The following is a 53,702-nucleotide window of genomic DNA, read 5'->3' on the forward strand; positions in this document are numbered from 1 at the left end:
GCCGCAGCCGGCTGCTTGGCCTTGGCTTCGATCTGGCCAATGGCGTCGACCACCGCATCGAAGGTCAGGAGCGTCGAGGCGTGCCGCGCCTTGTAGTCGCGGACCGGCTCGAGGAACTTGATCTCCTCCCATTTGCCTTCAGGAGGCGCACCATTTTCCTTCAGCATCTTGCGAACAGTTTCGCGTAACTCACGGAGTTCGCTCGCAGTCGAGCCGACGATGCGACTTGCCATGATGGATGAGGAGGCTTGTCCGAGCGCGCAGGCCTTCACGTCATGGGCGAAGTCGGTGACCCTGTCGCCCTCCATCTTGAGATCGACCTTCACGGTCGAGCCGCACAGCTTGGAGTGGGCGGTGGCGGAGGCATCGGGATCCGGCAGCCGTCCGAGGCGCGGAATATTCCCGGCCAGTTCGATGATCCGCTTGTTGTAGATGTCGTTCAGCATGTGATGGGGTCCAGCACTTCCGCATCGGATCGGCCTTGGCGGGCGCCGTCCACGGTCCTATATAGGGTCGGAACTGGCGGAAAAACAGTCCAGCGGCGGTGGCGACAGGCCATGCGGCCGACGGGAGAGGTGAGGACCTTTTTCGCCGGGTTCAACTGTTCTCTTCAGGCGTCCGGCGGCATGCCGCCCCGTCTGCCGGTGACACTCCGGCCGAAAGGCCGTCGAACGGAGTAGACATGGACGCGACCATCAAATCCATCCGCCCCAACAAGCCCTCCGACCGGCAGCCCGAGAGCCGCCCGGCCGAGCTTGACCCTGCCGAATTCCTCGCGGCCGCCGTCCGCGCCGACCAGCCGCGCCCGGCGCGTGCCGAGGCCGAACAGGCGGTGAAGACGTTGCTCGCCTATATCGGCGAGAACACCGAGCGCGAGGGCCTGCTCGACACGCCGCGCCGCGTGGTCGAGGCTTTCGACGAGCTCTATCAGGGCTATCACCAATGCCCGGCCGAAGTGCTCGACCGCACCTTTGGCGAGACCGCGGGCTATGACGATTTCGTCCTGGTGCGCGACATCGAGTTCACCTCGCAGTGCGAGCACCACATGATGCCGTTCTACGGCAGGGCGCACATCGCCTATACGCCGGTGGAACGCGTTGTCGGCCTGTCAAAGCTTGCCCGCCTCACCGACATCTTCGCCCGCAGGCTCCAGACCCAGGAGCATCTGACGGCGCAGATCGCGGCTGCGATCGACGAGGTCCTCAAGCCGCGCGGCGTCGCGGTGCTGATCGAGGCCGAGCATACCTGCATGTCGGTGCGCGGCGTCGCCAAGCATGGCGCCTCCACCTTCACCAGCCGCTTCACCGGCATGTTCCGCGACAATCCGGCGGAGCAGGCCCGTTTCCTGTCCCTGGTGCGAGGCCTGCAGCGCTGACCTCGCAAAGCTCTGTTGTTTGAGCATGATCTTTTCGGAAAACCGCTTCACACTTTTCCGGATCATGCTCTAGCGAGGTCGCTGTGTCCGCCCACTTCCATGAGATCGAGGAAGGCCTGTCCTTCCTGCCCAAGTTCGACGCGAGCGGCCTCGTGACCTGCGTCGCGACCGACGTCGCCTCCGGTGACGTGCTCATGGTCGCGCACATGAACGAGGAGGCGCTGCGCAAGACGATCGCGACCGGCGAGGCCTGGTACTTCAGCCGCTCGCGCAATGCCTTGTGGCGAAAAGGTGAGACCTCGGGGCAGACCCAGCGCGTGATCGAGATGCGCACCGATTGCGACCAGGACGCAGTCTGGATCCGTGTCGAGCAGATCGGCGCGGCCTGCCACACCGGGCGAAGGTCGTGCTTTTATCGCAAGGTCGAGGGTGAATCGGGCGGCGCCAGGCTCGTCTTCGCCGATGCGGAGCGGCTGTTCGATCCGGACGCGGTCTACAAGAAATGACTTCCGTCATTCCGGGGCGGCTCAAAGAGCCGAACCCGGAATCTCGAGATTCTCAGGTGCGCAACTGCGCGCCATAGTTCGCGCTACGCGCGCCCCGGAATGACTCGGAGAGCGGTCGCCCTCCCGAATTAACCCCGCATTAACCATACCTGTCCCACGGTGGGACGACGGGCGCCGAATTGCTGGCGCTGCTCAACGCCGCGCGGGGCGGGCACTTCATCATGTCGGTCGACAATTCCAGTGCCACGCAGACGGCGGTTCTCGATCCGTCGCGGGCGCGCGTCGCCGGTGCGATCAAGCAGGCCTCGAATGTTTCAGGCGTCAGCTTCCAGTACATGCTGACCACCGCCAAGATGGAATCGGATTTCGATCCGACGGCGGGTGCAACGACGTCATCCGCGCACGGGCTCTACCAGTTCATCGACCAGACCTGGCTCGGCACGGTGAAGGAGGCCGGCCCCCAGCTCGGCTATGGCAATTATGCCAACGCGATCTCCAGGACGACGTCGGGCGGCTACGCCGTCGACGATCCCGCGATGAAGCGGTCGATCATGAAGCTGCGCGACGATCCCGAGGCCGCCTCCAGCATGGCGGCGGCGCTGACGCAGTCGAACAGTTTCAAGTTGACGGGCCTGCTCGGGCGCAGGCCGAGCGACAGCGAACTCTACATGGCGCATTTCATGGGCGTCGGTGGCGCCGCAAAGCTGATCGCCAATGCCGAGGACAATCCGCAAGCGGTTGGCGCGCGGCTGTTTCCCAATGCGGCATCTGCCAACCGCTCGATCTTCTACGCCAGGGACGGCCGCGCCCGCAGCGTCTCCGAAGTCTATTCGGTGCTGGACGCACGCTACGCCAGCGCGGCCAATTCAAAAACGACCCGCAGCGCGATGGCGATGTATGGCGGCACGCCGTCGACCACGGAGGTTGCGAGCGCGAGCGGCGTGCAGCCCACCGCGCCTGTTATCGACAACGCCGCCTATCTCCAGACCTTCCCGAACACACGCGCGGTGACGCCCGTCAGTGCGACATCGCCGACGACGGTTGCGGACAATGCCCCGACCGCGCCGGTGTTTCGTTCGATCTATCAGCCCGGCGATGCCACGCAGCCGGTCTCGACCACAGTGCAGAAATTGTGGGGCAACAACGCCTCGCTCACGTCGGTCGCACCAGCGACCTCAGTTGCATCCGCGACGCCGGATGTGCGTCCGCCGCAGCCGCTCGATCTGTTCAGCGATCGCAGCGGCACGTTCTCGAGCTGACCCCGCTCTCGTGTCCCGGCCGCGCTGCAGCGCCTCTGTTCCCTTAACAAAACGTCAATAAAACCAGCCAGTTATGGTGAACGCTTTGTTAAGCGTCGTGGTTTATTTTGTGTTGCAGGTGACGAGCCGTCACCATTTTCGTTTGTTGTGTAAGCCGGAAGCAGCATGATTGTTCGGCAGTTTATCAATTGGATCAGGACGGCGCCCGCCGGCGAGCGGGCCGAGGCAACACGGGCGTTGGCCCGGGCCTGGCTGATATCAGATCTTTCGACCGACGACCGCCTCGCCGCCGAAGGCGCGCTTCTGATGCAGCTCGACGATCCCTCGCCGCTGGTGCGGCAGGCGATGGCCGAGGCTTTTGCGCGCAGCACGGATGCGCCGGCCTCGATCGTGCGGGCGCTGTCGGCGGACCAGCCGACCGTCGCGCTGCCCGTGCTCGAACATTCCCCGCTGCTGATCGACGCCGATCTCGTCGACATCGTCGCGACCGGCAATGACGAGGTGCAATGCGCGGTCGCACGCCGCATCGCGCTGCCGGTCTCGGTCTGCGCCGCCATCGCCGAAGTCGGCTGCGCGGCGGCCGCGCTGGAGCTGATCGAGAATCCCCATGCCGAGCTAGCTCCCTTCTCCTGGGATCGCATCGTCGAGCGCCACGGCCATCTCGCCGCGATCCGCGAGGCGATGCTGGTGCTGGACGATCTGCCGTCCGCAACGCGTGCCGCGCTGGTGGCGAAGCTCTCCGAGACGCTGGCGCAATTCGTCGTGGCGCGGAACTGGCTCAGCGCCGACCGCGCCGAACGCATCGCGCTCGAGGCGCGCGACCGCTCCACCATGAACATCGCATCGCGCTCGCGCGGCGAGGACATGCAGGGCCTGGTGCGGCACCTGCGCATCACCGGCCAGCTCACGGCGGGCCTCATCCTGCGGGCGCTGTTGTCGAGCAATCTCGACCTGTTCGACGCGGCGCTGGCCGAGCTCGCCGACCTGCCGCTGGCGCGCGTCACCGCGCTGCTGCACGACCGCGGCGGCAACAGCCTGCACGCGCTGCTGCGCCGCGCCGGGCTTCCCGAGGCGACGTTCGCGGCGTTCCAGGTCGCGCTCGATGCCTGCCACGAGCAGGGCTTCGTCGACAGCGACGACGGAGCGGTGCGGCTGCGTCGGCGCATGGTCGAGCGCGTGCTCACCCATTGCGAGACCGACCGCGGCGTCACCGAGCCGCTGATGGTCCTGCTCCGCCGCTTCGCCACGGAGTCCGCGCGGGAGGAAGCAAGGCTGTTCTGCGACGAGCTGGTCGCGGATGATACGATCGATCCGCTGTATGGCGATCTGATTGCCGCGTAGCGAGCTGCCGCAGGGTGGGCAAAGGCGCACAGCGCCATGCCCACGACCTATCAGTATGATTCGAGATGAATCGTGGGCACGCTTCGCTTTGCCCACCCTAAGATGCTGCCCGTGCGGATGGAGCAGCCTCCCACGAGATGAAAAAGACGGGCCTTTACTCCGCCGGCGCTATGCTCGGCGCGAGGATCACCTCGAGGTGCTCGGGGCGGTCGCGGTTGACCTGGGTGAGATAATCGTCGGCGACCTTGCGCAGGCGGCGGCTGAGCTCGGCGGAGACGCTGATGCTGTCGAGCCTGGTGTTCTCGTGCACGATGGCGAGGATGGCGTTGATGTGGTGCGTGAACAATTCGGCCGGCACCTTTTCCAGATCCGGCGCGTGCTCGATGACGCGGCACAGGCTCTCCGCGATACCGGCCGCGGCTGGATAGCCGAAGGTCGCGGCGTCGCCCTTGATGTCATGCGCGGCGCGGAACAGCTCGTCGCGCCGCTCCTTGGTGAAGCCGTCATTACGGATGGCGACATAGGCGGCCGAGAGACGGTTGACCTCGGTCGTCATCCAATCCTTGAATTCGCCGGACAGGCCCGCGAGCGCCTGCTCGGCGCGGCCGATCGGATCGTCCATGTCCTTGTCTTCGACCCGGCGCAGGACTTTCCGCAGCGGGTTGGGCTGCGTGATGATTTGATGCGTGGCGAAGGCCGTGACCTCGATGTCCTTTGCGCTGTTCTTCGCCATGATGCCTGCCTCGTCTGAAGGCGTTGCGCTAGATGGATGAGCGGGCCTTGTCGAGCAGCGAGGGCTGCTGGAGCACCTCGTGCTTCTCGCCGACGCGGCGCTCGGGACCCATATAGGCGGAATTGGTGTTGCGGCGCCGGTCCGGCCCGAAATAGGTCTTGGTCTTGATGAAGGGGCGGGGATTGGCGACCACGTTGAGGATGCGCTGATAGAGTCCCTTGGCCGAGATCGGCTTGGCAAGGAATTCGGTGACGCCGGCATCGCGCGCCACGGTGACGCGGCGCTTCTCGGAATGGCCGGTCAGCATGATGATCGGCGCGTAGGGGTTGCCCTTGGATTCCGGCTGCCGGATCATCTGCGCCAGCTCGAGCCCGTCGAAGATCGGCATGGCCCAGTCGGTGATGACGATGTCAGGCACGTAATGGCTATACATTTCGAGCGCGGTGGCGCCGTCCTCGGCCTCATAGACCTCGCGCGCGCCGAAGGAATGCAGCAGCGTCCGCAGGATGCGGCGCATATGCGGATTGTCGTCGCAGACGAGGAAGCGCAGCTTGTTGAAGTCGATACGGAACATGACGCCCGGGCCAAAGCGGTCAACCTTCGTTAACCATATCGTGGCGAGGGTTAACGAAGGGTTGCGACCGGGCTCCCGCAGCGTGCGTGGGCAGGGGCTCAGTAGCCGAACTGCTCGCGCAAAATGCGTTCTTCCAGGCTGTGGCCGGGGTCGAACAGCATGCGCATCGAGATGCTCTTGTCGGACAGGACCTCGACCCGCCGGACCCTGCGGACCTCCTCATGGTCGGCGACGGCCGCGACCGGACGCTTGTCGTCCTCCAGCACCTCGATCACGACATAGGCGGTGTTGGGCAGCAGCGCCCCGCGCCAGCGGCGCGGGCGGAAGGCGCTGATCGGGGTCAGTGCCAGAAGGGCGGCGTTGATCGGCAGGATCGGTCCCTGCGCCGACAGATTGTAGGCCGTCGAACCGGCCGGCGTTGCCACGATGATGCCGTCGGCGATCAGCTCGGGCATGCGCTCGCGCTCGTCGATCAGGATCCGCAGGCGCGCCGCCTGCGAGGTCTGCCGGAACAGGTAGACCTCGTTGATGGCGTGGTGCAAATGGACGCGGTCATTGACGTCGGTTGCACGCATCAGGAGCGGATTGATCTCGGATTCATGCGCCGTCTCGAGCCGCGTGCGCAGATCGTGCGTCGCGTATTCGTTCATCAGGAAGCCGACGGTGCCGCGATGCATGCCGTAGATCGGCTTTCCCGTGCGCATGTTCTGGTGCAGCGTCTGGAGCATCAGCCCGTCGCCCCCCAGCGCGACCACGACGTCGGCCTCCCTGGGGTCGCAATTGCCATAGTCCCTGGTGAGCTGGCTGAAGGCGGTCTGCGCCTCGCTGCTCGGGCTGGCGACGAAGGCGATGCGTTCGTATCGCTGGGGCTTGGTCATGGCTTGTCAGGCAGGCCGCTGGCTGGAGGAAGTTCCGCCGGGCTCGTCTATACGAGGTGGCCCTGCATTGTCGAGGATGACCGGGTCTCAAGGCAAACGGGCGATTGTCGATCCGGAGAACAAAACGGGTTGATTTGAGCCGGCCCGGGCGCCTTACTTGCCCATCGGGCCGGTGATCCCGCAAAGCGTCGCAATTCCGCGCTAGCTTTGATGCGCACCGGCCGTGACAGCCGGGCAGGGAGAACGATCATGTTCACGATCTTGCCGACGCTGCGACGAACCGGGCTCGCGCTGGCCGTGTCCGCGGCCGCGCTCGCGAGTGTCGCGCGCGCGGATGATCCGCCGCAGCCGCGCTCCGAGGCGGCATCGCCGGCGGCACAGAAGGGTGGGCGCGCCGCCAATCCGCAAAGCGCGACGCAGGCCTCGCCGTCCGCGGCCGAGCCGCACCGTCTCCCCGCGGATTCGACCACGAAGCAGACGCTGGATCTGCCCGGCCGCACCCTCAATTTCGCCGCGACCGCCGGCTCCATCCGCGTGTTCGACGGCAAGGGCGAGCCGCTGGCCGACATCGCCTATACCTCCTACCAGCTCGACGGCGCCGACCGCGCCACGCGCCCGGTCACGTTCCTGTTCAATGGCGGGCCCGGCGCGTCCTCGGCGTGGCTCCAGTTCGGCGCGGCCGGTCCATGGCGGCTGCCGCTCGACGGCGAAGCGCTGTCGCCCTCGGCCTCGCCCGAGGTGAAGCCGAACGCGGAGACCTGGCTCGACTTCACCGATCTCGTCTTCATCGATCCCGTCAGCACGGGCTACAGCCGCTTCATCGCGAGCGGCGAGGACGCACGCAAGTCGTTTTACTCCGTCGACGGCGACGTCAACGCGATCGCGCTGGTGATCCGCCGCTGGCTCGAGAAGCACGACCGGCTGACCTCGCCGAAATACGTCGCGGGCGAGAGCTATGGCGGCATTCGCGGGCCGAAGGTCGTGCGCCAGTTGCAGCTCCAGCACGGCGTCGGCGTCAAGGGCCTGATCCTGGTGTCGCCGCTGCTCGACTTCCGTGAGTTCACCGGCACCAGCCTCCTGCAATATGTCGCGACGCTGCCGAGCTATGTGGCGGTGGCGCGCGAGGCAAAAGGGCCGGTCAAGCGCGCCGATCTCGCCGACGTCGAGGCTTACGCGCGCGGGGAATTCCTGGCCGACCTCGTCAAGGGCGAGGCGGACAAGGAGGCCACCAATCGTCTTGCCGACAAGGTCGCCGCGCTTACCGGCATCGACCAGGCGGTGAGCCGGCGGCTCGCCGGCCGTTTCGACGTCGGTGAATTCCGCCGCGAATTCGACCGCAAGAACGGCAAGGTGACGGGACGTTACGACGCCTCCGTGCGCGGCTTCGATCCCTATCCGGATTCGAGCAGCTCGCGGTTCGGCGACCCCTCGGGCGACGCGCTCCAGGCGCCGCTGACGAGCGCCGCGGTCGATGTGCTCACGCGCAAACTCAACTGGCGGCCCGACGGCTCCTATGAAGTCCTGAACGGCAGTGTGGAAGGTCACTGGGATTTCGGTCGTGGCATCAACCCGCCGCAATCGGTATCCGAGCTGCGCCAGATCCTCGCCACCGACGCGAAACTGAACGTGCTGGTCGCGCACGGCCTGTTCGACCTTGCCACGCCCTATTTCGGAACGAAGCGGGTGCTCGATCAGATGCCGGCCTTTGCGACGCAGCGCGTGAAGTTCGCCGTCTATCCCGGCGGCCACATGTTCTATTCGCAAGGCGGCTCGCGGCAGGCGTTTCGCAGCGAGGTCGAGGCGCTGATCAGGGAATAGAGCATGATCCGGAAAAGTGTATAGCGGTTTTCCGATAGGATCATGCTCCGATTAAAGAGGCCTCCGTTTGCGCGGCGGATAGCGGCGCGCGATCTCCTTCGCGACGACGCCTGCGGGCTTGACGTTGGCGCCGGCGATCCAGACCTCGCTGATCCTGCCGCGCTTGTCGCGGATCCGGCGCACCGGCTCGCCATGGCTGGAATAGCCGGCAGCCCAGGCGAGCTTGCCGGTGTCGCGGCCGGTGACCTCGATCTCGGCGGCATCCATGAACGGATTGTTGAATTGCGGATTGGCGACGAGCACGCGGTTGCCTATCGGCACGAGGTCGCTCGCGCCCCAGATCGTCCACCAGCGGCCGGTCCAGTCGCGCAGGCGCCGGTCGGCCGTGCCGCGCGTCTTGAACACGCGCAAGATCTGCATCGCGCCGTCCATCCAGAACGGCGCCGCGCCGTCGATGGAGTTGCTGAGGATGCTGATCGTGAGCTCGCAAGCGGGGATGGCGCAGGTCCGGGAGATGTAGCCCTGAAAGCCGCCGCCATGGCCGAACCAGTCCCAGCCGTCGGTCTTGCCGGCATTGACGCCGAGGCCGTAATAGCCCTCGAAGCTCTGCGGAATGCGCCAATGGTGTCGCGTCATCTCGCGGCGGCTCGCGACCGAGAGCACGCTCTTCTTCGCATTGGGCGCAAGCTGCGCGAAGAAGCGTGCGGTGTCGCCGGCAGTCGCAACGAAGCCTGCAGCGGACGCCATCGCCTGTGCGGGATTGTCGCCGGCGATCACGCATCGCTCGCCGAATGGCAGCTTTCGCGTATGGCCGCGCGCGAACGACGCGCCTTTGGGCAGCGGCGCGTCCGGCTCGGTTGCGCGCAGGCCCGCAGGCTCGACGATCTCGCGCTTGATCCAGGCTGAGTAGGGTTGCTTCGTCACCGCCTCGATGACGAGGCCGAGCAGGCCAAAGCCGTGATTGGAATATTTGAAGCGGGTGCCGGGCTCGATCGCGGTCGGCAGCTTCAATTCCGCAAGTAACTCTTTCGCGTTGAGATAGGAACGGCGGTCGATGAACTGGCCGGAATCGGCGCCGTCGCGCGTCAGACCCGCGCTGTGCGAGAGCACCTGTGCAATCGTGGTCTCGGCGACGCGCGGATGCAGCCCGCCGACATATTGGCCGACCGTGTCGTCGAGCCGGAGCTTGCGCTGCTCGCGCAGCTTCATGATGCCGGCCGAGGTGAAGGTCTTGGAATGGGAGGCGATGCGGAAGCGGTGGCGCGGGGTGAGCTTCTCGCCGGTGTCGAGATTGGCAAGGCCGAACGCATGCTCGGCGACGATCTCGCCGCGATGGGCGAATGCGACGATGACGCCTGGCTGCTGGATCGTCGTCAGTTGGAATTCGATCCAGGAGCCGATGTAGTCGATCGCGGATCGCAGCCACGGGTCCATTGCACACCAATTTAGTGGGAAAATCGATGCGAGAGGCTAGCCGAGAAAGCCGAACGGGCACAACCGAAAGGTTGTGCCCGTTCGCTGCGTTCGAAGATGCGATTGTCTTAGTAGACCAGCGTCGCGCCGGTTGGCTTGTCGAGCGCTGTGGCGAGCGAGCGATACTCGGAGCTGTCGGTGCCGGCGAGCGAGGCGATCTTGTTCAGATGATACTGCGCCTGTTCGCGATTGCCCTGCTCGAGCTGCCAGAGGCCGTAATACTGCCAGGTGCGGACGTGGTTCGGATCGTCCTTCAGCGCCAGCTCGTAATAGACCTTCGACGACTGGTAGTCGCCGAGCTTGCGATAGGAGTAGCCGATCAGGTTGGCGACGTCGGCGACGTCGTCGCGCTTGAGCGACTTCAACTGATCGATCGCGCCGGTGTAGTCGTGGTTGTCGTAGATCGCGGTATAGGCGGTGCGATAGACGGCGAGGAATTTGGGATCGCTGACCGAAGAGCTCTTCTTCTTGCCCTTCTTGGAGGAGGAGTCCGACTTCGGCGGCGGCGAGGGCTCGTCACTGCCGGCGGCATAGGCGCTGGACAGCACCGGCGCGGTCGCCAGCGACATGGCGACCAATCCCGGCACGACAAGCATTGAGAGTTTGCGCATCTAAATTCTCCCGTATGGAACGTGGCGATCCTACACGATTGCCCGAAGACCGGAACACCCGTCTGGCGAAAACATTCCCGCTCCGCACGATCTATTCGCCAGGGCGCGGATGACAAACTTGTCATCCAGATGAACGGAAGCCTGCAGGGGGCTTCAGACAGGGTTCAGCGCGCCGCCCCTAGGCTCCCACCCACGATCGACGGGTAGGGGAGAGGGCGCCGCCTCAAGATCCTTCCAGAGGAGACCACCATGCTGAAGACCATTTCCGCAGCCTTGCTCGCAGCTTCCGTGATCGCAGACCCGGCCTTCGCTGCCGAGGCCGGCAAGACCACTACGGCCCCGGTGATCAAGGCGGACCAGAGCCAGACCAAGGCCCCGACCACTGCCGCGAAACCGGACACCGGCATCAAGGCCGATGCGAAGGCGGTCGATGCCAAGACCGACGCGAAGGCCGGCGACGTCAAGCCCGCCGACGTCAAGGCGGACGCCAAGGTGGATAGCAAGTCGAAGGCGCTGAATGCCAACGCAGCGGTTACGCCCGACGAGCACAAGACCGTGCGCTCCCATCGCCATCACCACAAGCATCTGTCGGCGAAGAAATCGCTGAAGGCGCAGCCGGACCTGACCAAGCCGGCAACCACCGAGAAGCGCAGCTAACGACTGATCCTCTCGCGGCGGCATCCCAAGCATTGCCCCGCCGCCGCGTCAGGACGTCAGGCCCGGCCCGTCGTCTCGGCGCCTTGCGCGAAAGCGAAAGACGCCGGCGGCGGGACGGTGCGTGCGTCGCAACGCCCCGGGGACGCGAATTCCCTTTGCGCGACCTTGCGGCTAGAACGTCCCCTTAGTCTGTTCGAGCGGGAGCGGGATCTGTGGGGCGATTGGCGAAACGTGCGGCGAGCCTGGCATCGGTCCTGTTGTTGCCGCTGGCGCTCGCGGCATGTTTCGGCAGCGACGGTGATCGTCCAACCATCATCGGTGGGACCCAGGCCGGAGGGCCGCAGCCGTTTCCGGACAATTTCCGCGGCGACATTCCGGCACTGATGCGCACCTATCTGAACAACCCGGTCGGCGTGCGTGAGGCCAGCATGGCCGAGCCGGTCCAGCGCGAGGTCGGCGGCCGGCAGTTCTATGTGAGCTGCCTGCACTTCACCCCGCGCGAGACCGATGGCAGCTACAAGGCCATGCGGGAACGCGCTGTGATCTTCGTCAACGGACGCGCGGACCGCGTCGTCGACCGCACGAGCGAGCTCTGCGCCGGCGCGGTTTACGTACCCTTTCCGGAACTCGAAAAGATGACGCGGTAGCGCAAAGCCCGTCTTCATCGCCGGGTGCTAGAACGATAACTGCCGGAGCCGCGGATCACATTTCGGCGAGCTTTGAACGGGTTGGTTTGACCTCGCGACAAATTGTTACAGCAGGTGCTGCGCAGACGACAAGAATAGTCGGTGCAGGACGACAGGACGGAACAAAATCGCGTTGTTGCCCCTCCGTCACAGTCACGAGCGATCAACGTTCCGGCATCGCCGCGAAGCAACCCAATTCACGCCACGTTGTTTCCTGAGTGTCGTAAATGAAAGAACGGGGATGATCATGAAATCGATTTTGCTGGGTGCAGCTGCTCTGCTTGCGCTGGCCGCGCCGGCGGCAGCCGCGGACATGCAGCCGCGCACCTACGCCAAGGCCCCGGCCTATACGCCGCCGCAGCTAATTTATAACTGGACCGGTTTTTACATCGGCGGCCATGTCGGCGGCGCGTTTGCCGGCGACAGCAGCTTCCAGTCCAGCGACGCCCGCTTCCTCGGCGGCGTGCAAGGCGGCTTCGACTACCAGTTCGCGCCCAACTGGGTGGTGGGTATCGAGGCCCAGTATTCCTGGCTGCCGACCAACAACAACGGTGTCACGTTCCCGCTGGGCACGCAGGTGACCTCCAACACCGACCAGCTCGGGTCGGTGACCGGCCGTGTCGGCTACACCTGGGGTCCGGCGCTGCTCTACGCCAAGGGCGGTTACGCCTGGCGCAATGGCGGCCTAGGCGTCAATGTCGCAGGCGTGCCGCAGGGCTTCACCACCACCGGCAACAGCAAGGACGGCTACACCGTCGGCGCCGGCCTCGAATACATGTTCGCGCCGAGCTGGTCGGCCAAGGCCGAGTACCAGTACTACAATTTCGGCAGCACCACCTTCACCTCCGGCCCGGCCGACATCGTCGGCGTTCGCGGCCGGGAAGACGAGCATACCGTCAAGGTCGGTGTGAACTACCGCTTCGGCTGGGGCGGTCCGGCGGCCTCGCGCTACTGACCCTCCACCGCGACCACGCTCTGGAAAGGCCGGCTTCCCGCCGGCCTTTCGTTTGTCAGCCTCTTGCCTGTCGGCCCCATGTTTGCTTTGCATGAACCATCTGGCGCGTCATTTGCAGGAAAACATTCCGGCGGGCGCCTTCTCACGCGCGTCATGGGACTTGGGTAAAGCAAAAATAATTTTTGCGGCTTACGGAACTCGCGCTCCGGAAAGCGTTATATGAGAATTACCGGGCTGGTGGGACGACGGACATGCGTATCTTGGTGTCGGCGGTGGTGCTCTCGTGCTTTATCTGCCTGCCGTGCTCTGCACAGACAATCCTCAAATCAGAGCCCTTGATGCTGGCACCTTACGAGGTGGCTTTCGTCAAGGACGCGTCCTGCCCGTCGGGCAAGGTGCTCAAGGTCACCGGCGCGATCCGCGGGCTGCATCGCCGCAAGGCCTGCGTGGCGCTGGCCGGTGAGCAGGCCTCGCTGGCAACCGCAACGCCCTGATCGCTTGGCGGCCTCCGCCGCCAGATGTCACGGATTCAGCTCGAGCTCCATTTTCGACTGGCGGTCGGCCTCGGCCTTGTTTCGCGCGGGGTCCTCACCCTGCGCGACCCGGCAGGGCTTGATCTCGTAGTCGTTGTCGAGCACCCGGCGCGGCCCAGGACGGTCCTCGTCGGCGCTGACGTCGACGACCAGGCCGCTCCTATACGCGAGCTTCCAGACGTCGGATTCACTCGGATAGGCCTTGCTGATCTGGGCGTCGTTGCAGAACAAGGCGTAGGGCATTCTTCCCGCTCCCGGAAAGCGCATTAACGACCTCATGGGCCGGCGGTTCCGGGGGGCAGGCGATCACGGGGCCGTGATCGGGCTGCCGGGGCCCCTGAGTCCTTAACGAGTCCTGAATCGGGAAAAAAAGAATCCTTGGGACTCGTTTGGCGGAATCAGCGGATGTTTTCCGCCATGACGAGCGACCTGAAGACCTCCTGCGGGCACATGCTCCTGCCGCTGACGCTGGCGTTATTCGGCGCCTGCGCGGCCAATCTTTGGCTGGTGTGGTCCTGGCTGTAGGCCCCTCTGACGGGAGGGGGGCCTTATTTTCTGGCCGGTGGGGCCGGGGCGTCGTGGATGGCGGCGCGCAATCTGGTCAGGGTTTCGGCACAATATTCCTCGCGCTCGCGCTCGAACCGCTCCTGATGCTTGCGGAAATTGGCGATGCGGGCCTGCATCTCGCTGCGGAAATCACCGATCGCCCGCGGTGGCGGCAGAGGCGTGGGTGGGGGCGGTACCGGAGCTTGCGGCAGCTCGATCTCGACTGCGGCGGCCTTCACGGCAACGATTTCGACCGCGACGGTCGTGGCAACCGAGGTCCCGTCCGGCTGAAGGACGTCATCCTTTCTGCCAGTTACCGATTGGACGAAGGCCAGTGTCTGCGCGATCAGTGCGTCGCGTTCCGCGATCCATTTCATGATCCACCTCAGCCGGCCCCATTCCAGCAAAGCGGCTGCGCCGAATCAAGGCGGTAAACAGGGGATTGCATATTTTTCCCGGTCACCCGACATTAGTCGGATGGATTCCGGAAAAGAACGGTCGGACGAAGTGGAGGGCCTGAGGCTCATCCGCGCGTTCTTGTCGCTACCGCCCGACAAGCGGGCGGAGGTGATCGCGTTCGTCGAGGAATTGGCGCGTGCGCATGGCCGGCCCGAGGAGGGCACGCAGGCGTCGCCAAGGTGAGCGCTATCGCTGGCGCGGATTGATGTTGGGCTCGAACGGTGCGCCAACCACCCGGACCGGTGTCTGAACCGGTGTCCGGGTGACGTCGATCACGGCTGTCTCCGCGACCCGCTTTTCGGGGGCCGGCGAAAGCATCGGCTCCAACAACGTCAATGTCCCGGCCACGGCGACACAGCACAACGCCACCGTCGCCAGCAGAAACATATTTCGGTTTTCTTCCCTGATCCGCATGGGTCGACAACGGCTGACGCGGAGGCTCGGTTCCGGGCTGGCAATGCCGATCGCGCGACCGAAAACGGGCCGAAGCTTACGCCAGGCTTACGCCGAAGCGCAGAAGGATTATTTTTGCGTAAGAATACCCGGGCGAATTGAGGTTAAATCTTAACATCCGCCGGTTCCAATGCACGGTGCTGGGATTATCGCCGGCAGCACCATCATTGGACGGCACAAATGAGCTTTTTGAACAATCTGAAGATCGTCTGGAAGGTCGCGTTGATCGTGACCGTGATGGGGTGTGCGATGATCGCCGTCGCGGCCTTTGGCGTGCGCGAACTTTCCGCGACCGTCGACGGTTTCGGCGAGCTCTCCGCCGCGCAATCTTCCTCTCTCAACCTCACCCGCGCCCAGCGCCGCGCCGAGACCTACCACGCGGCGCTCTATGCGGTGTTCACCGAGGCAACTGAGGCGGGCAATGCCAAACGCCTCAAGACCGCGACCCAGAACCGCGACGAAATCCGTCAATTCCTCGATGCAGCCGAGCAGGACGACCCATCGCGCGCCGGCGAGCTGAAGAGCATCGGCGACCAGTTGAAAGCCGCCTTCACCGGCTGCGATCCGGTGCTCCAGGCCGGCTCACAGGCCAGCAGCACGGAAGAGAATGCCAGGGCAGCCGAGCGCGCGCACAAGGAGTGCGATCCCCTGATCGATGCGGCCCTGCTGCGCATCGCCAAATTCACGACCGAAACCGGTCAGGCTGTGGCCAAGCGAAAGGACGCCATCAACCGCGACGCTCACGCCGCGACCTGGACCGTGATCGGCGTCAGCGCCGGAGGCCTGATCCTGGGCATTGCGATCGCGCTGTTCATCGGCCTCAAGGCGATGTCGCAGCCGATCGCCCGGCTCAAGCTCGCCATGGAGGGGCTCGCCCGCAACGATCTCAAGACCGAGGTGCCCGAGAAGGACCGGCGCGACGAGATCGGCGACATGGCCAAGACGGTCGAAGTGTTCAAGACCAATGCACTGGAAGTCGAGCGTCTCAAGGCTGCACAGCTCGAAGCCGAGAAGCAGGCTGCCGGGCAACGCCGCCGCGACATGGTCAACCTCGCCGACGGCTTTGAACGTGCAGTCGGCGAAATCATCGACACGGTCGGATCCGCCTCCACCGAGCTCGAAGCATCGTCCTCGACGCTGGCGACCACCGCGCAGCGCGCGCAGGAGCTGACCTCGGTCGTCGCAGTCGCGTCCGGCGAAGCCACCGGCAACGTACAGTCGGTCGCGACCGCCACGGAGGAGCTGTCCTCCTCGGTCAACGAGATCAGCCGGCAGGTGCAGGAATCGGCGCGAATGGCGGGCGAAGCCGTCGCCCAGGCCCGCACCACGACGGAGCGGGTCAGCGAGCTCTCGGTTGCCGCGACGCGGATCGGCGACGTCGTCGAGCTCATCAACACCATTGCCGGCCAGACCAACCTTTTGGCACTGAACGCCACGATCGAAGCGGCGCGGGCGGGCGAGGCCGGCCGCGGTTTCGCGGTCGTCGCTTCTGAGGTGAAGACGCTGGCCGAGCAGACCGCGAAGGCGACCGGCGAGATCAGCCAGCAGATCTCCGGCATTCAGACCGCGACCCAGGAATCCGTCAACGCGATCCGCGATATCTCGATGACCATCGAGCGGCTGTCGGAGGTGTCTTCGACCATTGCCGCGGCCGTCGAGGAGCAGGGTGCCGCGACCCAGGAGATCTCACGCAACGTCCAGCAGGCCGCTCACGGCACCCAGCAGGTCTCCACGAACATCACCGACGTGCAGCGCGGCGCGGCCGAGACCGGCTCGGCCTCCTCGCAGGTGCTCTCGACCGCCAAGATGCTGGCGAGCGACAGCAACCGGCTGAAGGACGAGGTCGGGAAATTCCTGCGGACGGTGCGCACGGCGTAAGTCCGTCGGCATCCGTCCGTCGCGCGTCTTAGAGCGCCAGCAGACAAGCGAGCACGAACACCAACAGCACGGCCGTCATGACGACGGCCGTCACCGCGCCAGCGGCGATCCTGGCCTTCTCTGTCGGGGTGGTGGAGCGCATCGGACGCGAGTATAGCGTGTTTGCACCGGAATCTCGACCTTGAGTCCGATCCCATGATCTCCAATCGTCCTCCCGTGCTCGCCCACGAACGCTTCGTCGCCGACCGCGACAATTTCTCGGGACTAGATCTCGCCGCGCGGTTCGAACGGATCGAGCGGACGAACCTTTGGGGCGCTCCCGACTCGGTGTCGGGCCTCGGCTCGGAGGACTCGGCCACCGCCGCGATCCGGGAGGCGCTTCCTTCGTTGCTGCAACGGCTCGGCGCGCGCTCGCTGCTCGATGCGCCCTGCGGCGATGCCGGCTGGATCGGCCGCCTCAATCTCGATCTCGATTACATCGGCATCGACATCGTGCGGTCGCTGATCGAGACCAACAACGCGCGTGCGGCGCGCGGCGAATTGTCCGGCCGATTCCTGGTGGCCGATATCACGTGCGATGCATTGCCGCGCGCCGATCTGATCCTGTGCCGGGACTGCCTGGTGCATCTGAGTTTTCAGAACATCGCCCGCGTGATCGCCCGCTTTCGCGAGAGCGGCGCGCAATTCCTGCTCGCCACGACGTTTCCGGAGTGGGAGGAAAACCGCGATTGCGAGGATGGCGACTGGCGCGCGCTCAACATGACGAAGGCGCCGTTCGACTGGCCGGTGCCGCGCGAATTGATCGATGAGCGCTGTGAGGAGGGCGATGGCGGCTGGCGCGACAAGAGCCTCGGGCTCTGGCGGCTGGATGAGTTGCCGGGTCGCGTCCGCACGGCCACGGATGTGTGACAGCTGCGGGCGGAACGTCCATTGCATCTGTGATCGCCCCGGCGATAGACTTTGGGTTGTGGAGCGATCTCGTATCGCGATGACCTGCCGGAGCCCACCATGAGAGCACGTGCTGTCCTGGCCGCGTTGTTGATCTGGTGCAGCGCGCCGGCGCTGGCCCAGCAGGAGGGGGCCGCGCTCTATGCCGCGCATTGCGCGCAATGCCACGACGGCGATGTGCAGACCCGCGTGCCGGGCCGCGGCGCCCTACAGGCGATGTCGTTCGACCATGTGCTGGCGGCGTTGACCTCCGGCAGCATGGCGGCGATGGCAAAGGATCGCAGCGACGCGGAACGCCGCGCGATAGCGTCCTTCGTCACCGGCAAGATCGCGACCGGCGGCGTTGCGGCCGACGCGGAAGGTCGTTGTACGCAGCAGGCCAGCGGTTTTCCGCAAGCCCTTGACGGTCCGCGCTGGAACGGATGGGGCGTCGACACCAACAACAGCCGATTCCAGCCCGCCGACATGGCGGGGCTGACGGCGGAACAGGTGCCGCGCCTGCGGTTGAAATGGGCCTATGCATTCCCCGGCGCCTCGGTGTCGTTTGCGCCGCCGACCATCGTGGGCGGAATGCTGTTCATCGGCGGCACCGATCGCAAGGTGCACGCGCTCGACGCGCGCAGCGGCTGCACGCTGTGGACGCTGGCGATCGATGCGGCGGTGCGCGCCGCGATCAGCTTTGCGCCGCTTCCTGGCTCCGACCAGTTCGCGATCTTCTTCGGCGATTTGCGCGCCAACGTCTACGCCGTGAACGCGCTGACCGGCGCGCTGATCTGGAAGACGAAGGTCGAGGAGCACGCGGCCGCGCGCATCACCGGAGCGCCGACGCTGCATTCCGGCGTGCTCTACGTGCCGGTGTCCTCGATCGAGGAAGCGGCCGGCTCGCAGGCCAGCTACGAATGCTGCACCTTCCGCGGCAGCGTGGTGGCGCTGGACGCGGCGACCGGCAAGCTGGTCTGGCAGGCCTATACGATTCCGGAAGTGCCGCATCCGACCGGCAAGAGTGCGAGGGGCACGCAGCTCTTCGGTCCGTCCGGCGCCGCGATCTGGTCGGCGCCGACGATCGATGCGAAGCGGGGCGCCGTCTATGTGGCGACCAGCAATTCATACTCGAACCCGCCGGCGGCGACCGCTGATGCGATCCTCGCGTTCGAGCTCGCAACCGGGAAGCTGCTCTGGAAGCAGCAGGCGACGCCGAAGGATGCCTTTGTCGTGGCGTGCTTCACCGCGGACAAGTCCAATTGTCCGGAGGATCACGGACCCGATCACGATTTCGGCCAGTCGCCGATCCTCGTCACCTTGCGTGATGGCAGACGCATGCTCGTCATCGCGCAGAAATCCGGCGTCGTGCACGCGCTCGATCCCGACGACGGCGGCAAGATCCTGTGGCAGACCCGGATCGGGAAGGGCGGTGCGCTCGGCGGCAGCGAATGGGGCTCGGCCGCGGACGGCGAGCGCATCTATGTCGCCAACTCCGACGTGCGCTTCATGCGTGACGGCACGCGGCAGCTCGATTCCACGCAAGGCGGCGGCCTGTTCGGCCTCGACCTCGCCAGCGGCAAGATTGCCATGGAAGTGCCGCCGGTCGCCTGCGGCGACCGCCCCAAATGCAGCCCCGCGCTCTCGGCAGCGGTGAGCCTGATCCCGGGCGTGGTGTTCTCCGGCGGCGTCAGCGGCTTCCTGCGCGCCTATGCCACCGACGGCAAGCTGCTCTGGGAGTTCGACACCGCGCAGGATTTCAAGGCCGTGAACGGCGTCCCCGCCCATGGCGGCGCGATCGACGGCCCCGGGCCGGTCATCGCCGGCGGCATGCTTTACACCAATTCCGGCTACGGCCAATGGAGCGGCGTCGCCGGCAACGTGCTGCTGGCGTTCGAGGTGGGGACGGAGTGAGCGTCACGAGTTCGCTCTCGTGTCCCGGACGCGCTGCAAATGCCTTCAGCGTTGCGGCGCTGAGCCGGGACCCAGAAAGCGGCACGGAGGAATGCGGCGCGATGGGCCCCCGCTCTGCAGCGCATCGCCGAGGAGGCGCTGCACTGCGTCCGGGGCACAGGTCGGGGCTGCTTCGTCAACCTCGTCATCGGCGCCTCCCTTTCAACTTGCATCCCGACCAACGAGGAGAGAATTCGATGATCGATGCCAGATGCAGCTGCGGTGCTCTCGCGCTGTCGCTTCCGGAACCATCGCGCCTCGTCGTCGCCTGTCATTGTGTTGATTGTCAGCGACGAACCGGCGCGCCGTTCGGCGTCGGCGCCTTCTATCCAGTGGAGACCGTCACCATTACAGGGACGCCAAAGCCGTACGTCCGGACAGCCGCAAGCGGCGGCAAGGTCAGCAGCTATTTTTGTCCCGACTGCGGCTCGACGGTTTATTGGCAAGCCGAGAATTTGCCTGCGATGATCGCCGTCGCCGTCGGCGCGATCGCAAATCCCGATTTTCCACCGCCGATCAGATCGGTGTTCGAGCAGTCGAAACACGGCTGGGTGGAGATGTCAGGCGCCGAGCATTTCCAGCAAGGTAGCGCGCCGAAGCGTTCGAGCTGAGAGCTGTACGCCAGACGCTGGTGCCGGCTGAGGGGATTGAACCCCCGACCTTCGGTTTACAAAACCGCTGCTCTACCGCTGAGCTAAGCCGGCGACGCCTGGAGACGGGCAGGGCCGGCATGGGCCGGGGTGTCCACCCGTTGCGCGCCGCAATACCAGACTTGATCGGAAAGCGCCACAACCGGAAACGTCGTGGCCGCAGACATGAATCAGGCGGCCCGAAGGCCGCCTGATCTCTCGCATCGATTTAGACCGCCTTATTGGCAGATGTGCCGGCGGCCGTCTGCGCCCTTGAACCAGGTGCCGGGCGTGCAGACGAAGCCGTTACGCTGGGCGTAGGTGCGGGTGTCCCAGCCACGATTGTCCCAGCCGCGGTTGTCCCACGAATTGTCGTAGGCGTAGGAATTGTCCCAGGCGCGGAACGGCGCGCTGGCAATCGCGCCCGCGGTGCCGATCGCAGCGCCGGCTACGCCGGCCGCAACGTCGGTCGGCCAGAAGCCGGTGCGGCTCCTGTTCCAGTCGTTATTCCAGTCGCCATTGGCCTGACGGTAGGAATTGGTTTCACGGTAAGACACGCGGCGATGGCGCGATCCGCGATCGGTGTATGGATTGCCGGGGCCGAGATTCTGGCAATTGGCGTTGGGGAATTGCGCCGAGCAGCGTCCGGGTTCGTTGACGACCGCCTGCGCCATGGCCGAGCCTGCCAGCATGGTCGCCGCAATCGCCGTCGCTCCAAGAAGTTTGATGTTCATGGTTGTTGGCTCCCATTTTGTTGACGGGGGCTAAACGCTTGCGACGCCGGACGTTCCGATGAAACCGGTGGATTTTCTCGCAACCGGCGGTCAAACCGATGTGAGCAGCCGCGGTTCCGCTTGGCGAAGCCACATGCCGTTAATGCTTCGCTAGTCCGCCTTGCAGCATTTGAGTGGCGCGCAATCCTTACACATTAGGCTTACCGGAATTTGGTGAGCGGGCCTTAACCCTCTCTGCGCCGCGATCGGATAGGTTGCCGCCGCATAACCGGGGTCCCCCTCATGCGCGTTGTGGCGCTCGCTGCCTTTCTGATCGGACTGCCCGCGACGGCGTTTGCCGACGGCGGCTTCGATATCGTCGTTCCCGGCCGGCCCGGCGTGCCGATCATCATCAACAACATCGACGCGTCCTATGCCGTGGTCGAGGGTGTCTGGGGCCTGGGCAAGAACCATCAGGTGCAGCCCACTATCTATGGCGGGCGCTATATCGCCGAGCGGCAGCCTGCCGACGTTGGCCATTATTATCCGACGCTGGGCCTGCGGCCCGGCTACGGCCGGCTCGAGGTCGAGCCGCCCGCGAACCGCAAATTGCCGAAGCCCGCCGAGAGCTATCACCAGAGCTGGGGCGCGCAATCGGCGCCGCTGCCGCCGCAGATGGACGTGCCCGTCGATCCGCCGCCGGTGATCCTCGCGCCTGAAATCAACGATCGTCCGCGGCCACCGCGACCGCGGCCGCATGTCCAAGTCCCCGGCAAGCCGCCGGGTTAAGAAACGTCAAAATTCAACAAACGAAAATCAACAGGAGAGAGTAATGCGTCAAATGATTTCGGGACTGGTTGCGGCGGCTGCCGTGATGTTCGCCGCCACCGGGCCCGCTGCGGCCTGCGGCTTCACCAGCTGCGCGCCCGTCGCGCCGGTCTATACCGGCTGCAACACCGGCTGCGGCGGCTATGGTTATGGATACGGCTATGGCTATGGCGCCTATGAGCGTCTCGCCGAGCCGACCACGCAGTACTACTACGTCAACCAGGGCCCGACCTACACCGGTCCGGGCGCGTTCGCGCCGTATCCGACCTACCGTGAAGACGCGGTTGTCGCGCCCGCCAATTATGGCTACGGCTATCGCGCCGCCGTGGCCCCCTATCACCGCCCGTACTACCGTCCGTATCGCTACGGCTACGGCCCGCGCTACGGCTATCTGCCGCGCGTGCACTACGGCCATGGTCCGCGCTACGGCTACGCCCATCGCCACGCGCCGGCGCCGTACTACGGCGGCCACCGCGTGCTGCGCCGCTACTACTGATCCCTGATCGGTTGAGCTAACGAGACGCCCGTTCGCGCGATGCGGACGGGCGTTTTGTTTTTTTGCGACGTGCGCGTGGTCGCGATTGGAATCGATCGGGGCTGTCAGCCCGCCTACGCCTGCCGGCTACGGCGTGGCAGCCTTCGCTCGCTTCGCTGAATGATGTTCTGGATTGGCTTGCCGAGCCGTAGCTCGCGAAGCGAGCGAAGGCTGGTGGGGGAGGCAGGACTCGAACCTGCGAAGCCATGAGGCGGCTGATTTACAGTCAGCTCCCTTTGCCACTCGGGACACTCCCCCGCTCGACGGCAGCACAATCGGGCCGGACCTTGCCGGCGACCGAAGACGGCCATGGAACGTGAAGGCCGCGACAGCCCGGATGGGGGCGCGACCGGGCGCGGTTATGGGCGATCCGGTGGGGCAAAGTCAACCGAGGCGAACAGCTAAAATCGCCTCCCAAGCCACCCAAATTGCCATATTCCGGGACCCGTGACACAAGCGAGCCCATGAAGGACAAAAAATTTACCTCCAGGGGTCCCCGCGGCGGGGCTAAGCCCTTCAACAGGCCCGGGAAATCGGGCGGCCGGCCGGCCTGGCGCGACCGCGATTCGCACCCCGACGGGCCGGTCATCCTCTATGGCTGGCACACCGTCACCATGGCGCTGGCCAACCCGGAGCGGCGGATCCGCAAGCTGACGCTGACCGAGAACGCTGCGAAGCGACTTGCGGACGAGAACATCGAGACCCGCGTCACGCCCGAGATCGTCCGGCCCCAGGAGATCGACCGTCTGCTCTCGCCCGATGCCGTGCATCAGGGCCTGCTTGCGGAAGCCGATCCTCTGCCTTCGCCTAATATCGAGAGCTTGAAGCAAGAAGGCATGGTGCTGGTGCTCGACCAGATCACCGACCCGCACAATGTCGGCGCGATCCTGCGCTCCGCCGCAGCGTTCGCGGTGAAGGCGATCGTCACCACTGCGCGCCACAGCCCGGAAGCCACCGGCGTGCTCGCCAAGGCCGCCTCCGGCGCGCTGGAGCTGGTGCCAATGGTGACCGTGCAGAACCTCGCGCGCGCCCTGACCACCCTGAACGAAATCGGCTTCCAGACCGTCGGGCTGGACAGCGAAGGCAGCGCGGATCTCAGCGACGTCGCGCTGCGCGAGCCGCTCGCGCTGGTGCTCGGCGCCGAAGGCAAAGGTCTGCGGCAATTGACCCGCGAGACCTGCAGCGTCGTGGCGCGGCTCGACATGCCCGGCGAGATCAAGAGCCTCAACGTCTCGAACGCCGCCGTGCTCTCGCTCTATGTCGGCGCGAGCCGGCTCGGGTTGATGAAGTAGGCGGCCGCGTCAAGCCGCTACTCCATCATCTCCCGCACCATCGGTACCACCTTGCGCCCATAAAGCTCGATGCTCTTCATCAGCTTCTCGTGCGGCAAGGGTCCCGCCGAATACTTCAACTGAAACCGCGAAACACCAAGTGTCTTCGCCGTCCTGGCGATCTTGCGCGCGACCGTCTCCGGCGATCCCGCATAGAGCGAGCCGTGCTCGACCTCGTTGACGAACTCGTCGCCGCCCATCGGGGGCCAGCCGCGTTCCTTGCCGATGCGGTCGCGCATGGCCTTGTAGTCGGGCCATAGCTGTTCGCGCGCCTCTTCATCCGTCTCGGCGACATAGCCGGGCGAATGCACACCGATCGGCTGCGCGGGGCGGCCGAATTCCTTGGCGGCGCGGTGATGGAGATCGACGAAGGGCGTAAAGCGCGCGGGATCGCCGCCGATGATCGCGAGCATCAGGGGCAGGTCATAATGCGCAGCGCGCACCACCGATTGCGGACTGCCGCCGACGCCGATCCAGGTCTTAAGCCGGCCGTTCTCGACCGGGGGATAGACCAGCTGATCCCTCAGCGGCGGACGCAGCTTGCCTTCCCAGGTCACCGGCTTCTGCGACAGCAGTGCGGCGAACAGGTCGAGCTTCTCCTCGAACAGCTCTTCGTATTTGCGCAGATCGAAGCCGAACAGCGGAAAGGATTCGGTGAACGAGCCGCGGCCGAGGATCACCTCGGCGCGCCCGTTCGAGAGCGCATCCAGCGTCGCAAAGCGCTGGAACACGCGGATGGGATCGTCCGAAGACAGCACCGTCACGGCCGAGCCGAGATGGATGCGCTTGGTGCGCGATGCGATCGCGGCGAGCACGGTCTCCGGCGAGGAGATCGCAAAATCGGCGCGATGGTGCTCGCCGAGGCCGATGAAGTCGAGACCGAGCTCGTCGGCCAGCACGGCTTCGTCGACGACGTTGCGGATCACCTGCGCGTGCGGAAGCATCGCGCCTGCGGCGTCCCTGGTGACGTCGCCAAAAGTATCCAGTCCGAATTGAAGCGATGCGGTCATCGGTGAGATCTCTGCGGACGCAGCTTGCGCTTGTCGCTGTGGGAGGGGATCGTTTGCGGTGGAGCTAGGCCGCGGCGGCCGGTGCAACAATGCTGCTTCGAGAAACCCACCGTTTCCTTTTTGGTGGTGTCAGGCCTGTGCCCGAGTATTCAGTCGGACTTGGCGAACATCTCGACCAGGGTCTCGCGCAGCCAGCGCTGCGCCGGCACGGTGTCGTTGCGCTGGTGCCAGAACAGGCTGACGATGCGCGGCGGCGCCTTGAGCGGCAGGGGCATGGCGTGCAGGAACGGCGCGTGGCGGGATTGCGAGCGCAGATCGCTCGGCAGCACGGCGATCAGGTCGGACTGGCGCACCACCTCGTAAGCGGCGCTGTAGTGGTTGACGGTCGCGACCAGATTGCGCGACAGACCGCGAGAGGCGAGGAAGAGATCGTAGGACGGCAGGGTCTTGCCGGCGAGGCTCACATCGACATGGCCTGCGCCGAGGAAGCTGCGCGTGCTCAGCCGCTTCTGGCCGGCGAGCGGATGGCCGCGCCGCATGAAGCAGGCATAGTCGACCGTCCACAACGAGCGCGAGCGGATGGCGGCCGGCTGCTGCGCCTCGTTGACATAGACGCTGAGCACGCAATCGACGCGATTGTCTTCGAGCTGATCGGCGATCTCCAGGATGGTGTTGGGAACGGTGTGCACGCGCGCCTTGGGCGCGACCTTGCCGAAATGGCCGAGGAGGTTCGGCATCACCAGCGAGGCGACGTAATCCGACATCGACAGGCTGAACTCGGTCTGCGCGCGGCGCGGATCGAACACCTGCTCGTCGAGCGCGCCGCGGACGCTTTCGAGCGCCTCGCCGATCGGCTCCCACAACACCACGGCGCGCTGGGTCGGACGGATGCCGGTGCCGGACCTGACGAACAGGGGATCGCCGAGCGCGTCGCGCAGCCGTGCCAGTGCGTTGCTGACCGCGGGCTGCGTCATCAGCAGCGCGTTTGCAGCGCGCGTGACGCTGCCCTCGGTCATCAGGGCTTCGAAGACTTTCAGCAGGTTGAGGTCGAGCGATCGAAACGACAGAACATTCACCGTGGTGATGTATGGGATCACGATTATAAATTATGACGATAATATCTCTTTGTCTATGGTTCCCCCAGGGACTTGCGGATGCCGGGCCGCCGGACAGAGGGGACTTACATGTCGATGATCTCGGCGCGCATCGAGCGCCTGCCATTCGCACGCTTCCACACGCATCTTTTGTTGATGGGCGGGCTCGGCTACATGTTCGACGCGATGGACGCAGCCGTGCTGGCGTTCATCCTGCCGGTGCTGCGCACCGCCTGGAATCTGACGAGCGTGCAGATCGGCGTGCTCGGCAGCAGCACCTATATCGGCTTCCTGTTCGGCGCGTTGCTGGCGGGCACGCTCGGCGACCTGATCGGCCGCCGCGCGGTGATGATGTCGGCGCTGGCGCTTTATTGTGCCGCATCGATCGTCAGCGCCGCCGTGGACAGCTGGCCGTCCTTCTTCGCCGCCCGCGTCGTCGCGGGCATGGGCACCGGCGCGGAGAGCGCGATCATCGCGCCTTACCTCGCCGAGTTCGTGGCGCGGCGCTTCCGCGGCAGCTTCACCGGCGCGCTGGCCGGGTTCTTCTCGTTCGGCTTCGTCGCAGCGGCCTTGCTCGGCTATTTCATCGTGCCCGCCTCTGAGAACGGTTGGCGCATCGTGCTGGTCATCACCGCCGTGCCGGTCGTCATGCTGTTGTGGTGGCGCAGGGCGTTGCCGGAATCGCCGCGCTGGCTGGAAAGCCGGGGCAGGGCGAAGGAAGCCGAAGCGGTGCTGGACAAGATCGAAGCCGGCTTCGCGCGCCAGGGGCATGTGCTGCCACAGCCGGTCGTCGATTCAGTCAGCCCGCCCGTCGCCGGGGGCACGTTGCTTGCCAATTTCGCGGCGCTGCTCGAGGGCCGGCAGGCGCGCATCACCGTCATGACCTGGATCATGTGGCTTGCGATCACCTTCAGCTATTATTCCTTCTTCGTCTGGATCCCCGGCCTTCTGGTCCAGAACGGCATGAGCATCACCAAGAGCTTCGCCTATTCGATCGCGATCTATTGCGCGCAGATCCCCGGCTATTTCAGCGCCGCCTGGTTCAACGAGCGCATCGGCCGGCAGGCCACCATTGCGTCCTACATGGTGCTCGGCGGCATCAGCGCGCTCGGACTCGCCTTCGCGCAGAGCGACCAGCACATCATGGTCGCGGGGATTCTGCTGTCGTTCTTCATGAACGGCACCTATGCCGGCGTCTATGCCTATACCGCAGAGGTGTTCCCGACGCCGGTGCGAACCACCGGCGCCGGCCTTGCCTCGGCGATCGGCCGCATCGGCGCGATCGTCTCGCCGATCCTTGTCGGCTACCTCTATCCCAATTTCGGCTTTGCCGGCGTGTTCGGGATCACCACCAGCGTTCTGCTGATCGGAGCGCTCACCGTCGTGGTGATGGGCGTGCCGACGCGCGGCCGTTCGCTGGAAGACATTGCCGCGGGCGAAGTCGCATGAGGGAGACGACACGCCAGGCCGATCCGCTGCTCAACGCCGTGGCGGCGGCGCAGGGCAGGGCGGATCAGCCGGAGGCGCTGTTCTCGGCATTGGACGACGCCTTGAAATCGGCGATCGGGCACAAGCTGTTCACGATCCTGACTTATGACGACGACACCGGCGAAGCGGCGCGGATCTATTCCAATCTCCCCGGGCCTTACCCGACGGGCGGACGCAAGCGCCTCGCGCCGGGACCATGGACCGAGGCCGTGCTCGACCGCGGCGAGGCCTATATCGGCCGCAGCCTCGCCGATCTGCGCAATGTCTTCGCCGATCACGAGCTGATCGCTTCACTCGGCTGCGAGAGCGTGCTCAACATGCCCGTGCGCTGGCGCGGACGCACGCTCGGCTCGCTCAACCTGCTGCATGAAGCGGGCTGGTACGGTGCGGACGATGTCGCCGCGTGTCTCCCGTTCGCCCAGCTCGCATTGCCCGCGCTGCTCACACAGTCCTGACCGGACAGGAAACGACCATGACTCGCACCCTCTTCAAGAATGCCGCCCTGCTCGATCCGCTTCAGCCGGATTTGTTGGAGGGCCATCACGTGCTGGTCGAGGACAATGTGATCAAGGAGGTCTCGGACCGGCCGCTTCAAGTCACCGCCGACCGGACCATCGACCTGAAGGGCAAGACGCTGATGCCCGGCCTGATCGACCTGCATGTCCATGCGGTGGCGGTCGAGCTCAACCTGTCGCAGCAGGTGCACATGCCGAATGTGCTGGTGACGCTGCGCTCGACGCTGCTGCTGCGCGGCATGCTGCGCCGTGGCTTCACCACCGTCCGCGACGCCGGTGGTGCCGGCCACGCGCTGAAGCAGGCGATCGACACCGGTCTCACCGACGGCCCGCGGCTGTTCGTCTCCGGCCGTGCGCTGAGCCAGACCGGCGGGCATGGCGACATGCGGGCGCGCTCGGATTATCTCGCGAGCGACGCGCCATGTCCGTGTTGCGTGCGGGTCGGCGCGCTGGCGCGCGTCGCCGATGGTGTCGACGGCGTGCGCAAGGCGGCGCGCGAGGAGCTGCAGATGGGCGCCGACCAGATCAAGATCATGGCGTCCGGCGGCGTCGCGTCACCGACCGATCCGGTCGGCGCCTTCGGCTACTCCGAGGACGAGATCCGCGCCATCGTCGAGGAGGCGCGCGGGCGCCAGACCTATGTGCTCGCCCATGCGTACACCGCTGCCGCGATCGAGCGCGCCGTTCGCTGCGGCGTGCGCACCATCGAGCACGGCAATCTGGTCGATGCTCCGACCGCGCGCCTGATGGCCGAAAAGGGCGCCTATGTGGTGCCGACGCTCGTCACCTACGAGGCGCTGGCCAACGAGGGCGCGCAATACGGCCTGCCGCCCGAGAGCGTCGCCAAGATCGCCGACGTCCGCGACGCCGGCCTGCGCTCGCTCGCGATCTATCGCGACGCCGGCGTGAAGATGGGGTTCGGCAGCGACCTGCTCGGGCCGTCGCAGCGCCTGCAGAGCGATGAATTCCGCATCCGCGCCGAGATTCTCGGTCCGCGCGCCGTGATCGCCAGCGCCACGGTGATCGGCGCCGAGGTGCTGGGCATGGAGGGCAAGCTCGGCCGTATCGCGCCCGAGGCGATCGCGGACCTGCTGGTGGTCGACGGCAATCCGCTCAGCGACGTCGCCTGCCTGCTCGGTCAGGGCGAGCATATTCCGCTGGTGATGAAAGCGGGCAAGGTCCAGTTCGACCGACTGAACGCGTAGTTGCCGCCACGCCACGGGCATCTTCGCCCGTTTGCGCGTCCTATGTCGAGATGCGCACGACCATCTTGCCGAGCGCCCCGCGCGTCTGCATGGTCCTGAACGCTTCCCGGAAGTCGTCCAGGGCAAAGACGCGACCGACCACAGGCTTCAGCTGGCCGTCGGCAAGCCAGCCCGTCAACTGCGACATCAGGCGCTTCTGCACCTCGGGCTCGCGCACGGGAATCTGCGCGAGATCGACACCGAGCAGGGCGCCACCCTTCAGCAGTGGCAGATTGAACGGCAATGCCGGGATCGCGCCGGCGGCAAAACCGACCACGAGATGACGGCCACGCCAGGCGATGGAGCGAAAGGCCTGCACCGAGACGTCGCCTCCGACCGGGTCGAAGATCACGTCGGCACCGTGTCCGCCAGTCAGTTCCTTCAGCGTGTCGCGCCAGCCGGTCTGCGTGTAGTCGATCACAGCGTCGGCGCCATGTTGTTGGGCGAAGGCGCGCTTGTCCGGTGTCGATGCTGCCGCGATCACACTGGCGCCAAGCAGCTTGCCGATCTGGACTGCCGCGATTCCTGTGCCGCCAGCTGCGCCCAGCACCAGCAGCTGTTCGCCTGCGCAGAGCGAGGCGCGTGCGCTTAGCGCATAGAGCGCAGTCAGATAATTGGCGCGAAACGAGGCGGCGACTTCGGCCGCGACGCCGTCGGGCAGGGGATGGAGCGCTTCGGGCCTGACGACGATCTCTTCGGCAAGCGCGCCCGATCGCGTCATCCCCATCACGCGCATGCCGGGTTGATAGCCGCCGGGTGCGCCGGGCGCGTCCGTCACCACCCCGGCAAACTCCGTACCGGGAATGAAGGGCAGGGGATCTTTGGTCTGATAGCGTCCCTCGATCTTCAAGCCGTCGACGAAGCCGATCCCGGCAGCTTCCACGCGGATACGCAGCTGTCCCGGTTCCATGGACGGGGGCGGGACGTCCTTCAGTTCGATCTGATCGATCGGTGCGTATTGCTCGACGACGACGGCTTTCATGTCGGACCTCTGTTGTTCCAGTTATCCTGACAGGTCCCGACACCAGGCTCTTGTGTTTACCGCCACATCCCGCGCATCCGCGCCCCGATGTCGATCTTCGGCCCCTGCGCGGCGGTGCGGGCAGCACCGCTTGCGGCCTTCGGCCAGGCGGTGCGCTCGAACAGGTAGACCAGCTGCTCCGGGATGAAGCGGGTGCGCGAGGCGTAGACGTGGCGGTCGCCCTTGGCGGCCTGGCCGTGGACGAAGAAGCGCTGGGGAACGACGAGGTGCAGATCGTCCTTGGCGCGCGTCATCGCGACATAGAGCAGGCGTCGCTCCTCTTCGAGTTCGGCGCTGGTGCCGGCGCCGAGATCGGAGGGCATGCAGCCGTCGACGACGTTGAGCACGAACACCGACTTCCACTCCTGGCCCTTGGCGGAGTGGATGGTGGACAGGATCAGATAGTCCTCGTCGCGCAAGGGCGGCCCGGATTTGTCACTGGTCGCATCGGGCGGATCGAGCGTGAGCTCGGTCAAAAATTTCTCGCGCGAGGCATAGCCGCTCGCGATCTGCTCGAGCTGCATCAGATCGGCGCGGCGCGTCTCGGAATCCTCGTGGAGCCGATCGAGATGCGGCTCGTACCAGAGCCGTACGCGTTCGAGATCGACCGGCCATTCCGAATAGCGCAGGTTCTCGACGGTGCGGACGAAGTCGGTCCAGTCCGCGCCCGTGCGCGCGGGTATCGGGAGCTGGCCCAGCGTGTGAAGCGGATCGGTGCTCTCCGCCATCTGGTCGAGCACGCGCTGTGCGGTCGCGGGGCCGACACCCGGCAACAGATGCAAAATGCGGAAACCGGCGACACGGTCGCGCGGGTTCTCGGCAAAGCGCAGCAGCGCCAGCACGTCCTTGACGTGCGCGGCGTCGAGGAATTTCAGCCCGCCGAACTTGACGAACGGAATGTTGCGGCGGGTCAGCTCGATCTCGAGCGGGCCGGAATGCGAGGAGGTCCGGAACAGCACCGCCTGGTGCTTGAGCAGCGCGCCTTGCTCGCGGTTCGCCAGCACCTGTTCGACGATGTAGCGCGCCTGGTCGGCCTCGTCGTGCACGGTGACGAGCTGCGGCTTGTGCGAGGCGGTGCGGTCGGTCCACAGATTCTTGGTGAAGCGCTCGCGGGCGAGCCCGATGACGCCGTTGGCCGCCGCCAGCACGGTCTGTGTCGAGCGGTAGTTGCGGTCGAGCGTGATCATCTCGGCGCGGGGCGAGAAGCTCTGCGGAAAGTCCAGGATGTTGCGCACGGTGGCGGCGCGGAACGAATAGATCGACTGGGCGTCGTCGCCGACCACGGTGAGCCCGCGTCCGTCGGGCTTGAGCGCCAGGAGGATCGAGGATTGCAGGCGGTTGGTGTCCTGGTATTCGTCGACCAGAACGTGATCGAAGCGGCCGCCGATTTCCTCGGCGATCAACCCATCGCTCATCATCTGCGACCAGTACAGCAGCAGATCGTCGTAATCGAGCACGTGCTGGGCCTGCTTGGCCTCGACATAGGCCGCGAACAGCCCCTTTAGCTCGGCGGCCCAGCCCGCGCACCAGGGATAGTGCACCCCCAGCACCTTCTCGATCTCCATCTCGGCGTTGACGCAGCGCGAGTAGATCGACAGGCACGTGCCCTTGGCCGGAAAGCGGCTCTCGGTCTTCGACAGGCCGCGCTCGTGCCGGACCAGGTTCATCAGGTCGGCGGAATCCTCGCGGTCGTGGATGGTGAAGGCGGGATCGACGCCGATCCGTTCGGCATATTCGCGCAGCAGCCGCGCGCCGATGCCATGGAAGGTGCCGGCCCAGGTCAGCGCATCGCGCATGATTGCGGCGTTGTTCTCGCCCAGCACCTTGCGGGCGATGCGCTCGACCCGGCCGGCCATCTCGGCCGCGGCGCGGCGGGAGAACGTCATCAGCAGGATGCGGCGCGGATCGGCGCCGGCGACGATCAGATGCGCGACGCGGTGGGCCAGCGTGTTGGTCTTGCCGGAGCCGGCGCCGGCAATGACGAGCAGGGGAGCGCCCACGGTCGCGCCATCGGCCACGCCATGCTCGACGGCGCGGCGCTGCTCCGCATTGAGCGTGTCCAGATATGTCGCCACGAATCGCCCCGGTGAAAGGGCGAGAGTCGGCGATCCCGTCGCGAATCGCAATGCGGCTGGACGGGACCGGGTTTAGGATTTAGGGGGAAAGACGCCCCCAGGTTCCAGTCCGAAAAGCGCACCCCGGCATGACCGAGCTCAAATCCGACCAGTTCGAGATGCGGCGGCTGGAATCGCTCAGCAACACCATTTTCGGTGTCGCCATGACGCTTTTGGCCTACGACCTGCCCAAGGCCGCGGTGTTCACCAGCGCGCCCGGCTGGAGCGATCTTGCCCATGTCTATTCCGGCAAGCTCGCCGGCTTCGCACTCAGCTTCATCATCGCCGGGGTGTTCTGGATCAGCCATCACCGGCGGCTGGCGCGCCAGCCAGTCGGCAGCCGCGGCGCGGTGATCCTGAACCTGTTCTTCCTGCTCTCGATCGTGCTGCTGCCTGTCACCAACGGCCTCTATACCAATTACAGCATGAGCAGTGCGGTTGCGGTGCTCTACGGGCTGCACCTGACCGCGATCGCCGGCCTCAATGCCTGGCTGTGGTGGACCATCCTTGGCAGCTGGCGCTACGAGATCATGGCCTCGCTGTTTCCGCTTCTGGTGTTCATTCCGGGCACGATCGTGGCGGCATTCGCCCCCCACGTCGCGCCTTTCGTCTGGTTCATCGCCTTCGGCGGGCTCCTGATCCAGCGCTTCTACGGTGCGCGGACCGGGCCGGGCGCATGAGGCCGTGCCTCACCCGGACGTCGCGCCGAACCCATCGGCCGGCACGTAAAGCTTAACCGGGCGGATTTCGTAGACCGCAGTTGGATTGACCGCCCGCAGCTTGCGCGCCGCCGCGATCGCCTCCTCCTCGGTGGCACATTCCATGAGGTGGAAGCCCAGAAGCTGCTCCTTAGTCTCGGCAAACGGGCCGTCCAGCACCATGCCCGCGCCGGGGCCGCGCAAGGTGCGTGCCTTCCGGGTCTCATCCAGACGGGCGGCCGGCCCGAACTGCCCGCTGGCCCGCAAGGGGGCCTGAACCTCGATGACCTTGGCCACGACCGCGGCGTCCTGCTCAGGCGTCCAGGACAGGATCTCGTCTTCCACGTGGTAGGCCAGGATGGCGTACAGCATCGTCACCTCGTTGTTTTTCTGCACCGATCCCAAAGGACGTAGCACCGCGGGCGATGCCGACAATCCCCAAACAAGAATTCAAGCACAAAATATTGCGTAGTCATGCCGCGACGAAACCGTCCTGAAACCCGATTGCGGCGTTGCCGTGTGAACGCCGCCGGAAGTGGTTGCGACTGATGACCACAACAACAAGATTTCTGCTGGAGGCGGCAATGTCGGGTCACATCAAGATCATCTGCGACGCACGTCGGGCCGGACAATCTCAGACGGCCGATCTGCACGACCAAAGCGGCCATCACCGCTATTACGGCAGTTCGGCCGAGAATGGCGGCGAGCGCATCGTCGAAAGCCGGCGCGGCAAGCGTCCGCGCGCGCTCGGCGTTTGCGGCTTCTGAAGCCTCGCGCCCGATGTCCCATATGGACGTCCTGCAAATATCGATCGCGGCGATGCCGTTCCTGCTCGCGCTGACGAGCCGGACGGGCAAGGTCATCGTGCCGTGCCTGCTGACGAGCATCTTCACGGTGCTGCTCGGCGGGGAGCCTCACCGCGCAGTCGTGGCCTGGTGCGTCGGCATGCTGATTGCCGCCGTCGCCTTGCGCGAGCGGCTTCGCGCGGGCTGAGCTGGCGGCCCGTTACGGGCCGTTCAAGACCTGTTTGACCAGGGCCTCGCGCAGCGCCGCCAGTTCGCCGCTCGCCTCCATCTGAGCGATCACCTTGCCGACCTCAGGCACCAGGTCGCGATGGCGTTCATGCAGGTAATGGTAGATGTGGATACGCTGGAGCGGCGGCGAGAGCGGGTGGATCCTGGCCTGCAGATTGAGTTTCCGCACCGCCGCGAGCCCGCTGAAGAGATCGGTGACCATCACGTCGAAACGATCGGCATCGAGCATCCTGACCATGTTGTCGAGGCCAGTGGTCGCCGTGACGCGGGCCATGCCGCGCGTGCCGGCCTCCGAGGAGCCGACGCCGCGGACGATGCCGATGCGGTAGTCCCTGATCGAATCCCAGCCGGCGACGTCGAACCGGAGTTTGGTCGCAAACACTGCAGGCTCGATATAGTTGATCGCCGGCGTGACCTGGACCAGCGTCGGGTAGTCGCGCGAGAGCGTTCCGATGCGCTGGATCTCGCCGTCGACCGTGCCGGCGCTCGACAGTGCGAGCGCACGCTTGCCGGGGACGTCCTCGAACTCCAGCTTGATGTTCAGCCTGGCGTAGACGGCCCGCAGCATCTCGCCGCCGACATATTGATCGGGGATGTCGGCGATGCGCGCCATCCGGATGACCTCCTGCGCCTGCGATGGACCGCTTGCAAGCAGTGACAGGCAGGCGACGATAATCCGCCACATGACGCGCCTCCTCGTTGCCCGATGCTATCGCTGGATTTCCGATGTCCGCTCGATCTACCGGAGATGGCGCCTGCGCGTGGCCATAGCGACACTGCCCGCCCGAGGTGCAGGCGACTTCCGGACTTTCACCGATGTCATTCTACCACGCGAAGTGGTAGTTTGCGCGACAATCCTGCTGCCGGACGCAAGATATGACCCCGCCGACCTCAAGCCGCCCAGGGGTTGACAGGAAATCGGCCGACGGGATCGCCGCGCGCATCGCGGGAAGGGGAAGTCTCGACGATCGAAATGCTCGAGGCTGCGACCGGTCGGCCGCAGCGTGCCGCCATTTCCGGGGATGTGGTGCATGGTCAAGGCTGGTGACGAGGACTCCAAGCGCGGCCGCGCCGTTGCACCGGCGGCTGCGAAGCAGGATTTGATCGGCACCGCGCTCGCGCCTTCGATGTTCGCCGCGCTGCTGTCCCGGCTCTTCAACTGGTCGCGCAGCGGCGTCGGGCCGCGCCTGCTCGCAGCCGTGCTGCTGTTCTCTTCGGTCGTGACGCTGACATTGACGGCGCTCCAGCTGTATCTCGATTATGATCGCGAGGTCGGCCTCATCGAGACCAGGCTCGAGGAGATCGGCCGCAGCACCACCGGCAGTCTCGGCGAGAGCCTGTGGAATCTCGACCAGAACCAGCTCAAGCTCCAGCTCGACGGTATCCTGCGGCTGCCCGACATCCGCGCCGCCGAGGTGCGCGAGATTGCCGATCGTCCCAATCCGATCCGTCTCGCAGTCGGCGAGCCGAGCACCCGCTCGGTCGTGACGCGCGACTATCCGCTGAACACCATTGTGCAAGGGACCGCACGCGAGATCGGCGTGCTCCATGTCGAGGCGACGCTGACCGATGTCTATCAACATCTGCTGAACCGCGCGCTGGTCATCCTGGCAAGCCAGGCGGCCAAGACGTTCCTCGTCTCGCTGTTCATCATCTATATGTTCCATCTGCTGGTGACGCGGCATCTGGTCGCCATCGCCGAGTTCGTCAGCAAATACAGCCTGGCGCGGCCGCCGCCGCCTTTGCGCCTGGAGCGCCGGCCGCCCTACGATGCCGACGAGCTGGACAAGGTGATCGACGCCTTCAACGCCATGTGCGCGAACCTCCAGCGGGCCTATGGCGAGCTGCGCGAGGCCAATGCAAATCTCGAGCGCGACCTGACCATCCGCCAGCGCGCCGAAGAGGACGCGCGTGCGAGCGAGCAGCGCTTCCGCGACTATGCCGAGACCGCGTCCGACTGGTTCTGGGAGACCGGACCAGACCATCGGTTCACCTACATTTCCGACCGGGCCGGTGCCTTCAGCATGGACAGCAAGGCGCTGATCGGCAAGCGCCGCGCCGATGCCGCGTTCGGCCGCGACACCGAGCCCGAGAAATGGCGCGCGCACATGGCGATGCTGGACCGCCACGAGCCGTTCCGGAAGTTCGAATATCGCGGCCGCGACACCGCCGGGCGGATGCATCATTTCAGCGTCAACGGCCAGCCGATCTTCGCCGCCGACGGACGCTTCATGGGCTATCGCGGGTCCGCGACCGATCTCACCAAGCAGCACGAAACCGAGGAGCGCTTACGTCAATCCCTGAAGATGGACGCGATCGGCCAGCTCACCGGCGGCGTCGCGCACGATTTCAACAACGTGCTCACGGTCATCACCGGCACCATCGAGATCATCCAGGAAGGGCTTGCGGACAAGCCCGAATTCGCCGCGATCGCGCAGCTGATCGACGATGCGGCCGCGCGCGGTGCGGAGATCACCTCGCAGCTGCTGACCTTCGCGCGCCGCCAGCCGCTGGAGCCGCGCGAGATCGACGTCAACGCCCTCGTGCTCGAGTCTACGAAGTTGCTGAGGCCGATCCTCGGCGCCCATATCGAGATCGTGACACGGCTCGCCGATGACGCCTGGTCCGCGATGGCCGATCCCTCGCAGCTCTCCTCCGCGATCGTCAATCTCGCCGTCAACGCGCGCGACGCAATGCCGGGCGGGGGCAAGCTCACGATCGAGACCGCGAACCGCGAGCTCGACGACACCGGCGTTGCCGGTGATGGCGATGCCGTTCGCGGCGCCTTCGTGATGGTCGCGGTCGGCGACACCGGCCACGGCATCCCCGCCGACATCCGCGAGCGCGTGTTCGAGCCGTTCTTCACCACCAAGGGCGTCGGTCGCGGCACCGGCCTCGGGCTCAGCATGGTCTACGGCTTTGCCAAGCAGACCGGCGGCACGGTCGCCGTCGAGAGCGAGGAGGGGCGCGGCACCGTGATGCGGCTGTTCCTGCCGCGATCGAAGGGCGAGGCGCCGGCCAGGACCGCGCCGGTCCAGGCGCTCGACACGGCACGCGGACACGAAACGATCCTCGTGGTCGAGGACGATCCCCTGGTGCAGGGCTATGTCATCGCCCGGCTCGGCAGCCTCGGCTATCGCACGCTGGTGGCCGGCGACGGCGCGTCCGCACTGGCGCTGGTCGACCAGGGCGCCAAATTCGATCTGCTGTTCACGGACATCATCATGCCCGGCGGCATGAACGGGCGGGAATTGGCCGACGCGATCCGGCTCCGGCGGCCGGGGGCAAGGGTGCTCTATACCTCCGGCTACACCGACAACGCCATGGTCCACGAAGGACATCTCGATTCCGGCGTGGCGCTGCTCAAGAAGCCCTACCGGAAGTCGGAGCTGTCGCAGAAGATTCGCGAGGTGCTTGCGGGCGAGGCGCCGGGTTGAAGCGCGCTCCCGGACGAAAAAGGCGCGGCGGGGAAGCCCCCGTCGCGCCCGATTCTTGCTCGCTGGTCCAGGGCTGAGAGCGCCCCGATGCCAAGCCTTTATCTAGAGCTTAGCGGGCGATCCCAGCGAGGTGACAGCGCTTGGTAAAAGACACTGGATCACCTCCTTTCGTTGGTTTCGGAAGATTTCAATATAGGGGGCATTGCCGCCGCTGTTAAGGGGCGGCGGGTCCGCAGGAACCGGGCGCGATTCGCAAAGGCTCAGGACGGCCGGAAAGCGACCTCCTGAACAGTTGAGACCGCCGCCCGGCCGTGTTAGGGAGCCCGTAACGCGGGTGTAGCTCAATGGTAGAGCAGCAGCCTTCCAAGCTGAATACGAGGGTTCGATTCCCTTCACCCGCTCCAACATTTTCAACGGCTTAGCGTGTCGAAGGCTTTTCATCGCGACACCTCGCGCTTCGCCAATGTGCGCGTCTTACTCCGCCTCGTCGTCGTCTTGCAGATGGTCCGCAACCGCTTGCGTCGACGACCATCGCAGGCATGATCGATGACGTGGACCTGGCTCAGGCTCTTCGCTGGTTGAGGTATCGAAGAGCGAGCCTGATGAAATTGTGCACCACCATCGACGTCTCGTCCTCCCTGAACACCAGAAACACATCGGCCGTGGGCGGTGAGGGCCTGATCGGGCGGAACACGATGTCGGTCGTCGTGAACCGCGCAATCGACTGCGGCACGAGTGCCACGCCGAAACCTGCGGCGATCAGGCTTGGGATCGACTGGGCGTCGACGACTTGCTGGGATACCTTCGGGAGAAAGCCGGCGTCGACACAGCACTTCTGAACGTACCGCGCGAAATCGGAGCTGTTCGGATCCAGGACGACGTGATCCTCGGAGGCCAGGTCACCGAGGGCGATGCGCTTGCGTTGCACCAGCCGATGGCTGCGGGGCACTGCGAGAACGACCTCTTCGCGCCATGCCAGCTTGCTGGTCAAATCGCGTTCGGCGGGGACACCGCGAATGAGACAGATGTTGGTGGTCCGGCTGAGGAGCGCCGCGATCTGGAGGGCCGGCGCCTGCTCATGCACCGTCATCTTCACCAGTGGCGCAACCTTCCGGTAGGCCGCGAGAAGCTCTGCGAGGCGACCGCGCAGGATGGAGCCGGTCGCTCCGACATCCAACGTTCCAATCAGGCCAGCGCCTATCGACCGAACCTCGTCTTCGGCGACTTTGACCTGTTGCAGGATCGCGCGCCCCCGCACCAGCATGGATTCACCGGCCTGCGTCAGCTCAACCCTGCGGCTGGTCCTGTAGAGGAGCTGGGTCCCGAGCTCGGCCTCGAGCGCCTGGATATGTTGGCTGAGCGGCGGCTGCGAGAGGTTCAGCCGCCGGGCGGCGAGGGTGAAGCTGCGCTCTTCGGCAACCGCGATGAAGTACCTGAGCTGGCGCAGATCCATAGTGAAACCCTATCAATCGTGTCGTTCTATATATTGGACTTGGTCGCGGGGCTGGTCAACGAATGACCGATGGAGACTTCTCGCGCAATGCGGCGACCGAACGGCTCCATCCGCGGCGACTTCTCGTCACCGCCAACGACAAGAATGGCGAAGGCTCAGGCCGACCAAGCCAGACCAAAGGAAGCCCAGCGAGCGAGGAAAGCCATGCCCAGGATTTTCAAGTCACTCTTCTTCCAAGTGGTCGTCGCCCTGGCGGCGGGCATTGCTCTCGGCATGGCCTATCCGGACACCGCGTTGCAGATGAAGCCCCTGGGTGACGGCTTCATTAAGCTCATCAAGATGCTGGTGCCCGTCATCGTGTTCTGCGTTGTGGTGCAGGGAATATCGGCGGCCGGCGACCTCTCGAAGGTTGGAAGGGTCGGCATTCGCTCGCTTCTCTATTTCGAGATCGTCACCACCATCGCCTTGGTGTTCGGCATTGCGCTCGCTTACTATTTCCAGCCCGGCGCCGGAATGAACATCGACCCAAGGGCTCTGGACGCCAAGGCGCTCAGCGGGTTCAGCCAGACCGCGGCCCAGGTCGCCGGCGGGGGCGTCTCCGAATTCCTCATGAAGCTCATCCCGTCGACGATCGTCGGAGCCTTCAGCTCTGGCGACGTCTTGCAGGTCCTGATCGTCTCGATCATGTTCGGTTGCGCCATGTCGTTGTGCGGCGAGCGCGCCAAGCCGGTCATCGAATTCGTCGAGCGGGTGAACGAGATCATCTTCAAGATGATGAATTTCGTCGTCCGACTCGCCCCGCTCGGAGTCTTCGGTGCGATCGCGTTCACCGTCGGCAAGTACGGCATCGGCTCGCTCAAGCAGCTTGGGGGCCTCGTTGCCCTGTTCTATCTGGCGGTGTTCTTCTTCGTGGTCGTCGTGCTCGGAGCGATCATGCGGCTCTCGGGATTCAGCCTGTTCAAGCTGCTCGTCTATTTGCGTGAAGAGCTGATGATCGTTCTTGGCACGGCCGCAGGCGACAGCGTGCTCCCGCAGACCATGCGCAAGCTCGAACAGCTCGGGATCAAGCGGTCGACGGTCGGTCTGGTCATCCCGACAGGGTACTCGTTCAATCTGGATGCCTTTTCGATCTACCTAACCTTGGCGGCGGTCTTCATTGCACAAGCGACGAACACGCCGCTCGCCACGGGCGATCTCCTGGCGATCCTCGGCGTCGCGCTGCTCACCTCCAAGGGGGCTCATGGCGTCCCGGGATCGGCCATTGTCGTCCTCGCGGCGACGCTGGCTGCCATTCCGGCCATCCCGGCGATTGGGCTGGTGCTCATCTTGTCGGTGGACTGGTTCATCGGCATCGCCCGCGCGCTCGGCAATTATGTCGGCAACTGCGTTGCCACGGTCGTCGTCGCCTCGTGGGAGGGCGACCTCGATCGCGCGAAGGCGCAGTGCATCCTCGATGGCGAGATCGTTCCTTCCAGCGAGCCCCTGCAGATCGATCCGGCCGGCGCGGCCGCTCCCGTCGCAGGCCTGCAGACAAGTTGAACGCAGAGGCGTTTGGTTGAGATGACGACACTCCCGATTGAGCCCTTGACGCGGCCGGCATTCGCTCCGTTTGGCGAAGTCGTCGAAACGGAAGGGTTGACGCCCCTGTCGATCAATCAGGGATATGCGGCGCGCTACAACGGACTCGCCAATATCGATGTCGGCGCGGAAGGCGGACACATCAACATCAGCTGGTTTGTCGCCTCCGCGCGGCCCGCGCCGATCGCCATCCGCCTGATGGAGCGCCATCCGCTTGGAAGCCAGCTGTTCATGCCCTTGAGCGGAGGAAACTGGCTGGTCGTCGTTTGCACGGATCCGCGCACGCCATCGAGCTATCGGGCGTTTGCGGCCAATGGCAAGCAAGGCGTGAATTATGCCCGAAACTGCTGGCACCAACCGCTTCTGGTTCTCGAGGACGCAAGCTCGTTCCTCGTCGTCGATCGAAAGGGTGGTGGTGACAATCTCGAAGAATATCGGCTGGACGAGAACATGCAACTCGATCTCGGCAGCGCCGCAAGCTGACCCCCGATAACGTCCACGAGGCTTGGTGATGTCATCGCAAACCTATCACGTCCCGCAGGGCGGCCTTCCGCCCCAGACGGATATTCTGAGTGGCCGGGCGGTCTTTACGAACGCCTACGCCGTTATCCCCAACGGCGTGCAGCGCGATATCGTCGTCAGCCACCTGCCGCATTGGGACGACACGCGCCTCTGGGTGCTGGCGCGACCGCTCTCCGGATTCGCCGAGACGTTTTCGCATTATCTCATGGACATGGCCCCGGGTGGAGGAAGTGAAATTCCCGAGCCGGACAAGGACGCCGAAGGCGCGTTGTTCGTTGTGGGTGGCAGATTGGTCGTCAAATTGGCGGACACGGAACACGAGCTCAGGCCCGGCGGCTTCGCCTATCTGCCACCTGGCTGCACCTGGAGCGTTCGTAACCGCGGCCAGAGCCCGGCGCAGCTTCACTGGATCCGGAAGCTGTATCAGCGCGTGCCGGGTTTGGCCCAGCCCGAGGTGATCGTGACCAATGCAGACTCCTTGGAACCAGTATCGATGCCGGGCACTGAGGGGAGGTGGGCCACGACGCGCTTCATCGATCCGGCCGATATGCGACACGACATGCACATCAATATCGTCACGTTCGAACCGGGTGCGAAGATCCCCTTTGCAGAGACGCACGTCATGGAGCACGGATTATATGTGCTCGAGGGCAAGGCCGTTTACCGTCTCAATCGCGACTGGGTCGAGGTCGAGGCCGGGGACTATATGTGGCTGCGCGCCTTCTGCCCGCAAGCGTGCTACGCAGGAGGTCCGGGTCGGTTTCGCTATCTCCTTTACAAGGACGTCAACCGGCACATGAATTTGCGGCAGGGACCTCCGCTGATCTGAGCCCGAGCGACGTTGATTCCCGGGCAAGTCGACTTCTTCGGGCAAGTCGGCCTCGGGCATGCCCCGACGATTCGGGCTGGGCCGCAGACGTTCAGTTGGTGCGGCAGGCCGACTGGCGGATCCGTCCGTGCCATCGAGCGGTTGCAGGAACCATCACTCCGCGCACGAGTTGGCCGGTCGGGCAGGACCGAAAATCACACGAGGCCGACCGTGCAAGACGACATGCGCGTGCGCACCACCGCGCAGATCGCGGGTCATCCGATTCATCCGATGCTGGTGCCTATCCCGATCGCGTGCTTCGTCGGGGCGCTCTTGACCGACATCGCCTATGTCGCCAGCGCCGAGATCATGTGGGCGAATTTTTCCGCCTGGCTTCTGCTCGCTGGCGTCGTCTTCGGCGTGCTGGCGGCGATCGCGGGCCTGATTGATTTCCTCGGCAACCGCCTGGTGCGGGCGCAAACGCCGGCCTGGCCGCATTTGATCGGAAATGCACTGGCGCTGATCCTCGCCGTCGTCAACGCGCTGATCCACACCCGCGATGCCTGGACCTCGGTGTGGCCGACCGGGCTCGTTCTGTCCGTGATCACGGTGCTGATCCTGCCCGTCACCGGCTGGCTCGGCTGGGCCATGGTCTATCGCCACGGCGTAGGAGTTGCACGATGATATCGAAGCTTGCCCGGGCGCTGGTGTTCTCGCCGCTGCTGTTGCTGGCTGGCTGCGACGACGGCAGCGGCGACCCCAAGGCGCAGATCGGCGCCAACCCAAAACTTCCCGACATCCAGCAATATTTGCTGCCGCCGGTCCACATCGCGCGCATCGTCGGCTGGAAGAAGAACGAGACGCCGGCTGTGGCTGAGGGCCTGCAGGTCAAGGCCTTCGCGACCGGCCTGCAGCATCCGCGTTTCATCTACGTGCTGCCCAATGGTGACGTGCTGGTGGCGGAATCCAAGGCGCCGAAGGGGGCCGGGATCAAGCGGCCCAAAGAGATCGTCATGGGCTATATCGAGTCCTGGGCGACCTCGGGCGGCAACGACACCGGGCCGGGCAACCGCATCACGCTGCTGCGCGACAGCAATGGCGACGGCGTGCCGGAAACCCAAAGCGTCTTTCTCGATCATCTCAACTCGCCGTTTGGCATCGCTCTGGTCGGCAACGACCTCTATGTCGCCAATGCCGATGCCATCGTCAGATATCCCTACACGGAAGGCGACACCAAGATCACTGCGCCCGGCACCGAGCTGACGCCGCTGCCGGGTGGGCCGATCAACCATCACTGGACCAAGAGCCTGGTCGCGAGCCCCGACGGCTCGAAACTCTATGCCGGCGTCGGCTCCAACAGCAACATCACCGAAAACGGCATGGAGGCCGAGCACAACCGCGCCGCGATCCTCGAGGTCGATCGTGCCAGCGGCCGGTGGCGCGTGTTCGCAAGCGGCCTGCGCAATCCGAACGGGCTCAGCTTCGAGCCGCAGAGCGGCGCGTTGTGGACGGTGGTGAACGAGCGCGACGAGCTCGGTCCCGATCTCGTTCCTGACTACATGACCTCGGTGAAGGACGGCGGCTTTTACGGCTGGCCCTATAGCTATTACGGTCAGCATGTCGATCCCCGCGTCAAGCCGCAGCGACCGGATCTCGTCGCCAAGGCGATCGTACCGGATTATGCCCTGAGCTCGCATGTCGCCCCGCTCGGGCTCGTCTTCAACACCGGCTCCGGCCTGTCGGCCGCCTATCGTGGCGGCGCCTTCGTCGGCGAGCATGGCAGCTGGAACAGGAAGGTGCTCAACGGCTACAAGGTCGTGTTCGTGCCGTTTACCGAGGGCAAGCCGAGCGGACCGGCGCAGGACGTCGTGACGGGTTTCTTGAACAGCGACAACCAGGCGCGTGGCCGTCCCGTCGGCGTCGCCATCGACAAGACTGGCGCGCTGCTGGTCGCGGACGACAGCGGCAACACGGTGTGGCGCGTCAGCGCCGCGCATCCGCAGCTGACGCAACGATAGGGCCGCCGGCGCGTTATCGGACAGACGGTGAAAGCCAAATTCTGAAACTCAAAGCCAGGAGTTGGACAATGGGCCTTGCTCAATATGCCATCGTGCCGGTGAGGGACGAATGGGGCGTGCTGCACGACGGCGACGTCAAGAACACATACGCCACCAAGGAAGCTGCATTCGAATCGGCGGTCGCCGCCGCATCCCTCGCGCTTCGTGAGGGCCATGAAGTCCAGGTCAGCGTGCCCGGCCGCGAAGCCGGAGGCAACGCGCTCGGCGTCCAGGACAACGCTTGAGAAGGAAGACGCGATGACCAAGCCGCGTGAGCCGAACGGCGTCGAGCCATCCCGCTCCGAGGACGACATCCAGCGGGAGCAGCTGGGTCCCCGCGGCGTGCCCGGTGCGCCTGATCCGGCCAAGATGACCCCGCAGCGCGACAAGAAGACGCCGAAGCACGTCGATCCCGGCCACACCGCGTGAGGCGGCGCGGCGGCCCAACATGATCAGACGATCAATCGTCCGCGCCGCGCGGCGATCCCGATCGCAACCTCGGCACCCGCGTTGAAGTCGAGACGGTCGGCTTCAATGCCGTCGCTGAAGATGACGCCGTTTTCCGCCATCAGCGAGCGTATGCGCAACTGGTCCGCCGAGGCGAGCCGGCCGCAGACGAGATGGGTCTGCGAATGGCGGCTGGGGAAGGGCTCGCGCACCGCGAAGCGCAGCTCCGGCGCGTCCCAGGGCAGGGCCTCGTAACCGGTCAGCGGGGGAGGCTGCCCAACAAGGCTGCCGGCAATGGCCAGCGAGCCGGTGACGATGCTCTTGAACCAGGCGGTCGATCCGAGGCCGGTCGAGACGATCAGTCCGCTCGAAGATTGCCGTTCCGTCGCCCCGCCGGCGGCAATCTCGTAGATCGCGGAGACATGCGTCCGTGCGCCGATGAACAAATCATTGACGGCGTAGAGCACCTGGCCATCGTTGAGCCGTGCTTCCGCCATCGTCACGGCCTGGCTGCCGCGCTTCTCAGTGGCGACCTCCGGCAGGAGCTTGGCGAGGTCGCGCGGCGCGAAGGGCAGGAGGATGCCGTCGTGGCGCGCGGGATCCGGATTGAGCCCGATCAGCGGATGGTCATCGAGATATTTCATCGTGTTGGCGACGACGCCGTCCTGGCCGAGCGCGACCACGATGTCATCAGGCCCGAAGAGGAAGTTCGGCAGGAAGCCGCGGTCGATGACCTGATAGCGCCCCCATTGCTCCAGCACTTGCAGCGTCGTGTGACGCTGGGCACGATAGACCTCGTGCTCGCGCTCATAGTCGGAGAAGTCGGCGCCGAGATGCTCGACATAGAAGCGCGCCTGCGCCGCCGTCAGGTGGCGCGCGATCAGGTCCTCCAGCCTGGTCTTGCGCGTCACCAGCACCACCTTGCGGTCATTGGCGGCGGGCATTGGCGGCCTCCGTCGGCTTCGGCTTCTCCATCAACTGGCTGAGCAGGTCCGGCGAGACGTTGAGCTGGCCGATCTTCTCGGCCTTCTCGGCAATGCCGGAGAAGGCTTGTGCGATCAGCTGACCCGGCTGCATGCCGGCAGCGGCAAGCGCCTGGATCACGCGGGTGTCGACGCCCTCGAAGATCTTCATCAGCGCGCCGACGCGGTAGGCCTCGGCGTCGGCCAGCGTCCTGGTGTTCTCGGCGTTGAGGCCGACGAAATCCTTGCGCTTGCCCTCCAGCACGATGTCCGCGGCCATGCCGGCCTCGCGCAGCTCATTGCGCTTTGCCGCAACGCTCGCCTCGGCGTCCATCTGGGTCTCGCGGATCGACCGCTTCTTCTGCTCGACCGCGATCTCGGTGTCGAGCTCGCTCTCGCGAATGGCGCGTTCCTGCTCGACGGCGAAGTTGCGCCGGGCGAAGATCGCTTCGTCCGCGTTCTTCAGGATCGCTTCGCGCGCTTGCGCCTCCAGCGCCTTCGCGGTCTCCGGCGTCGGCTTGATGCCGCGGATCGACACGCCGAGGATTTCGAGGCCGAGAGCTGCGATGTCGGCGCGCGCCCTCAAGCCGCCCGCGATGATGTCGGCGATGCGGTCGGACGCCTGCAACGCGTCCCTCAGCGTCAGTTCCTTCACCGCTTGCTGGGCGAGGACCTCGACCGTGCCGAGGATGCGTTCCGGCAGCTTTTCCGGATCGTCGCTCGCATAGGTCTTGCCGTCAGCCTTCAGGGTGAAGTCGAGCATCGAGGCCGCCTTCTTCGGGTCGCTGACGCGATAAGTCACCTGGCCCTGCACGGTCAGCGTCTGAAAGTCGCGCGCGGTCTGCTCGAAGATGAACGAGGCGTCGCGGCTGCCGATGGGCACCGCGACCAGCATGGTCACCGGCGCGTAATACAGCGCGGAAAGACCAGCACCCTCGGCGACGATCGCGCCGGCGCGATACTTCATCAGATACGTGGTGGGCTGGGCCTTGATGAACCTGACGCCGAACATGTGTTTCTCCAACGGCTGCAATAAGTGTGTCTGAGCAACTAAGTAAGTTGGACTGTACAACTAACTATGCTACTGTCAAGACCGAACAGGGGAGATTGGCGATGGCAGGTGAGGGGCGGAGCAAGGACCTTGGCAAGGTCCTCGGAAAGTCTGGAGAATTGGACTTTCCGCGCCCCCTGACCATGGTCGATGTCGTGATCTTTACGATCCTCGACGACAGCCTTCAGGCGCTGCTGATGCAGCGCCCGGCCGGCGAGGGCGAGCCGTTTCCGCTCAGCTTGGCGCTGCCGGGCGGCTTCGTGGACGTCACGAAGGACCGCGACCTCGCGGCTTGCGCGGCCCGCAAGCTGAAGGAGAAGACCGGGGTCACCAGCCCTTATCTGGAGCAACTCGGAAGCTGGGGAAGCGCGACGCGCGATCCGCGCGGCTGGTCGGCGACGCACGCCTATTTCGCGCTGATCCCGGCGGACGCAAGCGTGCTGGCGAACGATGCGCGGTGGTTTCCGATTCGAGGAGGCAGGCTCAAGGACAAGCTCGCTTTCGATCACGGCGACATCCTGGCAACCGCGATCCAGCGCCTGCGCAACAAGGTGGAATACACCTCGCTGCCGGCCTATCTGATGCCGCCGGAATTCACGCTGCCGGATTTGCAGCGCGTCTACGAGATCGTGCTCGACCGCCCGCTGGAGAAGAGCGCCTTCCGCACCCGCATCCTGTCGGCCGACATGATTGAGCCGGTCGCGAAGATGCGGCGCGGCCCGAACCGCCCGGCGCAACTCTACCGCCTGAAGAAGGGCAGCGAGCCCGTGTATTTCGTGCGGACGTTTAATCCGCCGGAATGAACTCCGCGGCGGCATGCCGAGCCGTCGGTCAGCGTGCAGGATGGGTCGGCTCGGCCCTTTAGCCCTGATAACATCATGTTAGGTTTATCGAATAACTGGGTAATTGTGTTAGCCCGGCGAAAGCCTACTGTCTCTTCACTCAAGACACCGACCGGCAGTGCCAAGCGCTCGCGGAGCTCCGCAGAGCGCCCGGAGATTGCTGTCCAATTTGTCCAGCGAAGCCCGCCAACGGGACGTCAACAAACGAACAGATCGGGAGGAGCTTTTTGTGATGGCTACCACGCGCGCGATCCACGACATGAGTCAGTCCAGGAAGGCTGCTGCCAGCGGCTGGATCGGGTCGGCTCTCGAATATTATGACTTCTTCATCTACGCGACCGCTGCGTCGCTGATCTTCCCGCAAATCTTCTTCCCGTCGGACAATCCCACGGTCGCGATCGTCGCATCGCTGGCGACCTATGGCGTTGGATATGTGGCCCGGCCGATCGGCGCCTTCGTGCTCGGACATTGGGGCGACACCCATGGCCGCAAGACCGTCCTCATCCTCTGCATGTTCCTGATGGGCATCTCGACCATGGCGGTGGGCATCCTGCCGACCTATCAGCAGGTCGGCATCCTGGCGCCGATCCTGCTCGTCATGCTGCGCCTCGTGCAGGGATTTGCCGTTGCCGGCGAAATCTCCGGCGCAAGCTCGATGATTCTGGAGCATGCGCCGTTCGGTCGGCGCGGCTTCTATGCAAGCTTCGCCCTTCAGGGCGTGCAGGCCGGACAGATTCTCGCAGCTGCGGTCTTCCTGCCGCTGGCGGCCTATATGCCGACCGACGCCTTCAACAGCTGGGGCTGGCGGATTCCCTTCCTGCTCAGCTTCTTCGTCATCGTCGCCGGCTACATCATTCGCCGCGAAGTCGACGAGACCCCCGCCTTTGCGCGAGAGGGCGAGCGGGGAGAAACGCCGCGGGCGCCCATCGTTCAGGCCATCAAGCTGAACTGGCCCGACATGCTCAGGGTCATCTGCATGGCGCTGATGAATGTCATTCCGGTTGTCGCGACCATCTTCGGTGCGGCCTACGCGGTGCAGCCGGCCTACGGTATCGGCTTTGCCAAGGACGTTTATCTGTGGATCCCGGTCCTCGGAAACATGCTGGCCGTGTTCGTTATTCCCTTCGTCGGCAATCTCTCCGACAAGGTCGGGCGCAAGCCTCCGATCGTCGTGGGCGCGCTGCTCTCCGGCTTGCTCGCCTTCGGCTACCTCTATGCCATCAGCATCAGGAACGTGCCGCTGGCGATCCTGCTGTCGCTCCTGATGTGGGGCGTCGTCTATCAGGGCTATAACGCGATCTTCCCGAGCTTTTACCCGGAGCTATTTCCGACGCGCACACGGGTGTCGGCGATGGCGATCTCGCAGAACATCGGAACGACCATCACCGCCTTGCTTCCAGCCCTGTTCGCCATCGTAGCGCCTCCCGGCTCGGCCAACATTCCCTTGACGGTGGGCGCGATCGCCTTCGGCATCACGGTGATCGCGGCGCTGGCGGCCGTCACGGCCCGGGAGACCTATCGGATCAAGATCGACGATCTCGGCAATCCCAAGGCCGTTCCGATCGCCCGAGCCGACTACGAGCGGCAGCGTGCGGAAGCCGCGAATGGTGTGGCCGCAGTTCAGACCTGACGCGAACGCGAGGAAGCCTTGCCGTCGCGACAATTGATGTTTGCGGCGGCAGGGCTCCGCGCGCTATGTCAGGGCCTGATCGAACTTGGTGCGCGTGAGCGCGATCATCATGAGGTTGCAGGATGAACCCCGTCGTCGTTGCTGTCGCTATCACCGGCTCCGTTCCGCGCAAGAAGGACAATCCGGCGGTGCCGATTCTGCCGTCCGAACAGATCGAGTCGACGCAGGAGGCCTTCGAGGCCGGCGCCACGCTTGCCCACATCCACGTTCGCAATGATGACGAGACGCCGTCGTCCGATCCCGAACGTTTTGCGAAGGTAGCGGAGGGGATCAGGAAGCATTGTCCTGGCATGATCGTCCAGTTCTCGACCGGCGGGCGGGGCCGCGATCCCTCGGCGCGCGGATCGTCGCTTTATCTGAAGCCGGACATGGCCTCGTTGTCCACGGGATCGGTGAACTTCCCGACGATTGTTTATGAGAATAGCGCCGCCCTGGTCGAGACCCTCGCCACCGGCATGCAGACGAATGGCATCCGGCCGGAGATCGAGATCTTCGATCTGTCTCATATCCATGGTGCCCGCCGCCTGATCGAGGCGGGGCTGATCGACCCGCGTCCGCACGTACAGTTCGTCATGGGCGTCAAGAACGCGATGCCGGCGGACGAGCATGTCCTCGACATCCTGCTGGCTGAGCTCAGGCGGCTGATCCCGCACGCGACCTGGACCGCGGCCGGGATCGGACGTCACCAGGCCGAGGTCATGGGCTGGGCGCTGGCGCGGGGCGCCGACGCGGTTCGGACCGGGCTCGAGGACAATATCAGGATCGACAAGACACGCCTGGCCGCCAGCAATGCGGAGCTCGTGACCATCGCCTGCGAGGCTGTCACGCGCCACGGTCGCCGCGTTGCGACCGCCGCCGAGGCGCCATCCTTGCTCGGGATCGCGCGGTAGAGGCCACTGCCTCCTCCTGACATGCTCCCGGCTGCCTTCTGCCATTCGGCGGCCGGCGTTCCCGTGCGCTGGGTCTCCAGCTAAGAGAGGTGTCACAGGCGTGATCGGCGCCTGCCGGGCAGGCGAACGTTTGGAATGCGGTTCTTGAAATCTGACAGCAGGCTGATCGGGGTCCTGCTGGTGCTCGCCATCACGCAGCTGGTCGGATGGGGCACGATCGGGCTTCCTGCCATCGTCGGGCGCGATCTCGCCGCCGATCTCGGCATGAGCCTGCCGGCGGTGTTCGCCGGGACATCCGTTCTCTACGTCTCGATGGGGCTGTGCGCGCCGTGGCTCGCCAAATCGTTTGCGCGGCATGGCGCGCGGACGGTCATGATGGTCGGCACGGTCGTCACCGCGCCCGGCTTCGTGCTGCTGTCTCTCGCGCGCGAGCCGGTGCTCTATTTCGCCGCCTGGATCGTCCTCGGCATCGCCGGCAGCGCCACGCTGTCGACCGGCGCCTATATCATGCTGAACGAGATCGCGGGGCGGCAGGCCAAGAACGCGATCGGGGCCTTGATGCTGGTGACGGGCCTGTCCAGCAGCATCTTCTGGCCGACGACGTCGTTCCTCAGCGGACACCTCGGCTGGCGGGGGACGTGCCTGGTTTACGCGGCCATGCTGATCCTCGTGTCGCTTCCGCTCTATGCATTCGTGGCGCCGCGCCGGAGACTTGCGAAGGACGATGGCGGCAAGCCGGCTAAGTCTGCCGATGTGCCCGCGATTCCAAGGAGCACTTTCGGCCTCGTCGTCGCCGCGATCACGCTCAACGCCTTCGTCAATTTCGGCATCAGCGCCATCATGATCGAGCTGTTGCGGGCGGAGGGGCTGGCGCCGGCGCAGGCACTCCTCTTCGGCTCGATGCTGGGCGTGATCCAGGTCAGCGCCCGCGGGCTCGATCTTCTCGGCGGCGGGCGATGGGACGGGATTACGACCGGGCTCGTCGCGGGCACCGCGCTGCCCGTCGCGATGCTGCTGCTGATGCTGAGCGAAGGCGCGACCTGGGCGGTCGCGGTCTTCATCCTGCTCTATGGCGCCGGCAGCGGCGCGATGGCGGTGGCGCGGGCGACCATCCCGCTGGTGTTCTACGACCAGGCCGAGTTCGCCAAGGCGATGTCGATGATCGCGCTGCCGCTCAATCTGGCGTCCGCGATCTCGCCACCGCTCCTCGTCGGCCTGCTTACCCAATTCGGCAGCCGCGGCGCGCTCGGTCTCACCTTCGTCTGCTCCTGCGCGACGGTATTGATCCTGATCCTGCTCGGCCGGCGGCGGCCGCGCGTGGCGGCGGCAGCCGTGACCTGAGCCGATCAGGCAATATTCGCGGCGCGGAAAGCTGCCGACAGGAAGTGAGCTTGCTGCCGAAGCTGCGGATAGCCGTATGCCGCCAGTGCAGGGCTCAAGGCGCCAAAATAGTGTATCCGCTGGGGAGCGCGGCCGCTCAGAGCCGCCGCGCCAAAATTCAGTTCCCCGGAGGAAATCGACATGTCGGCCCTGCCGCTTTCAGGCATCAAGATCCTTGACCTTACGCGCGTGCTTGCCGGGCCTTTGTCGGCCCAGATGCTGGGCGATCTCGGCGCCGAGGTGATCAAGATCGAGCGGCCGGGCACCGGCGACGACGCGCGCGCCTTCGGCCCGCCTTACCTCAGCGATCCCGAAGGCAAGGCCAACAACAACAATTCCTTCTATCTCTGCGCCAACCGCAACAAGAAGTCGGTCACCGTCAACATCGCCAAGCCCGAGGGCCAGGCGATCATCCGCGAGCTCGCCAAGGACGTCGACGTCTTCATGGAGAACTACAAGGTCGGCGATCTCAAGCGCTACGGCCTCGACTACGAGACCATCAAGGCGATCAACCCCGGCATCATCTATTGCTCGGTGACCGGCTTCGGCCAGACCGGACCGTACGCGCCGCGCGCCGGCTATGACGCCATCCTGCAGGCGATGGGCGGCCTGATGAGCGTCACCGGCCACATGGATGGCGAGCCCGGCGAGGGCCCGATGAAGGTCGGTCCCTCCATTGTCGACTACATGACCGGCATGAACACCTCGATCGGAATTCTCTCGGCTCTCTACCATCGCGACGCCAATAACGGGCAGGGCCAGCATATCGACGTCTGCCTGTTCGACACGGTCATTGCGTCGTTGTCGCACTGGCTGCAGATCTACCTCGTCAACGGCAAGACGCCGCCGCGACGCGGCACCTGGGGCAATGGCGGCATGCCGGCCGGTGTGTTCCGCTGCACCGATGGCGAGCTGATGCTGGTGGTCGGCAATGACGGCCAGTTCCGGAAGACCTGCGCCGTGCTCGGCGAACCCGAGCTTGCGAGCGATCCGCGCTTCGTCAAGAACAACGACCGCGTCACGCACGGCAAGGAGATCATGGCGATCTTCGCCGGCCTGTTCCTGAAGCAGCCGGTGGCCTACTGGCTGGAAAAGCTGGAGGAGGCCGGCGTACCCTCGGGTCCGATCAACAATTTCGAGCAGGTGTTTTCCGATCCGCACGTCCAGTCGCGCGGCATGCGGGTGAAGACCGAGCACAAGTTCGAACCGGAACTCTCGCTGATCCGAAACGCGCTGACTCTTTCGGGCACCCCCATCACCGAATATCGCGCCCCGCCGCTGCTTGGTGAGCACACGCAGGAGGTCCTCGGCGGCAAGCTCGGCTACGATGCGGGCAAAATCGAGACGCTGAAGCAGCAGGGGATCATCTAACTCAGCAGAAGCAGCGTGCGCTCTTACCCTCTTCCCTCGTGAGAGAGGGTGGTTCGCAGCAAAGCGGCGGCCGCAGAGGACGCGCGCGCGATGCTCGGGCTTGCCTGAGGCTTGCGCGCCATCCCCAGATAGTTCCGGTCCGTAGTCTCACAGGCTTCCGTTCCGCGCCAGACTCTGTTTCGATCTCTCCACTAACGTCGGGAGGGAAATGGATGTCCTACACGATCGGGTTCCAGGCCAAGGACCAGAAGGCAATTCTGGCAACCGAGGCGGCCACCGCCAATCAGGCCGTCGCCATCGTTGCCGCACTGCGGCAGAGTGCCGAGGAGATCAAGTTCATCCGCTCGCCGCAGGAAGGCGAGATGGGCATCGAGATGCTGCTGCTGCTCGCCAAGGAAGAGGCCGAGGAGATGCCGCAGCGGGCCTGAACCCGCGGCGACAACCACACTTCGATTAGAAGCGAAGCATGCCGGCTGCAGGATGATGTAGTCAGGCGTCGGTCTCGCTTGAACCGAAGGTGGCTGCATGAAACGCGAAGCGCTCCGCGTCGAACCGATCTCGACCTTTCTCGACCGCCGCAACGCACCGGTCTCGCCGGTGACGCGCGCCGGCAACATGATCTTCGTCGCCGGCCTGCCGCCGTTCGACCCGGCGACGGGCGAGATCGCGCAAATGCCGATCGAGCGGCAGAGCGAGATCGTCATGGAGCAGATGAAGCTGTGCCTCCAGACGGCCGGTGCCTCGCTCGACAACGTCATGAAGTGCAACGTCTACTGTACCTCGACGAAACATTTCGCCGCGTTCAACGCCATCTATGCACGCTATTTCCCTGAAGATCCGCCGGCGCGGATCTTCGTCTGCACGCCGGAATGGTTCGGCCCCTTCGACGTCGAGATCGACTGCATCGCGATGATGTGAGGGACTACCGCGCCGCGACCCGCGCCGGTGCCTTCGTCTCCGCCCGTCCCGCCGTCAGCGCCATCGTCGCCACGCTGACCACGCGCGCGACCACGTCCTCGACGTCGTCGAGGTCGCATTTGCCTTCCGACAGTTTTGTCAGCCGCTCGCTCTCGCGGATGGTGTGGTGTGCCATCGCGAGCGCGAAGTTGAGGCCCCAGTAGATATCGACGTCGCTGCGGTCGGGCAGGGCGCGGCGCATCGCGCCGGCGAATTTGCGCAAATGGTCGATCTCTCGGTTCTTGATGCGGCGGATCGGCGGCACGGATTCAATCGAGGCGCGGATCATGAAGCGCGCTGCGGTGGAGCGCTGGTTCTCAGGCCCGAGGCAGCCGCGCAGCGTCGGCCCGACCAGCGCGTGCAAGATCACCTCGATCGGCGCACGGCC

Annotated in this window: 59 protein-coding genes and 3 tRNA genes (2 of these 62 running past the window's edge); 39 read left to right on the plus strand and 23 right to left on the minus strand. The window is 65.2% G+C overall.

What is annotated here, in order from left to right:
- Positions 1–446, minus strand: the 5' portion of a protein-coding gene (locus tag A3AS_RS0135150) for an iron-sulfur cluster assembly scaffold protein (RefSeq protein WP_018322160.1). 10 nt of this gene lie to the left of the window's left edge; 446 of the gene's 456 nt are visible here — the first part of the coding sequence; the start codon lies at positions 444–446; its stop codon lies beyond the left edge, outside the window.
- Between the two features lie 236 nt (positions 447–682).
- Here A3AS_RS0135150 and folE point away from each other — a divergent pair, with 236 nt between their 5' ends.
- The 4 genes from folE (at position 683) to A3AS_RS0135170 (ending at position 4,481) form a co-directional block, all read left to right on the plus strand.
- Positions 683–1,375: a GTP cyclohydrolase I FolE gene (gene folE / locus A3AS_RS0135155; protein ID WP_018322161.1), complete on the plus strand. Its 693-nt coding sequence runs from the start codon at positions 683–685 to the stop codon at positions 1,373–1,375.
- An 83-nt stretch (positions 1,376–1,458) separates the two neighbouring features.
- Positions 1,459–1,881 carry a phosphoribosyl-AMP cyclohydrolase gene (gene hisI / locus A3AS_RS0135160; protein ID WP_018322162.1) on the plus strand — a complete coding sequence of 141 codons (423 nt, stop codon included), beginning with the start codon at positions 1,459–1,461 and terminating at the stop codon, positions 1,879–1,881.
- A gap of 179 nt (positions 1,882–2,060) precedes the next feature.
- Positions 2,061–3,140 (plus strand): transglycosylase, encoded by a 1,080-nt coding sequence (locus tag A3AS_RS0135165; RefSeq protein ID WP_018322163.1) that lies wholly within the window; start codon positions 2,061–2,063, stop codon positions 3,138–3,140.
- A 165-nt stretch (positions 3,141–3,305) separates the two neighbouring features.
- Positions 3,306–4,481 carry a DUF2336 domain-containing protein gene (locus tag A3AS_RS0135170; protein ID WP_018322164.1) on the plus strand — a complete coding sequence of 392 codons (1,176 nt, stop codon included), beginning with the start codon at positions 3,306–3,308 and terminating at the stop codon, positions 4,479–4,481.
- 154 nt (positions 4,482–4,635) lie between these two features.
- Here the strand turns inward: A3AS_RS0135170 and A3AS_RS0135175 are convergent, their stop codons facing one another.
- The 3 genes from A3AS_RS0135175 to A3AS_RS0135185 all read right to left on the minus strand — a co-directional run bounded on the left by A3AS_RS0135175 (position 4,636) and on the right by A3AS_RS0135185 (position 6,666).
- Entirely contained in the window at positions 4,636–5,214 is a 579-nt protein-coding gene (locus tag A3AS_RS0135175) for an Hpt domain-containing protein (RefSeq protein WP_018322165.1), read from the minus strand.
- A gap of 28 nt (positions 5,215–5,242) precedes the next feature.
- On the minus strand, positions 5,243–5,788 hold the full coding sequence (locus A3AS_RS0135180) for a response regulator (RefSeq protein WP_008549760.1): 546 nt from the start codon (positions 5,786–5,788) through the stop codon (positions 5,243–5,245).
- A gap of 98 nt (positions 5,789–5,886) precedes the next feature.
- Positions 5,887–6,666: an NAD kinase gene (locus A3AS_RS0135185; protein ID WP_018322166.1), complete on the minus strand. Its 780-nt coding sequence runs from the start codon at positions 6,664–6,666 to the stop codon at positions 5,887–5,889.
- A 249-nt stretch (positions 6,667–6,915) separates the two neighbouring features.
- Between A3AS_RS0135185 and A3AS_RS0135190 the strand changes: the two genes are divergently transcribed.
- A complete protein-coding gene (locus tag A3AS_RS0135190) occupies positions 6,916–8,484 on the plus strand; it encodes a S10 family peptidase (RefSeq protein ID WP_026202697.1) in 1,569 nt (522 codons plus the stop codon).
- Positions 8,485–8,535: 51 nt separating this feature from the next.
- Here the strand turns inward: A3AS_RS0135190 and A3AS_RS0135195 are convergent, their stop codons facing one another.
- Both A3AS_RS0135195 and A3AS_RS0135200 read right to left on the minus strand, forming a co-directional pair.
- Positions 8,536–9,918, minus strand: coding sequence for a serine hydrolase (locus tag A3AS_RS0135195; protein ID WP_018322168.1), 1,383 nt, complete (start codon positions 9,916–9,918; stop codon positions 8,536–8,538).
- 107 nt (positions 9,919–10,025) lie between these two features.
- Positions 10,026–10,568: a lipopolysaccharide assembly protein LapB gene (locus A3AS_RS0135200; RefSeq protein ID WP_018322169.1), complete on the minus strand. Its 543-nt coding sequence runs from the start codon at positions 10,566–10,568 to the stop codon at positions 10,026–10,028.
- A gap of 249 nt (positions 10,569–10,817) precedes the next feature.
- Here A3AS_RS0135200 and A3AS_RS0135205 point away from each other — a divergent pair, with 249 nt between their 5' ends.
- From A3AS_RS0135205 to A3AS_RS50190, 4 genes are all read left to right on the plus strand, one after another.
- A complete protein-coding gene (locus A3AS_RS0135205) occupies positions 10,818–11,225 on the plus strand; it encodes a His-rich protein BRANT (protein ID WP_018322170.1) in 408 nt (135 codons plus the stop codon).
- Between the two features lie 212 nt (positions 11,226–11,437).
- Positions 11,438–11,872: a hypothetical protein gene (locus A3AS_RS0135210; RefSeq protein ID WP_018322171.1), complete on the plus strand. Its 435-nt coding sequence runs from the start codon at positions 11,438–11,440 to the stop codon at positions 11,870–11,872.
- A 286-nt stretch (positions 11,873–12,158) separates the two neighbouring features.
- Entirely contained in the window at positions 12,159–12,866 is a 708-nt protein-coding gene (locus A3AS_RS0135215) for an outer membrane protein (protein WP_026202698.1), read from the plus strand.
- Positions 12,867–13,117: 251 nt separating this feature from the next.
- Complete coding sequence (locus A3AS_RS50190) at positions 13,118–13,360, plus strand: DUF6719 family protein (protein ID WP_018322173.1); 243 nt, start codon at positions 13,118–13,120, stop codon at positions 13,358–13,360.
- Between the two features lie 27 nt (positions 13,361–13,387).
- On the opposite strand, the gene A3AS_RS0135225 is transcribed toward A3AS_RS50190, so the two are convergent.
- Together A3AS_RS0135225 and A3AS_RS0135235 are read right to left on the minus strand one after the other, a co-directional pair.
- A complete protein-coding gene (locus A3AS_RS0135225) occupies positions 13,388–13,642 on the minus strand; it encodes a hypothetical protein (protein ID WP_018322174.1) in 255 nt (84 codons plus the stop codon).
- Between the two features lie 305 nt (positions 13,643–13,947).
- Positions 13,948–14,322, minus strand: a complete 375-nt coding sequence (locus A3AS_RS0135235) for a hypothetical protein (RefSeq protein WP_018322176.1) — start codon at positions 14,320–14,322, stop codon at positions 13,948–13,950.
- Between A3AS_RS0135235 and A3AS_RS47885 the strand changes: the two genes are divergently transcribed.
- Positions 14,321–14,587, plus strand: coding sequence for a hypothetical protein (locus A3AS_RS47885; RefSeq protein ID WP_143109081.1), 267 nt, complete (start codon positions 14,321–14,323; stop codon positions 14,585–14,587). The genes A3AS_RS0135235 and A3AS_RS47885 overlap by 2 nt on opposite strands.
- Before the next feature lie 3 nt (positions 14,588–14,590).
- Here A3AS_RS47885 and A3AS_RS0135245 read toward each other — a convergent pair whose 3' ends face one another.
- On the minus strand, positions 14,591–14,791 hold the full coding sequence (locus tag A3AS_RS0135245; protein WP_018322178.1) for a hypothetical protein: 201 nt from the start codon (positions 14,789–14,791) through the stop codon (positions 14,591–14,593).
- Positions 14,792–15,037: 246 nt separating this feature from the next.
- On the opposite strand from A3AS_RS0135245, the gene A3AS_RS0135250 reads away from it, so the two are divergent.
- The 4 genes from A3AS_RS0135250 (at position 15,038) to A3AS_RS0135270 (ending at position 20,226) form a co-directional block, all read left to right on the plus strand.
- On the plus strand, positions 15,038–16,735 hold the full coding sequence (locus A3AS_RS0135250) for a methyl-accepting chemotaxis protein (RefSeq protein WP_018322179.1): 1,698 nt from the start codon (positions 15,038–15,040) through the stop codon (positions 16,733–16,735).
- A gap of 195 nt (positions 16,736–16,930) precedes the next feature.
- Entirely contained in the window at positions 16,931–17,644 is a 714-nt protein-coding gene (locus A3AS_RS0135260) for a class I SAM-dependent methyltransferase (RefSeq protein ID WP_018322181.1), read from the plus strand.
- A 99-nt stretch (positions 17,645–17,743) separates the two neighbouring features.
- Entirely contained in the window at positions 17,744–19,576 is a 1,833-nt protein-coding gene (locus tag A3AS_RS0135265) for a PQQ-binding-like beta-propeller repeat protein (protein WP_018322182.1), read from the plus strand.
- 236 nt (positions 19,577–19,812) lie between these two features.
- On the plus strand, positions 19,813–20,226 hold the full coding sequence (locus tag A3AS_RS0135270) for a GFA family protein (protein WP_018322183.1): 414 nt from the start codon (positions 19,813–19,815) through the stop codon (positions 20,224–20,226).
- A gap of 18 nt (positions 20,227–20,244) precedes the next feature.
- Here the strand turns inward: A3AS_RS0135270 and A3AS_RS0135275 are convergent.
- A tRNA-Thr gene (locus A3AS_RS0135275) sits at positions 20,245–20,319 on the minus strand.
- 164 nt (positions 20,320–20,483) lie between these two features.
- Positions 20,484–20,978, minus strand: coding sequence for a hypothetical protein (locus A3AS_RS0135280; protein WP_018322184.1), 495 nt, complete (start codon positions 20,976–20,978; stop codon positions 20,484–20,486).
- A gap of 282 nt (positions 20,979–21,260) precedes the next feature.
- Here A3AS_RS0135280 and A3AS_RS0135285 point away from each other — a divergent pair, with 282 nt between their 5' ends.
- Positions 21,261–21,746, plus strand: coding sequence for a hypothetical protein (locus A3AS_RS0135285; RefSeq protein WP_018322185.1), 486 nt, complete (start codon positions 21,261–21,263; stop codon positions 21,744–21,746).
- 43 nt (positions 21,747–21,789) lie between these two features.
- Positions 21,790–22,281 (plus strand): hypothetical protein, encoded by a 492-nt coding sequence (locus A3AS_RS0135290; RefSeq protein WP_018322186.1) that lies wholly within the window; start codon positions 21,790–21,792, stop codon positions 22,279–22,281.
- Between the two features lie 211 nt (positions 22,282–22,492).
- On the opposite strand, the gene A3AS_RS0135295 is transcribed toward A3AS_RS0135290, so the two are convergent.
- Positions 22,493–22,578: transfer RNA gene (locus tag A3AS_RS0135295), tRNA-Tyr, on the minus strand.
- Between the two features lie 206 nt (positions 22,579–22,784).
- On the opposite strand from A3AS_RS0135295, the gene rlmB reads away from it, so the two are divergent.
- On the plus strand, positions 22,785–23,612 hold the full coding sequence (rlmB, locus tag A3AS_RS0135300; RefSeq protein ID WP_026202699.1) for a 23S rRNA (guanosine(2251)-2'-O)-methyltransferase RlmB: 828 nt from the start codon (positions 22,785–22,787) through the stop codon (positions 23,610–23,612).
- Positions 23,613–23,629: 17 nt separating this feature from the next.
- Here rlmB and A3AS_RS0135305 read toward each other — a convergent pair whose 3' ends face one another.
- Positions 23,630–24,661, minus strand: a complete 1,032-nt coding sequence (locus tag A3AS_RS0135305; protein ID WP_018322188.1) for an LLM class flavin-dependent oxidoreductase — start codon at positions 24,659–24,661, stop codon at positions 23,630–23,632.
- A gap of 149 nt (positions 24,662–24,810) precedes the next feature.
- Positions 24,811–25,758: a LysR family transcriptional regulator gene (locus A3AS_RS0135310; RefSeq protein WP_018322189.1), complete on the minus strand. Its 948-nt coding sequence runs from the start codon at positions 25,756–25,758 to the stop codon at positions 24,811–24,813.
- Positions 25,759–25,845: 87 nt separating this feature from the next.
- On the opposite strand from A3AS_RS0135310, the gene A3AS_RS0135315 reads away from it, so the two are divergent.
- From A3AS_RS0135315 to A3AS_RS0135325, 3 genes are read left to right on the plus strand one after another with little or no spacing between them, the layout of a single operon-like run.
- Positions 25,846–27,204 carry an MFS transporter gene (locus A3AS_RS0135315; RefSeq protein ID WP_018322190.1) on the plus strand — a complete coding sequence of 453 codons (1,359 nt, stop codon included), beginning with the start codon at positions 25,846–25,848 and terminating at the stop codon, positions 27,202–27,204.
- Positions 27,201–27,698, plus strand: a complete 498-nt coding sequence (locus A3AS_RS0135320; RefSeq protein WP_018322191.1) for a GAF domain-containing protein — start codon at positions 27,201–27,203, stop codon at positions 27,696–27,698. Before A3AS_RS0135315 ends, A3AS_RS0135320 begins: the two co-directional genes overlap by 4 nt.
- Positions 27,699–27,715: 17 nt before the next feature.
- Positions 27,716–28,963 carry an amidohydrolase family protein gene (locus A3AS_RS0135325; RefSeq protein WP_018322192.1) on the plus strand — a complete coding sequence of 416 codons (1,248 nt, stop codon included), beginning with the start codon at positions 27,716–27,718 and terminating at the stop codon, positions 28,961–28,963.
- Positions 28,964–29,003: 40 nt separating this feature from the next.
- Here A3AS_RS0135325 and A3AS_RS0135330 read toward each other — a convergent pair whose 3' ends face one another.
- The gene (locus tag A3AS_RS0135330) at positions 29,004–29,984 is read right to left on the minus strand and encodes an NADPH:quinone oxidoreductase family protein (RefSeq protein WP_018322193.1); all 981 of its coding nucleotides are present in this window, start codon (positions 29,982–29,984) and stop codon (positions 29,004–29,006) included.
- Positions 29,985–30,040: 56 nt separating this feature from the next.
- Complete coding sequence (locus A3AS_RS0135335; RefSeq protein WP_018322194.1) at positions 30,041–32,098, minus strand: ATP-dependent helicase; 2,058 nt, start codon at positions 32,096–32,098, stop codon at positions 30,041–30,043.
- 128 nt (positions 32,099–32,226) lie between these two features.
- Between A3AS_RS0135335 and A3AS_RS0135340 the strand changes: the two genes are divergently transcribed.
- Positions 32,227–32,817: a TMEM175 family protein gene (locus A3AS_RS0135340; protein ID WP_018322195.1), complete on the plus strand. Its 591-nt coding sequence runs from the start codon at positions 32,227–32,229 to the stop codon at positions 32,815–32,817.
- Between the two features lie 9 nt (positions 32,818–32,826).
- On the opposite strand, the gene A3AS_RS0135345 is transcribed toward A3AS_RS0135340, so the two are convergent.
- Positions 32,827–33,207, minus strand: coding sequence for a YciI family protein (locus tag A3AS_RS0135345; protein ID WP_026202701.1), 381 nt, complete (start codon positions 33,205–33,207; stop codon positions 32,827–32,829).
- Positions 33,208–33,419: 212 nt separating this feature from the next.
- Here A3AS_RS0135345 and A3AS_RS0135350 point away from each other — a divergent pair, with 212 nt between their 5' ends.
- A complete protein-coding gene (locus A3AS_RS0135350; protein WP_038950498.1) occupies positions 33,420–33,602 on the plus strand; it encodes a hypothetical protein in 183 nt (60 codons plus the stop codon).
- A gap of 22 nt (positions 33,603–33,624) precedes the next feature.
- Positions 33,625–33,828, plus strand: coding sequence for a hypothetical protein (locus A3AS_RS0135355; protein WP_018322198.1), 204 nt, complete (start codon positions 33,625–33,627; stop codon positions 33,826–33,828).
- A 12-nt stretch (positions 33,829–33,840) separates the two neighbouring features.
- Here the strand turns inward: A3AS_RS0135355 and A3AS_RS0135360 are convergent, their stop codons facing one another.
- Complete coding sequence (locus tag A3AS_RS0135360) at positions 33,841–34,554, minus strand: ABC transporter substrate-binding protein (RefSeq protein ID WP_018322199.1); 714 nt, start codon at positions 34,552–34,554, stop codon at positions 33,841–33,843.
- Between the two features lie 346 nt (positions 34,555–34,900).
- Here A3AS_RS0135360 and A3AS_RS0135365 point away from each other — a divergent pair, with 346 nt between their 5' ends.
- Both A3AS_RS0135365 and A3AS_RS0135370 read left to right on the plus strand, forming a co-directional pair.
- Entirely contained in the window at positions 34,901–37,306 is a 2,406-nt protein-coding gene (locus A3AS_RS0135365; RefSeq protein ID WP_018322200.1) for an ATP-binding protein, read from the plus strand.
- A gap of 330 nt (positions 37,307–37,636) precedes the next feature.
- Positions 37,637–37,710 (plus strand) — tRNA-Gly (locus A3AS_RS0135370).
- 158 nt (positions 37,711–37,868) lie between these two features.
- Here A3AS_RS0135370 and A3AS_RS0135375 read toward each other — a convergent pair.
- Complete coding sequence (locus tag A3AS_RS0135375; RefSeq protein WP_018322201.1) at positions 37,869–38,759, minus strand: LysR substrate-binding domain-containing protein; 891 nt, start codon at positions 38,757–38,759, stop codon at positions 37,869–37,871.
- Positions 38,760–38,963: 204 nt separating this feature from the next.
- Here A3AS_RS0135375 and dctA point away from each other — a divergent pair, with 204 nt between their 5' ends.
- The 7 genes from dctA (at position 38,964) to A3AS_RS48675 (ending at position 44,153) form a co-directional block, all read left to right on the plus strand.
- Positions 38,964–40,298: a C4-dicarboxylate transporter DctA gene (gene dctA, locus A3AS_RS0135380; RefSeq protein WP_026202703.1), complete on the plus strand. Its 1,335-nt coding sequence runs from the start codon at positions 38,964–38,966 to the stop codon at positions 40,296–40,298.
- Positions 40,299–40,319: 21 nt separating this feature from the next.
- Positions 40,320–40,820 carry an ureidoglycolate lyase gene (locus tag A3AS_RS0135385; protein ID WP_026202704.1) on the plus strand — a complete coding sequence of 167 codons (501 nt, stop codon included), beginning with the start codon at positions 40,320–40,322 and terminating at the stop codon, positions 40,818–40,820.
- Between the two features lie 28 nt (positions 40,821–40,848).
- Complete coding sequence (locus tag A3AS_RS0135390; RefSeq protein WP_018322204.1) at positions 40,849–41,688, plus strand: bifunctional allantoicase/(S)-ureidoglycine aminohydrolase; 840 nt, start codon at positions 40,849–40,851, stop codon at positions 41,686–41,688.
- A 222-nt stretch (positions 41,689–41,910) separates the two neighbouring features.
- The gene (locus A3AS_RS0135395; protein WP_018322205.1) at positions 41,911–42,351 is read left to right on the plus strand and encodes a DUF2231 domain-containing protein; all 441 of its coding nucleotides are present in this window, start codon (positions 41,911–41,913) and stop codon (positions 42,349–42,351) included.
- Positions 42,348–43,685, plus strand: a complete 1,338-nt coding sequence (locus A3AS_RS0135400) for a sorbosone dehydrogenase family protein (protein ID WP_018322206.1) — start codon at positions 42,348–42,350, stop codon at positions 43,683–43,685. The genes A3AS_RS0135395 and A3AS_RS0135400 overlap by 4 nt, the downstream gene beginning before the upstream one ends.
- Positions 43,686–43,753: 68 nt before the next feature.
- On the plus strand, positions 43,754–43,969 hold the full coding sequence (locus A3AS_RS0135405) for a hypothetical protein (protein WP_018322207.1): 216 nt from the start codon (positions 43,754–43,756) through the stop codon (positions 43,967–43,969).
- 13 nt (positions 43,970–43,982) lie between these two features.
- A complete protein-coding gene (locus A3AS_RS48675; protein WP_018322208.1) occupies positions 43,983–44,153 on the plus strand; it encodes a hypothetical protein in 171 nt (56 codons plus the stop codon).
- 23 nt (positions 44,154–44,176) lie between these two features.
- Here A3AS_RS48675 and A3AS_RS0135415 read toward each other — a convergent pair whose 3' ends face one another.
- Both A3AS_RS0135415 and A3AS_RS0135420 read right to left on the minus strand, forming a co-directional pair.
- On the minus strand, positions 44,177–45,115 hold the full coding sequence (locus tag A3AS_RS0135415) for a sugar kinase (protein WP_018322209.1): 939 nt from the start codon (positions 45,113–45,115) through the stop codon (positions 44,177–44,179).
- Entirely contained in the window at positions 45,099–46,145 is a 1,047-nt protein-coding gene (locus tag A3AS_RS0135420; protein WP_018322210.1) for an SPFH domain-containing protein, read from the minus strand. The genes A3AS_RS0135415 and A3AS_RS0135420 overlap by 17 nt, the downstream gene beginning before the upstream one ends.
- 101 nt (positions 46,146–46,246) lie before the next feature.
- Here A3AS_RS0135420 and A3AS_RS0135425 point away from each other — a divergent pair, with 101 nt between their 5' ends.
- From A3AS_RS0135425 to A3AS_RS0135440, 4 genes are all read left to right on the plus strand, one after another.
- A complete protein-coding gene (locus A3AS_RS0135425) occupies positions 46,247–46,987 on the plus strand; it encodes an NUDIX domain-containing protein (protein WP_026202706.1) in 741 nt (246 codons plus the stop codon).
- A 271-nt stretch (positions 46,988–47,258) separates the two neighbouring features.
- Entirely contained in the window at positions 47,259–48,656 is a 1,398-nt protein-coding gene (locus A3AS_RS0135430; protein WP_018322212.1) for an MFS transporter, read from the plus strand.
- Between the two features lie 122 nt (positions 48,657–48,778).
- Positions 48,779–49,606 (plus strand): 3-keto-5-aminohexanoate cleavage protein, encoded by an 828-nt coding sequence (locus tag A3AS_RS0135435; protein WP_018322213.1) that lies wholly within the window; start codon positions 48,779–48,781, stop codon positions 49,604–49,606.
- Between the two features lie 135 nt (positions 49,607–49,741).
- A complete protein-coding gene (locus A3AS_RS0135440) occupies positions 49,742–50,947 on the plus strand; it encodes an MFS transporter (protein WP_018322214.1) in 1,206 nt (401 codons plus the stop codon).
- A 5-nt stretch (positions 50,948–50,952) separates the two neighbouring features.
- Here A3AS_RS0135440 and A3AS_RS47890 read toward each other — a convergent pair whose 3' ends face one another.
- Positions 50,953–51,129 (minus strand): hypothetical protein, encoded by a 177-nt coding sequence (locus tag A3AS_RS47890; protein ID WP_018322215.1) that lies wholly within the window; start codon positions 51,127–51,129, stop codon positions 50,953–50,955.
- Between A3AS_RS47890 and A3AS_RS0135450 the strand changes: the two genes are divergently transcribed.
- From A3AS_RS0135450 to A3AS_RS0135460, 3 genes are all read left to right on the plus strand, one after another.
- Positions 51,128–52,357 carry a CaiB/BaiF CoA-transferase family protein gene (locus A3AS_RS0135450; protein WP_018322216.1) on the plus strand — a complete coding sequence of 410 codons (1,230 nt, stop codon included), beginning with the start codon at positions 51,128–51,130 and terminating at the stop codon, positions 52,355–52,357. The genes A3AS_RS47890 and A3AS_RS0135450 overlap by 2 nt on opposite strands.
- A 212-nt stretch (positions 52,358–52,569) precedes the next feature.
- Positions 52,570–52,785: a hypothetical protein gene (locus A3AS_RS0135455; protein ID WP_018322217.1), complete on the plus strand. Its 216-nt coding sequence runs from the start codon at positions 52,570–52,572 to the stop codon at positions 52,783–52,785.
- A gap of 97 nt (positions 52,786–52,882) precedes the next feature.
- Entirely contained in the window at positions 52,883–53,275 is a 393-nt protein-coding gene (locus A3AS_RS0135460) for a RidA family protein (protein WP_018322218.1), read from the plus strand.
- 4 nt (positions 53,276–53,279) lie between these two features.
- On the opposite strand, the gene A3AS_RS0135465 is transcribed toward A3AS_RS0135460, so the two are convergent.
- Positions 53,280–53,702, minus strand: the 3' portion of a protein-coding gene (locus A3AS_RS0135465) for a TetR/AcrR family transcriptional regulator (RefSeq protein WP_018322219.1). It continues 240 nt past the right edge of the window; 423 of the gene's 663 nt are visible here — the last part of the coding sequence; its start codon lies beyond the right edge, outside the window; it ends in the stop codon at positions 53,280–53,282.

The organism is Bradyrhizobium sp. WSM2793 (assembly GCF_000379585.1).
In the GTDB taxonomy this organism is placed as follows: Bacteria; Pseudomonadota; Alphaproteobacteria; order Rhizobiales; family Xanthobacteraceae; genus Bradyrhizobium.

Bases quoted from the DNA above. Each gene is read 5' to 3' on its own strand.
- A3AS_RS0135365 (WP_018322200.1), top strand. From the start codon at position 34,901: ATGGTCAAGGCTGGTGACGAGGACTCCAAGCGCGGCCGCGCCGTTGCA.
- A3AS_RS0135245 (WP_018322178.1), bottom strand. From the start codon at position 14,791: ATGTTTCTGCTGGCGACGGTGGCGTTGTGCTGTGTCGCCGTGGCCGGG.
- A3AS_RS0135460 (WP_018322218.1), top strand. From the start codon at position 52,883: ATGAAACGCGAAGCGCTCCGCGTCGAACCGATCTCGACCTTTCTCGAC.
- A3AS_RS0135400 (WP_018322206.1), top strand. From the start codon at position 42,348: ATGATATCGAAGCTTGCCCGGGCGCTGGTGTTCTCGCCGCTGCTGTTG.
- A3AS_RS0135200 (WP_018322169.1), bottom strand. From the start codon at position 10,568: ATGCGCAAACTCTCAATGCTTGTCGTGCCGGGATTGGTCGCCATGTCG.
- A3AS_RS0135270 (WP_018322183.1), top strand. From the start codon at position 19,813: ATGATCGATGCCAGATGCAGCTGCGGTGCTCTCGCGCTGTCGCTTCCG.
- A3AS_RS0135250 (WP_018322179.1), top strand. From the start codon at position 15,038: ATGAGCTTTTTGAACAATCTGAAGATCGTCTGGAAGGTCGCGTTGATC.
- A3AS_RS47885 (WP_143109081.1), top strand. From the start codon at position 14,321: ATGATCCACCTCAGCCGGCCCCATTCCAGCAAAGCGGCTGCGCCGAAT.
- A3AS_RS0135435 (WP_018322213.1), top strand. From the start codon at position 48,779: ATGAACCCCGTCGTCGTTGCTGTCGCTATCACCGGCTCCGTTCCGCGC.
- A3AS_RS0135430 (WP_018322212.1), top strand. From the start codon at position 47,259: ATGGCTACCACGCGCGCGATCCACGACATGAGTCAGTCCAGGAAGGCT.
- rlmB (WP_026202699.1), top strand. From the start codon at position 22,785: ATGAAGGACAAAAAATTTACCTCCAGGGGTCCCCGCGGCGGGGCTAAG.
- A3AS_RS0135395 (WP_018322205.1), top strand. From the start codon at position 41,911: ATGCGCGTGCGCACCACCGCGCAGATCGCGGGTCATCCGATTCATCCG.
- A3AS_RS0135415 (WP_018322209.1), bottom strand. From the start codon at position 45,115: ATGCCCGCCGCCAATGACCGCAAGGTGGTGCTGGTGACGCGCAAGACC.
- A3AS_RS0135195 (WP_018322168.1), bottom strand. From the start codon at position 9,918: ATGGACCCGTGGCTGCGATCCGCGATCGACTACATCGGCTCCTGGATC.
- A3AS_RS0135215 (WP_026202698.1), top strand. From the start codon at position 12,159: ATGAAATCGATTTTGCTGGGTGCAGCTGCTCTGCTTGCGCTGGCCGCG.
- A3AS_RS0135260 (WP_018322181.1), top strand. From the start codon at position 16,931: ATGATCTCCAATCGTCCTCCCGTGCTCGCCCACGAACGCTTCGTCGCC.
- A3AS_RS50190 (WP_018322173.1), top strand. From the start codon at position 13,118: ATGCGTATCTTGGTGTCGGCGGTGGTGCTCTCGTGCTTTATCTGCCTG.
- A3AS_RS0135235 (WP_018322176.1), bottom strand. From the start codon at position 14,322: ATGAAATGGATCGCGGAACGCGACGCACTGATCGCGCAGACACTGGCC.
- A3AS_RS0135330 (WP_018322193.1), bottom strand. From the start codon at position 29,984: ATGAAAGCCGTCGTCGTCGAGCAATACGCACCGATCGATCAGATCGAA.
- A3AS_RS0135420 (WP_018322210.1), bottom strand. From the start codon at position 46,145: ATGTTCGGCGTCAGGTTCATCAAGGCCCAGCCCACCACGTATCTGATG.
- A3AS_RS0135170 (WP_018322164.1), top strand. From the start codon at position 3,306: ATGATTGTTCGGCAGTTTATCAATTGGATCAGGACGGCGCCCGCCGGC.
- A3AS_RS0135325 (WP_018322192.1), top strand. From the start codon at position 27,716: ATGACTCGCACCCTCTTCAAGAATGCCGCCCTGCTCGATCCGCTTCAG.
- A3AS_RS0135305 (WP_018322188.1), bottom strand. From the start codon at position 24,661: ATGACCGCATCGCTTCAATTCGGACTGGATACTTTTGGCGACGTCACC.
- A3AS_RS0135425 (WP_026202706.1), top strand. From the start codon at position 46,247: ATGGCAGGTGAGGGGCGGAGCAAGGACCTTGGCAAGGTCCTCGGAAAG.
- A3AS_RS0135385 (WP_026202704.1), top strand. From the start codon at position 40,320: ATGACGACACTCCCGATTGAGCCCTTGACGCGGCCGGCATTCGCTCCG.
- A3AS_RS0135225 (WP_018322174.1), bottom strand. From the start codon at position 13,642: ATGCCCTACGCCTTGTTCTGCAACGACGCCCAGATCAGCAAGGCCTAT.
- A3AS_RS0135180 (WP_008549760.1), bottom strand. From the start codon at position 5,788: ATGTTCCGTATCGACTTCAACAAGCTGCGCTTCCTCGTCTGCGACGAC.
- A3AS_RS0135315 (WP_018322190.1), top strand. From the start codon at position 25,846: ATGTCGATGATCTCGGCGCGCATCGAGCGCCTGCCATTCGCACGCTTC.
- A3AS_RS0135355 (WP_018322198.1), top strand. From the start codon at position 33,625: ATGGACGTCCTGCAAATATCGATCGCGGCGATGCCGTTCCTGCTCGCG.
- A3AS_RS0135265 (WP_018322182.1), top strand. From the start codon at position 17,744: ATGAGAGCACGTGCTGTCCTGGCCGCGTTGTTGATCTGGTGCAGCGCG.
- A3AS_RS0135285 (WP_018322185.1), top strand. From the start codon at position 21,261: ATGCGCGTTGTGGCGCTCGCTGCCTTTCTGATCGGACTGCCCGCGACG.
- A3AS_RS0135185 (WP_018322166.1), bottom strand. From the start codon at position 6,666: ATGACCAAGCCCCAGCGATACGAACGCATCGCCTTCGTCGCCAGCCCG.
- A3AS_RS0135375 (WP_018322201.1), bottom strand. From the start codon at position 38,759: ATGGATCTGCGCCAGCTCAGGTACTTCATCGCGGTTGCCGAAGAGCGC.
- A3AS_RS0135360 (WP_018322199.1), bottom strand. From the start codon at position 34,554: ATGTGGCGGATTATCGTCGCCTGCCTGTCACTGCTTGCAAGCGGTCCA.
- dctA (WP_026202703.1), top strand. From the start codon at position 38,964: ATGCCCAGGATTTTCAAGTCACTCTTCTTCCAAGTGGTCGTCGCCCTG.
- A3AS_RS0135205 (WP_018322170.1), top strand. From the start codon at position 10,818: ATGCTGAAGACCATTTCCGCAGCCTTGCTCGCAGCTTCCGTGATCGCA.
- A3AS_RS0135450 (WP_018322216.1), top strand. From the start codon at position 51,128: ATGTCGGCCCTGCCGCTTTCAGGCATCAAGATCCTTGACCTTACGCGC.
- folE (WP_018322161.1), top strand. From the start codon at position 683: ATGGACGCGACCATCAAATCCATCCGCCCCAACAAGCCCTCCGACCGG.
- A3AS_RS0135345 (WP_026202701.1), bottom strand. From the start codon at position 33,207: ATGCTGTACGCCATCCTGGCCTACCACGTGGAAGACGAGATCCTGTCC.
- A3AS_RS0135440 (WP_018322214.1), top strand. From the start codon at position 49,742: ATGCGGTTCTTGAAATCTGACAGCAGGCTGATCGGGGTCCTGCTGGTG.
- A3AS_RS0135320 (WP_018322191.1), top strand. From the start codon at position 27,201: ATGAGGGAGACGACACGCCAGGCCGATCCGCTGCTCAACGCCGTGGCG.
- A3AS_RS0135340 (WP_018322195.1), top strand. From the start codon at position 32,227: ATGACCGAGCTCAAATCCGACCAGTTCGAGATGCGGCGGCTGGAATCG.
- A3AS_RS48675 (WP_018322208.1), top strand. From the start codon at position 43,983: ATGACCAAGCCGCGTGAGCCGAACGGCGTCGAGCCATCCCGCTCCGAG.
- A3AS_RS0135390 (WP_018322204.1), top strand. From the start codon at position 40,849: ATGTCATCGCAAACCTATCACGTCCCGCAGGGCGGCCTTCCGCCCCAG.
- A3AS_RS0135190 (WP_026202697.1), top strand. From the start codon at position 6,916: ATGTTCACGATCTTGCCGACGCTGCGACGAACCGGGCTCGCGCTGGCC.
- A3AS_RS47890 (WP_018322215.1), bottom strand. From the start codon at position 51,129: ATGTCGATTTCCTCCGGGGAACTGAATTTTGGCGCGGCGGCTCTGAGC.
- A3AS_RS0135455 (WP_018322217.1), top strand. From the start codon at position 52,570: ATGTCCTACACGATCGGGTTCCAGGCCAAGGACCAGAAGGCAATTCTG.
- A3AS_RS0135290 (WP_018322186.1), top strand. From the start codon at position 21,790: ATGCGTCAAATGATTTCGGGACTGGTTGCGGCGGCTGCCGTGATGTTC.
- A3AS_RS0135405 (WP_018322207.1), top strand. From the start codon at position 43,754: ATGGGCCTTGCTCAATATGCCATCGTGCCGGTGAGGGACGAATGGGGC.
- A3AS_RS0135280 (WP_018322184.1), bottom strand. From the start codon at position 20,978: ATGAACATCAAACTTCTTGGAGCGACGGCGATTGCGGCGACCATGCTG.
- A3AS_RS0135175 (WP_018322165.1), bottom strand. From the start codon at position 5,214: ATGGCGAAGAACAGCGCAAAGGACATCGAGGTCACGGCCTTCGCCACG.
- A3AS_RS0135350 (WP_038950498.1), top strand. From the start codon at position 33,420: ATGTCGGGTCACATCAAGATCATCTGCGACGCACGTCGGGCCGGACAA.